The 56,211-nt window shown below is 67.2% G+C and carries 53 protein-coding genes and 1 riboswitch (1 of these 54 only partly in view); of the genes, 27 read left to right on the top strand and 26 right to left on the bottom strand.

All coding sequences use genetic code 11. The features are described 5' to 3' along the window. The 4 genes from AB7O82_RS05755 to AB7O82_RS05740 form a co-directional block, all read right to left on the bottom strand. Positions 1 to 161, bottom strand: partial view of a methionine synthase gene (locus tag AB7O82_RS05755; protein ID WP_428538296.1) — the beginning only. 856 nt of this gene lie to the left of the window's left edge; the window shows 161 of its 1,017 coding nt (coding positions 1-161); the start codon lies at positions 159 to 161; its stop codon lies beyond the left edge, outside the window. 136 nt (positions 162 to 297) lie between these two features. Further along, positions 298 to 1,656 (bottom strand): heme biosynthesis protein HemY, encoded by a 1,359-nt coding sequence (locus AB7O82_RS05750; RefSeq protein ID WP_428538293.1) that lies wholly within the window; start codon positions 1,654 to 1,656, stop codon positions 298 to 300. 4 nt (positions 1,657 to 1,660) lie between these two features. Continuing rightward, positions 1,661 to 3,604: a uroporphyrinogen-III synthase gene (locus AB7O82_RS05745; RefSeq protein ID WP_428538290.1), complete on the bottom strand. Its 1,944-nt coding sequence runs from the start codon at positions 3,602 to 3,604 to the stop codon at positions 1,661 to 1,663. Between the two features lie 47 nt (positions 3,605 to 3,651). After that, positions 3,652 to 4,116 carry a methylated-DNA--[protein]-cysteine S-methyltransferase gene (locus AB7O82_RS05740; protein ID WP_428538287.1) on the bottom strand — a complete coding sequence of 155 codons (465 nt, stop codon included), beginning with the start codon at positions 4,114 to 4,116 and terminating at the stop codon, positions 3,652 to 3,654. A 73-nt stretch (positions 4,117 to 4,189) separates the two neighbouring features. Between AB7O82_RS05740 and AB7O82_RS05735 the strand changes: the two genes are divergently transcribed. After that, positions 4,190 to 5,587, top strand: a complete 1,398-nt coding sequence (locus AB7O82_RS05735) for an alpha/beta fold hydrolase (protein ID WP_428538284.1) — start codon at positions 4,190 to 4,192, stop codon at positions 5,585 to 5,587. 45 nt (positions 5,588 to 5,632) lie between these two features. On the opposite strand, the gene AB7O82_RS05730 is transcribed toward AB7O82_RS05735, so the two are convergent. From AB7O82_RS05730 to AB7O82_RS05710, 5 genes are all read right to left on the bottom strand, one after another. After that, positions 5,633 to 6,115: an L-2-amino-thiazoline-4-carboxylic acid hydrolase gene (locus tag AB7O82_RS05730; RefSeq protein WP_428538281.1), complete on the bottom strand. Its 483-nt coding sequence runs from the start codon at positions 6,113 to 6,115 to the stop codon at positions 5,633 to 5,635. A 110-nt stretch (positions 6,116 to 6,225) separates the two neighbouring features. Continuing rightward, positions 6,226 to 8,409, bottom strand: a complete 2,184-nt coding sequence (locus tag AB7O82_RS05725) for a hypothetical protein (protein WP_428538278.1) — start codon at positions 8,407 to 8,409, stop codon at positions 6,226 to 6,228. A 135-nt stretch (positions 8,410 to 8,544) separates the two neighbouring features. Beyond that, positions 8,545 to 9,861 (bottom strand): class I SAM-dependent methyltransferase, encoded by a 1,317-nt coding sequence (locus AB7O82_RS05720; RefSeq protein WP_428538275.1) that lies wholly within the window; start codon positions 9,859 to 9,861, stop codon positions 8,545 to 8,547. A gap of 30 nt (positions 9,862 to 9,891) precedes the next feature. Next, positions 9,892 to 10,905, bottom strand: coding sequence for a class I SAM-dependent methyltransferase (locus AB7O82_RS05715; protein ID WP_428538272.1), 1,014 nt, complete (start codon positions 10,903 to 10,905; stop codon positions 9,892 to 9,894). Between the two features lie 79 nt (positions 10,906 to 10,984). Continuing rightward, entirely contained in the window at positions 10,985 to 11,983 is a 999-nt protein-coding gene (locus AB7O82_RS05710; protein ID WP_428538269.1) for a Bug family tripartite tricarboxylate transporter substrate binding protein, read from the bottom strand. 66 nt (positions 11,984 to 12,049) lie between these two features. Between AB7O82_RS05710 and AB7O82_RS05705 the strand changes: the two genes are divergently transcribed. Next, positions 12,050 to 13,258, top strand: coding sequence for a CaiB/BaiF CoA transferase family protein (locus AB7O82_RS05705; protein ID WP_428618880.1), 1,209 nt, complete (start codon positions 12,050 to 12,052; stop codon positions 13,256 to 13,258). A gap of 218 nt (positions 13,259 to 13,476) precedes the next feature. Here the strand turns inward: AB7O82_RS05705 and AB7O82_RS05700 are convergent, their stop codons facing one another. Beyond that, a complete protein-coding gene (locus AB7O82_RS05700; RefSeq protein WP_428538263.1) occupies positions 13,477 to 14,190 on the bottom strand; it encodes an alpha/beta fold hydrolase in 714 nt (237 codons plus the stop codon). 193 nt (positions 14,191 to 14,383) lie between these two features. Between AB7O82_RS05700 and AB7O82_RS05695 the strand changes: the two genes are divergently transcribed. From AB7O82_RS05695 to AB7O82_RS05675, 5 genes are all read left to right on the top strand, one after another. Next, positions 14,384 to 16,399: an MHYT domain-containing protein gene (locus tag AB7O82_RS05695; RefSeq protein WP_428538260.1), complete on the top strand. Its 2,016-nt coding sequence runs from the start codon at positions 14,384 to 14,386 to the stop codon at positions 16,397 to 16,399. A gap of 33 nt (positions 16,400 to 16,432) precedes the next feature. Next, positions 16,433 to 17,230 (top strand): response regulator, encoded by a 798-nt coding sequence (locus AB7O82_RS05690; RefSeq protein WP_428538257.1) that lies wholly within the window; start codon positions 16,433 to 16,435, stop codon positions 17,228 to 17,230. A 289-nt stretch (positions 17,231 to 17,519) separates the two neighbouring features. Next, a complete protein-coding gene (locus AB7O82_RS05685; RefSeq protein WP_428538254.1) occupies positions 17,520 to 18,677 on the top strand; it encodes an OpgC family protein in 1,158 nt (385 codons plus the stop codon). Next, entirely contained in the window at positions 18,674 to 19,426 is a 753-nt protein-coding gene (locus tag AB7O82_RS05680; RefSeq protein ID WP_428538252.1) for an SGNH/GDSL hydrolase family protein, read from the top strand. The genes AB7O82_RS05685 and AB7O82_RS05680 overlap by 4 nt, the downstream gene beginning before the upstream one ends. A 4-nt stretch (positions 19,427 to 19,430) precedes the next feature. Next, positions 19,431 to 20,207, top strand: coding sequence for a cyclase family protein (locus tag AB7O82_RS05675; protein ID WP_428538249.1), 777 nt, complete (start codon positions 19,431 to 19,433; stop codon positions 20,205 to 20,207). Positions 20,208 to 20,293: 86 nt separating this feature from the next. Here AB7O82_RS05675 and AB7O82_RS05670 read toward each other — a convergent pair whose 3' ends face one another. The 5 genes from AB7O82_RS05670 to AB7O82_RS05650 all read right to left on the bottom strand — a co-directional run bounded on the left by AB7O82_RS05670 (position 20,294) and on the right by AB7O82_RS05650 (position 24,427). Beyond that, positions 20,294 to 20,842 carry a carboxymuconolactone decarboxylase family protein gene (locus AB7O82_RS05670; RefSeq protein WP_428538246.1) on the bottom strand — a complete coding sequence of 183 codons (549 nt, stop codon included), beginning with the start codon at positions 20,840 to 20,842 and terminating at the stop codon, positions 20,294 to 20,296. 48 nt (positions 20,843 to 20,890) lie between these two features. After that, on the bottom strand, positions 20,891 to 21,514 hold the full coding sequence (locus tag AB7O82_RS05665; RefSeq protein ID WP_428538243.1) for a hypothetical protein: 624 nt from the start codon (positions 21,512 to 21,514) through the stop codon (positions 20,891 to 20,893). A 10-nt stretch (positions 21,515 to 21,524) separates the two neighbouring features. Further along, positions 21,525 to 22,430, bottom strand: coding sequence for an aldolase (locus AB7O82_RS05660; protein WP_428618877.1), 906 nt, complete (start codon positions 22,428 to 22,430; stop codon positions 21,525 to 21,527). 464 nt (positions 22,431 to 22,894) lie between these two features. Next, positions 22,895 to 23,623: a DUF1194 domain-containing protein gene (locus tag AB7O82_RS05655; protein WP_428538237.1), complete on the bottom strand. Its 729-nt coding sequence runs from the start codon at positions 23,621 to 23,623 to the stop codon at positions 22,895 to 22,897. Positions 23,624 to 23,737: 114 nt separating this feature from the next. After that, on the bottom strand, positions 23,738 to 24,427 hold the full coding sequence (locus AB7O82_RS05650; protein WP_428538234.1) for an RNA recognition motif domain-containing protein: 690 nt from the start codon (positions 24,425 to 24,427) through the stop codon (positions 23,738 to 23,740). 273 nt (positions 24,428 to 24,700) lie between these two features. Between AB7O82_RS05650 and AB7O82_RS05645 the strand changes: the two genes are divergently transcribed. Both AB7O82_RS05645 and AB7O82_RS05640 read left to right on the top strand, forming a co-directional pair. After that, complete coding sequence (locus tag AB7O82_RS05645; protein WP_428538231.1) at positions 24,701 to 24,865, top strand: hypothetical protein; 165 nt, start codon at positions 24,701 to 24,703, stop codon at positions 24,863 to 24,865. A 10-nt stretch (positions 24,866 to 24,875) separates the two neighbouring features. After that, a complete protein-coding gene (locus tag AB7O82_RS05640) occupies positions 24,876 to 26,567 on the top strand; it encodes a thiamine pyrophosphate-binding protein (RefSeq protein ID WP_428538228.1) in 1,692 nt (563 codons plus the stop codon). 360 nt (positions 26,568 to 26,927) lie between these two features. Here AB7O82_RS05640 and AB7O82_RS05635 read toward each other — a convergent pair whose 3' ends face one another. From AB7O82_RS05635 to AB7O82_RS05620, 4 genes are read right to left on the bottom strand one after another with little or no spacing between them, the layout of a single operon-like run. Then, positions 26,928 to 27,158 (bottom strand): hypothetical protein, encoded by a 231-nt coding sequence (locus AB7O82_RS05635; RefSeq protein WP_428618874.1) that lies wholly within the window; start codon positions 27,156 to 27,158, stop codon positions 26,928 to 26,930. A gap of 15 nt (positions 27,159 to 27,173) precedes the next feature. Further along, positions 27,174 to 27,551, bottom strand: coding sequence for a type II toxin-antitoxin system VapC family toxin (locus AB7O82_RS05630; protein ID WP_428618871.1), 378 nt, complete (start codon positions 27,549 to 27,551; stop codon positions 27,174 to 27,176). Continuing rightward, positions 27,548 to 27,805 (bottom strand): type II toxin-antitoxin system Phd/YefM family antitoxin, encoded by a 258-nt coding sequence (locus tag AB7O82_RS05625; RefSeq protein WP_428618868.1) that lies wholly within the window; start codon positions 27,803 to 27,805, stop codon positions 27,548 to 27,550. Before AB7O82_RS05625 ends, AB7O82_RS05630 begins: the two co-directional genes overlap by 4 nt. 5 nt (positions 27,806 to 27,810) lie before the next feature. Next, positions 27,811 to 28,062: a type II toxin-antitoxin system Phd/YefM family antitoxin gene (locus tag AB7O82_RS05620; RefSeq protein WP_428538216.1), complete on the bottom strand. Its 252-nt coding sequence runs from the start codon at positions 28,060 to 28,062 to the stop codon at positions 27,811 to 27,813. Positions 28,063 to 28,134: 72 nt separating this feature from the next. Further along, a riboswitch (SAM riboswitch) is annotated at positions 28,135 to 28,210 on the top strand. A 65-nt stretch (positions 28,211 to 28,275) separates the two neighbouring features. Here AB7O82_RS05620 and metZ point away from each other — a divergent pair. Then, on the top strand, positions 28,276 to 29,487 hold the full coding sequence (gene metZ, locus AB7O82_RS05615) for an O-succinylhomoserine sulfhydrylase (protein WP_428538213.1): 1,212 nt from the start codon (positions 28,276 to 28,278) through the stop codon (positions 29,485 to 29,487). Next, on the top strand, positions 29,487 to 30,098 hold the full coding sequence (locus AB7O82_RS05610) for a TenA family protein (RefSeq protein ID WP_428538210.1): 612 nt from the start codon (positions 29,487 to 29,489) through the stop codon (positions 30,096 to 30,098). Before metZ ends, AB7O82_RS05610 begins: the two co-directional genes overlap by 1 nt. 99 nt (positions 30,099 to 30,197) lie before the next feature. On the opposite strand, the gene AB7O82_RS05605 is transcribed toward AB7O82_RS05610, so the two are convergent. Further along, the gene (locus AB7O82_RS05605) at positions 30,198 to 30,644 is read right to left on the bottom strand and encodes a MarR family winged helix-turn-helix transcriptional regulator (RefSeq protein WP_428538207.1); all 447 of its coding nucleotides are present in this window, start codon (positions 30,642 to 30,644) and stop codon (positions 30,198 to 30,200) included. Between the two features lie 79 nt (positions 30,645 to 30,723). Between AB7O82_RS05605 and AB7O82_RS05600 the strand changes: the two genes are divergently transcribed. From AB7O82_RS05600 to AB7O82_RS05585, 4 genes are all read left to right on the top strand, one after another. Continuing rightward, complete coding sequence (locus tag AB7O82_RS05600; RefSeq protein ID WP_428538204.1) at positions 30,724 to 31,197, top strand: PaaI family thioesterase; 474 nt, start codon at positions 30,724 to 30,726, stop codon at positions 31,195 to 31,197. A gap of 169 nt (positions 31,198 to 31,366) precedes the next feature. Beyond that, on the top strand, positions 31,367 to 31,759 hold the full coding sequence (gene apaG / locus AB7O82_RS05595; protein ID WP_428538201.1) for a Co2+/Mg2+ efflux protein ApaG: 393 nt from the start codon (positions 31,367 to 31,369) through the stop codon (positions 31,757 to 31,759). 11 nt (positions 31,760 to 31,770) lie between these two features. Continuing rightward, positions 31,771 to 32,397, top strand: a complete 627-nt coding sequence (folE, locus tag AB7O82_RS05590; protein ID WP_428538198.1) for a GTP cyclohydrolase I FolE — start codon at positions 31,771 to 31,773, stop codon at positions 32,395 to 32,397. Positions 32,398 to 32,971: 574 nt separating this feature from the next. Continuing rightward, positions 32,972 to 34,780, top strand: a complete 1,809-nt coding sequence (locus AB7O82_RS05585) for an ABC transporter ATP-binding protein (protein ID WP_428618865.1) — start codon at positions 32,972 to 32,974, stop codon at positions 34,778 to 34,780. Positions 34,781 to 34,915: 135 nt separating this feature from the next. Here the strand turns inward: AB7O82_RS05585 and AB7O82_RS05580 are convergent, their stop codons facing one another. Further along, positions 34,916 to 35,737, bottom strand: a complete 822-nt coding sequence (locus tag AB7O82_RS05580) for an LLM class flavin-dependent oxidoreductase (RefSeq protein WP_428538192.1) — start codon at positions 35,735 to 35,737, stop codon at positions 34,916 to 34,918. Positions 35,738 to 35,965: 228 nt separating this feature from the next. Between AB7O82_RS05580 and argE the strand changes: the two genes are divergently transcribed. The 3 genes from argE to AB7O82_RS05565 all read left to right on the top strand — a co-directional run bounded on the left by argE (position 35,966) and on the right by AB7O82_RS05565 (position 39,461). Beyond that, positions 35,966 to 37,135 carry an acetylornithine deacetylase gene (gene argE, locus AB7O82_RS05575; RefSeq protein ID WP_428538189.1) on the top strand — a complete coding sequence of 390 codons (1,170 nt, stop codon included), beginning with the start codon at positions 35,966 to 35,968 and terminating at the stop codon, positions 37,133 to 37,135. 64 nt (positions 37,136 to 37,199) lie between these two features. Then, entirely contained in the window at positions 37,200 to 38,231 is a 1,032-nt protein-coding gene (locus AB7O82_RS05570) for a S1/P1 nuclease (protein WP_428618863.1), read from the top strand. 51 nt (positions 38,232 to 38,282) lie between these two features. Beyond that, positions 38,283 to 39,461, top strand: a complete 1,179-nt coding sequence (locus tag AB7O82_RS05565) for a hypothetical protein (protein ID WP_428618861.1) — start codon at positions 38,283 to 38,285, stop codon at positions 39,459 to 39,461. A gap of 1 nt (position 39,462) precedes the next feature. Here the strand turns inward: AB7O82_RS05565 and AB7O82_RS05560 are convergent, their stop codons facing one another. The 5 genes from AB7O82_RS05560 to AB7O82_RS05540 form a co-directional block, all read right to left on the bottom strand. Beyond that, entirely contained in the window at positions 39,463 to 39,723 is a 261-nt protein-coding gene (locus AB7O82_RS05560; protein ID WP_428618858.1) for a hypothetical protein, read from the bottom strand. Between the two features lie 13 nt (positions 39,724 to 39,736). Next, positions 39,737 to 41,245 (bottom strand): ABC transporter substrate-binding protein, encoded by a 1,509-nt coding sequence (locus AB7O82_RS05555; protein WP_428618856.1) that lies wholly within the window; start codon positions 41,243 to 41,245, stop codon positions 39,737 to 39,739. A gap of 285 nt (positions 41,246 to 41,530) precedes the next feature. Continuing rightward, a complete protein-coding gene (locus AB7O82_RS05550; protein ID WP_428548646.1) occupies positions 41,531 to 42,493 on the bottom strand; it encodes an Hsp33 family molecular chaperone HslO in 963 nt (320 codons plus the stop codon). Continuing rightward, on the bottom strand, positions 42,490 to 43,434 hold the full coding sequence (gene argF, locus AB7O82_RS05545; protein WP_428548649.1) for an ornithine carbamoyltransferase: 945 nt from the start codon (positions 43,432 to 43,434) through the stop codon (positions 42,490 to 42,492). The genes AB7O82_RS05550 and argF overlap by 4 nt, the downstream gene beginning before the upstream one ends. A gap of 3 nt (positions 43,435 to 43,437) precedes the next feature. Beyond that, entirely contained in the window at positions 43,438 to 44,643 is a 1,206-nt protein-coding gene (locus tag AB7O82_RS05540; RefSeq protein ID WP_428548652.1) for an aspartate aminotransferase family protein, read from the bottom strand. A 169-nt stretch (positions 44,644 to 44,812) separates the two neighbouring features. Between AB7O82_RS05540 and AB7O82_RS05535 the strand changes: the two genes are divergently transcribed. From AB7O82_RS05535 to AB7O82_RS05495, 9 genes are all read left to right on the top strand, one after another. Continuing rightward, positions 44,813 to 46,555: a fatty acyl-AMP ligase gene (locus AB7O82_RS05535; protein WP_428618854.1), complete on the top strand. Its 1,743-nt coding sequence runs from the start codon at positions 44,813 to 44,815 to the stop codon at positions 46,553 to 46,555. A gap of 177 nt (positions 46,556 to 46,732) precedes the next feature. Beyond that, on the top strand, positions 46,733 to 47,659 hold the full coding sequence (locus AB7O82_RS05530) for an NAD-dependent epimerase/dehydratase family protein (RefSeq protein ID WP_428548657.1): 927 nt from the start codon (positions 46,733 to 46,735) through the stop codon (positions 47,657 to 47,659). A 119-nt stretch (positions 47,660 to 47,778) separates the two neighbouring features. Continuing rightward, complete coding sequence (locus AB7O82_RS05525) at positions 47,779 to 48,075, top strand: acyl carrier protein (protein ID WP_428548660.1); 297 nt, start codon at positions 47,779 to 47,781, stop codon at positions 48,073 to 48,075. A 42-nt stretch (positions 48,076 to 48,117) separates the two neighbouring features. Further along, positions 48,118 to 49,347 (top strand): serine palmitoyltransferase, encoded by a 1,230-nt coding sequence (gene spt / locus AB7O82_RS05520; RefSeq protein WP_428548663.1) that lies wholly within the window; start codon positions 48,118 to 48,120, stop codon positions 49,345 to 49,347. Positions 49,348 to 49,425: 78 nt separating this feature from the next. After that, positions 49,426 to 50,424, top strand: a complete 999-nt coding sequence (locus AB7O82_RS05515) for a metallophosphoesterase family protein (RefSeq protein ID WP_428618852.1) — start codon at positions 49,426 to 49,428, stop codon at positions 50,422 to 50,424. Then, the gene (locus AB7O82_RS05510; RefSeq protein WP_428548669.1) at positions 50,421 to 51,566 is read left to right on the top strand and encodes a dATP pyrophosphohydrolase; all 1,146 of its coding nucleotides are present in this window, start codon (positions 50,421 to 50,423) and stop codon (positions 51,564 to 51,566) included. The genes AB7O82_RS05515 and AB7O82_RS05510 overlap by 4 nt, the downstream gene beginning before the upstream one ends. A 171-nt stretch (positions 51,567 to 51,737) precedes the next feature. After that, positions 51,738 to 52,979, top strand: a complete 1,242-nt coding sequence (locus AB7O82_RS05505; protein ID WP_428548672.1) for an MFS transporter — start codon at positions 51,738 to 51,740, stop codon at positions 52,977 to 52,979. 550 nt (positions 52,980 to 53,529) lie between these two features. Continuing rightward, positions 53,530 to 54,660 (top strand): type III PLP-dependent enzyme, encoded by a 1,131-nt coding sequence (locus AB7O82_RS05500; protein WP_428548675.1) that lies wholly within the window; start codon positions 53,530 to 53,532, stop codon positions 54,658 to 54,660. Positions 54,661 to 54,858: 198 nt separating this feature from the next. Next, positions 54,859 to 56,211, top strand: a 1,353-nt coding sequence (locus tag AB7O82_RS05495) for a homospermidine synthase (RefSeq protein WP_428618850.1), incomplete at its 3' end; no start/stop codon positions are given.

Genomic DNA, 56,211 nt, shown 5'->3' with positions numbered 1-56,211 from the left:
TCGAGGCCGGCCTCCTCCTGGCGGCGAATCGCGAGGAAGGTGGCGTCGTCCTTGGCCTCGAACAGCGGCTGGCCGCTCAGGGTCCAGGGCGCCCACAGGACATTCGGCGTGGCAAGCCAGGCCGGCTTGGGCAGGCTGCCGGCGAGCGTGGTCTCGTACATGTTTCCTCCCGCTTCCTTCGTTCTTCCTCTTTTTGGACCGCGGGCGTCCCGCCCGCTCATGAATCCTGCGCGGCCGGGATCCTTCGACAAGCTCAGGACAGGCGCCCGCGGTCCGGAAGACCATGAACACAAACCTTCAGGTCTTCGCCACCTCTCCGGATGGCAAGGCAAGCTTCTCCTCCGGCGGCAGGATGTGGCCGAACGTGCCGGGCGCGCGCCATTGCAGGGTACCGAAGGCGCCGCAGGCCTCGCACACCGAGCGCCAGCTCTCGTGCTGGGCGCCGCAGGCCGAGCAGCGCCAGCTGCGGTCGGACGGCGCGTCGGTGGCACGCCCCAGCCAGTCGCGCACGCGCGACGGATCGGAATTGGCATGCTCCTCGACCTCGGCCATCAGGCGGCAGACGCGCGCCGTCGGGTGGGCGCCGCCCGCCGTCTCGAGATGGCGCCGCGCCTCGCCCCACAGGCCGGCCTCGATCGACGCCTGGGCAAGCGCGATGTGGCTTTCGATGTCGCTCGGGTTCTTCTCGGCCAGGCGCCGTGCGACACCGACCTTCTTCAGGGCTTCGCTCTCACCCGATGCCTCGAGATAGAGCTTCGCGAGGTCGGGATGCGGCGCCACCGCCCAACCGCGTTCCACCGTCTTCATCGCCCGCTTGCCATCGCCCGCCTTGATCTGCAGCTCGGCCAGGCGGCGCGTGACGGCAATGCGTTCGGGCGCGAGGCCGAACGCCTCGCGGGCCAGCGCCAGCGCATCGGCGGCATTGCCGTCGCGTTCGGCGGTGCGGCTGCGCTCGACCAGCAGCAGGGCCTTCAGCGTGCGGCCGCGGTCGGCGCCGACCACCTTGCGGCGCAGCCCGCTGTCGAGCGTCGCCTGAGCGGCTTTCCAGTCGCCGTTCTGCGCCTGCATGTCGAACAGCGAGTGCACCACCCAGGGAGTCTGCGGCCTGAGCCGAAAGGCGCGCTCGGCGTAGGCCAGCGCCTTGGCCCGGTCGCCCTCGCGCAGCGCCTGGCCGATCAGGCCGCGCAGCCCGAGGAACGCCATCTGCTCGTCGTCGAGCATGGCGGTGAAGGCGCGATTGGCGGCGTCGCGATCGCCGTTGAGCTGGGCAGCCTGCGCCGACAGCAGCAGGGTCAGGCCGGGCTCGGACAGGAGCTGGTCGGCCTTGCGCGCATGCTTCTGCGCCTCGACGCCGTCGCCGGCGGCCACTGCCGCCAGCCCCTGGGTCAATTCGCGGTAGCCGCGGCGTCGCCGGCCCTCGCCCCAGCCTTCGATCAGCGCACCCGGCGCGCCGACGATCCAGCGATAGAGCAGCCACATACCGAAGCACACGGCGATCAGCAGCACGATCGCCACCAGGACGATGCCGACGCTGGTGTCGAGGCGCCAGCCGTGCCATTCGGCGGTGACTGTGCCGGGCCGCCGGGCGAGCCAGACCGCGCCCAGCATGGCGGCAGCGGCAATGGCGAACCAGATCAGGGTACGCAGGAAAGTCATGGATTCAGCGCGCCGTTCCGAGCAGGGCGACGGCGTGGGCGGCGAGCTGCTGGACCGCGCGCTCGGCCGCAAGATGGGCCTCGGCGCGTGCCAGCCAGGCGGCCGTTGCTTTGGCGGTCTGCGGCGGCAGGGACTTCACCTGGGCCACCGCCTTGGCGAGATCGCCGGCTTCCAGGGCGGTCTCGGCGCGGGCGAGCCTGGCCTCGACCGAATCGCCCTCGATGTCGCCGACCCGACGCAACGAGACCAGGCCGCGCAGCTTGCCGAGCAGACGCTCGCCGAACGAATCGTCGGCGAGATCGTCGGCCAGCGCTGCCTTGGCAACGGCCGGAAACTCCGCGGCAAGGACTGCGCGCGAGCTTACGCCGGCCGCGGCATAGGGCTGCAGGGACGAGGTGACCTCGCCGAGCTTGGCATCGCCTTGCACCAGCGGCGCCAGCAGGCCGAGATCGACAGTGAAGGGCAGGCCCGATTCCAGTGCCGCGCTCAAGCGCGCGGCAACCCCGATCACGGCTGCGGCGCGCGCCGCGATCAGCGCCTTCTGATCGGCCGCGCCACGCGCGCCGATCGCGTCGGACATGGTCCGGGTCTGCTCGCGCTGGCGCGCCTGCTCGTCCTTTTGGGCGGCGACCGATTGATCGAGCGCCTGCATGGCCGTGCGCAGGGTGGCGATCTCTCGCGACAGGAGGGCGAGCTCCTTCTCGGTCTCGCTCGAGGTTGGTGCAGGGGCAGGCGTCGCCGGTTGCTGGGGCGGCGCTGCGCTGGCGGCGCGGCGCTCGAGCGCCTCGACCTTGCTGCGCAGCTCGGCCAGTGCCGGGTCCGCCGAGGGCGGCCGCTCCGCCGCCGCCATCGCGGCGGCGCGCGCGCGCTTCTCGAGGTCGTCGAGGCGTGCGGTGAGCTCGCGCCGGGCGGCCTCGACCGCGGCTGCAGCCGCCGTGCTGGCATCGGCGCGCACGGCCTGCAGGTCGATCGCCGGGGCGGGTGCTACAGCTACCGCCCTGCCGCGCCACAGCACCTGGAATGGCTCCGGCCAGAACGGCAACGAGATCAGGGCAAGGGCCAGCACGAGCGCGGCGGCGACGATGGCGGTGATGAACGTGCCGACGATGCCGATGCCGCGCCGGACCTCGACCACGGGCGGCGCGGGCTCGGGCGTGGAGAGCGACGGGGAAGGAGGCGCCGCGGAGGAGGGTGTGTCGCTCATGCTCGCTTGCCCTTGTACGCCGGCTTCGGCCAGGCGGTCGATCTCGTCGAGCACGGCCTGGCGAGTTGGTCGCACCGCCGCCACCTGGGCCTTGAACGGCAGGTCGGCGAGCGGGGCCAGGGCAGCCGGGCTGATGGCGACGGCCGTGACGTCCTGCAGCGTGTCGCTGAGCCCGGAATCGTCGATCAGCCCGGCGAACACCGCGGCGGCGCGCGGCGAGAAGAAGGTCGCAACGTCGAGCGCGCGTGCCTGCAATGCCGCACGCGCCGACTCGGGTAAGCTCGTCTCCTCGCGCGCCTCGTAGAGCGCGAAGCGGCGGATGTCGTAGCCGGCGCCGGCCAGGTTCTCCGCCAGGTCGACGGCAATCTCGGTTCCCGCGACATGGATCAGCGGGCCCGCCTTTGGGTCGAGCCGCTGGCGCACTAGGTCGACCAGGGCGGCGCCATCACCGGTGGCCGATGTCACGGTGGTGAAGCCCAGCCCCTCGGCCGTACTCGCCGTGGTGTCGCCGACGGCGAACACCGGCTTGGCCCGCTGGGGGCTCGCCTCGGCGAGCGCGCGCGCACCGTTGGCGCTGGTCAGCAGGACGGCGTGGCAGGCGGCGAGCGCCTCGGCGAAGTCGTCCGGTGGATGAAGAATGTCGAGACGAAACAGCGGCGCCACGACTGGCGCGTGGCCGCGCTCGCCGAGCGCCGTGGCCAGCGTCGTCGCCTCGCGTTCCGGCCGGGTGATCAGCACGCGCATTCGCTTCTCCGTAGCCGCCGCCTGCGGCCGACGCAATGACAGGGATGCTACTCGAAGACGACGCCTTCGAGGGCGAGCAGCTGGCGCTTGGTCGCAAGGCCGCGGCCGCCGGAATAGCCGCCCTCGGTGCCGCCGGCGCCGAGCACGCGATGGCAGGGCACGATGATGGGAATGGGATTGCGCCCGCACGCCATGCCGACGGCGCGCGGACCCGAGCCCAGGGCCATCGCCAGGCCGCCATAGGTCGCGGTCTCGCCGTAGGGGATGTTGCACATCATCGCCCAGACGCGCTTCTGGAAGTCGGTGCCGCGCTGGGCGAGCGGCAAGTCGAAGCGTTCGAGCCGGCCGGCGAAGTAGCGCGCCAGCTGCCGGCGCGCCTCTTCCAGGAGCGGGCTCGGCCTGCCGTCGACCGCCCGTTCGCCGCGGCCCGCCCAGCGCACCCCGGTCACGGCGTCGTGATCGGCCTCGAGCGCCAGGCGGCCGACCGGGCTGTCGACGTAATAAATGGACATATCGCAAGCGTAGCGTCGGCAATCGGCTTTTGCCAACATGCGGCCGATGTCTGGGGGAAAGGACACCAGGGGTGTGAGGCCCGGGCGACGTGCCCTGCTCGGCGGCGCCATGGCGCTGTGGCCGTCGCTGGCGTTCGGCCAGCAGCTGCCGCCGCGCCAGCCTCCGCAGCCGCAGCCGGCGCCGCCGCGTCGCCAGGTCACCGACGTGGCGGCACCGCCGCCCGTGGTGTTCGTTCACGGCAATGGCGATTCGAGCGCGCTGTGGATCAACAATATCTGGCGCTTCGAGGCCAACGGCTACAGGCGCAATCAGTTGTTCCCGATCGATTTCGTCTATCCCAACGCGCGCCGCGAGGATGCGAGGCCCGAACCGTTCCGGTCGTCGAGCGGGGACCAGACCAGACAGCTCGCCGCCTTCGTCGCCGAGGTGCTGAAGGCGACACGGCGACGCAAGGTCGCACTGGTCGGCTCGTCGCGCGGCGGCAACGCCATCCGCAGCTATCTCGTGCATGGCGGTGGCGCGGCCTCGGTCAGCCACGCGGTGCTGTGCGGCACGCCCAACAAGGGCATCGTGATCTCCGACAGCCTGCTGGTCGGCAGCGAGTTCAACGGCGCCTTCCCGTTCCTCAAGGGTCTCAACGCCGGGCCCGACGACCTGATCCCCGGGGTCGAGCTGATGGCGATTCGCTCCGACAAGAACGACAAGTACTCGCAGCCCGACGCGCGTTTCGTCGGCGCCCCGGGCAAGCCCACCGGCGTGAGCTACGACGCCTCGGAACTGCGCGGCGCGCGCAATGTCGTGCTGGACGGTCTCGATCACCGCGAGGTGGCCTTCCACAAGCTCGCCTTCGCCGCCATGTACGAGTTCATCGCGGGCAGGTCGCCGGCCAGCATGTTCATCGCCCAGGAGCCGCTGCCGGTGTTGAACGGCCGGGTCACCGGAATTGCCGAGGGCGTCTACACCAACGTCCCGGTGGCCGACGCCGAGGTCGAGGTCTTCGAGGTCGACAGCAAGACCGGCGAACGCAAGAGCGCACTGGCGGTGCACCGCAAGGTCACGGGCGAAGACGGCACATGGGGCCCGATGGTCGCCCGGCCCGACGCCTTCTACGAGTTCGTGTTGCGCATGGCGGCGCAGCCGATCACCCACACCTACCGCTCGCCCTTCCTGCGCTCCAGCGACGTCGTGCACCTGCGCCCCGGCATCATCGGCAAGGGCGACGAGAGCGCCGCCGCCATCGTCGCCATGAGTCGGCCGCGCGGCTATTTCGGCATCGGCCGCGACAAGTTCACGCTCGACGGCAAGGTACCGCCCGGCATCAACGACGGCGTGCCGGGCGCCTCGTTCGGCAAGCTCGCCTTCGACGCCAATCCGCGCACCGTGATGGCGGTGTTCAACAACGAGACCATCCCGACGCGGACGTGGCCCTTGAAGGACAACCACCTGGTGATCGCCGAGTTCCTGAATTAGCGATTGCTCGCGGTTCCAAGGACGAAGGGCGAAGCGCGCCCGCAATCACGTCTCGTAAGTGTAACGGAAGTTGCAGTGGCTGGCGCCCTGCATGATGGTCTGGGTGCGCTCGAGCTTGAGCTTGGGATCGTAGCCTTCGCAGAACGCGCCGTCGCGATTGCACGACAGCAGGTGGCCGATCTCGCCCAGGCCCATCGCCTTGTAGGTCTCGGCGTAGCGGCAGCGAACGACGTTGAAGGCGAAGCTCTTGTCGGTCTGCTCCTTGACCTCGATCTCCAGCGCGCCGCCCTTGGTCCACAGCGGCATCACGTCCTGGAAGGCTTTCAACGAGGGACCGCCCGGCGCCGTAGCGGCGAAGGCGCGCGCCTGCTCGATCGCCGAGCGGCGCACCGACTCGGCGATGGTCTCGCGCGCCGTATCCTCACCGTGGCTTTCCTTCAGGGTTTCGTAGACCTCCTTCAGGATCTCGGCCTCGATGCGGCGCTTCTCCAGCATCGACAGGCCTTCGGGATGGGCGGACTCGGTCATGTCGGGAACCTCCGTGGTGGGCTGGATGGCTGGCATATCGAGCGTCGGCCAAGGCCGGATGACAGCAGAACCGACCGGACCGTGCCACTGTTAACGGCCGGAGCCGTTTGTCAGCGACTGCCGTCCAGCACGATTGCTCGCAAGCCAACGCCCAGGAGCCTGGAATCGGGCCCTTGGCCGTTTGATCTCGGTGACTGCGGGTTCTCGATATGCAGCGTCAATTGCACATAATTTGAGAAGATGTCCGAGGAATCGATAGGAATTCGAATTGTCGACACATGTCCTGGGGCGAGTCGACCCTGCCATTTCGTCTTCCCGGCAGCTGTCACCACGACGCTTTGCATCTTGGATGGATTGCCCGAATAGGCGGTCACCTCGAGCGCAATCGCCTGGGTGGTGCCCTCTTTGGGAATCGGCACATGCAGTATCGCCGTCCCACCTTCACTCCATGTGCCCCATTGCTCGGGATCGCTCCATCCGCTGGTCAACCACCGTGCGGCAGGTTCACCAGCCGTGATCGGCAACCGCACTCCAAATGCGACACTGGTTGGCGGCGATAAGGCGGCAAGAGCATCTTCTATGGAAAGCGGTCCAGGCGACCGAACATCTTCGCAGGCAAGGGCTGTGCTCACGATCCTGCAGTTCCGCCGGGCGTAAATGGTCAATTGATCCCGTAGGGGCATTGAGCCCGTGAAGATCAAGTCCACAACATTTGGCAGCGGGGGATCGGTCGAAATGCGGCTCGCATCGCAGTCTCCCGAAGCGCCGCGCGCCATTGGGGGCTGGTGGACCATTCGCCCATGGCGAACAACTTCCAGGGCCGTCAATCGGCCTAGGTCACCGTCTTCCGGCCGGACGCAAAGCCAACTCGGTCGAAGCCGGACATCTCGGTCGAGAACTCCCGCGACGCGCAATGCGTTGAGGCCGGCCGGGACAAGCGGCGGGGTCGCGAGCATCATGCGGGTCCGTTCGCGCAGTGTCCCGGTATCCACGATCTGGAGGACCAGTGCTGCCACAAGGAGGAGGCCGGCGAGCCGCGGCCCGACTCTGCTGCCGACGATGACAACCAGGATAATGGCGAACGCGTAGACCACCGGCCAGATCATGCGTCCGCCGCTGCGGACATGCTCCAGGAGTCCCGATAGCCATGGCGGAAGGGGCAATGAGACCAGCTTATGCGTGCCCAGCCAGACGGTCGGGAACACCGCGAACCCGACGAAACCGAGCAGGACAATGAGGAGCGGCCAATATTTCCTCGGTCGGTACGAGACCGTGGCCGCCATAGCGATCGGCATCGAGCCGGATGGGCCCCTGCGACGCGACCAGACCAGGGCCAGCAGGCTCCCCCCTAGAGCAAAGAGTATTCCGATGCCGAGGTACGCCATGCCTTCATACTGGCCACCGGTGGCGTCGATCCGGTGGGCGGTGGGCCATAGGGCAGAGTAGGAGAAGTCAAACGGTGCGAATACGTTGAAGCCGTAGAATCCGGGAGCCGATGCATATCGACCCATTGAAACGCCAGAGTCCGGTGGGGGCAGAAAGCCAACCACGAATGCTGCGACGGTGACCGCGGTAGGCAGAGAGGCTCCGAATGCCAGAGCGGCGACGTACTTTCGCGCCCTCACCAACACGAGACTACCGACCATACAAATGGCCAGCACTTGAACGCCGAAATAGACGTGGGTGCCTACGCTTGCGGCGCACAGCAGGATCGCACCGATCCATCCTGATGGGCCGATGCGGCCCGTCCTGCACCAGCCGACAGCGAAGCCCAAGGCCAGTAGGATCTCCCAGTGCCAGGTCATCGGGAGGTGCTGCGCCTGCAGCCGGAAATACCATGCCGGCGCCCAGGCAACCAGCAGTGCCCCCGAAAGGAGAACGGCCCAATGCCTGAGGCCCGCTCGGTGAAGGGCCCAGCCTGCCGCCACGGGTTGCAGGATTTGTCCGGTCAGGATCGCCATCCCGAATGGCGGTACGCCGGCCGATATCGGACCGAGCGCCTTCAGGACAATCATGAGCAGCGGCAAGCTGTCGGTATAGGCAATCGATACCGGTCGACCATCCGACACCAGGCGGGCCGTTGCCGCGATCGGCCAACGCCACGAATCTCGCAGGTAGGCTTCCGCACCGATCAGTCCAGTCGCGACGTCGCCCGGGGGATATGCCCAGAACGGCGAACCGGCTGCCCACAGCATCGAGCCGCAGACCCAGACCGCGTGCACTGCTCCGATCACGCCGAGCAGCAGGAGCAAGAAGCCGGTCTTGGGACCGACGCTCGGTGTTTCGGAATTCAAGATGCCGACCTTCGTGACAGGGGTGTTCTTCGAATTTGTTACGACAATTGTATGGCCACGTCTGCGTGTGCCTGGTGGTTACGGCGCGGCTCTTCGGGACAAGCCCGGCTACAGATCCGGAACCCTGACGTCTCTTCACCTCGCAGCATCGACGTACTTCCGCCCGCGGAATGAAAGCGTCAAAGGGCTGCCGCCGACGATCTCAAACCAGATGATGGATTCGGCGACGAGGTCCAGTTCCAGATTGAAGTCTCCCGCGTCTGGAAGGCGAAGGACTTCGACGATGTCGCGTTTCTGACCCTGAACGACGCGGTCGCGCGAGATCGGCAAGCGTCCGAAGTCATTATCCAGCAGGGTTCCGTCGGCTGCTTTGAGATGCATGCCGACATTGACGTTGCCGGGCTCGAACCCTGAAGGCAGCCACGTCGCTGAACCGGTGTTCTCGACCACGAGGGTCAGGCGTACGCTGTCCGCGTCGACCGGAGTCACATCGACAAGCTGCAGGCGGTAGTTCAAGCCTTCGATGAAGCGACTGTCAGCTTCGCGTGAGGCGGATTTGTAGAGGAAGAAGACCCGTCGATTGCGGTGAACCTCGAGATTGCCGCGCGAGAACACCACGTCGTCCGGAACTGTCCGTGTCTCGATGAACCGATTGAAATCGTCGAGCGGGACCAGCTCCTGCCGCGGCATCGAGAACGACAGCTTGATGTCGGCAAAGCCGCAGGCTCGCGCGATGCTCCATATCTCGTCGACGCGAATGTCGTTCTCTATGACATTGAAGGCTCGCATCTCGATTTGCGAGGAGGGCATCAGGGAATGATACGGACCGGGCTCGACAAAGGCTGCGATGCCATCGTCACGTAGGACGCGCGAGAATTCGGCCAACATCGAACGCTGGTCCGGCACATGGTGAAAAGCGTCGAAGCTCAGGATTCGATCGAACGTGCCGCTTTCGGCCGGAATAGATCGACCGTCGAAGACCCGAAAATCGATCGGCAAATCCCGGGTCAGAGGATCCTCCTGGTGGATGCTCCGACCGATCTCCAAGGCATTTTTCGACACATCGAGAGCAGTCACGCGACATTTGAGGCTGGCCAGGATTCGGCTGGACCAGCTTGTCCCGGCGCCAAAATCAAGAACATTGACCTGAGGATAAAGGCGAAGCCCTTCAATCGCGTGCGACAGGCCAGTCAAGATCTGAACCGATTCCCGAAGATCGGTGAACGGCTTGCGACGTAGTATCGCGTTGTTCATCAATGGGGCAAAATAGGCGTCTGCCAGCTCGGCGTGCTTGGTATGGTCGTACCGCGCGATCAAGTCGCGTACGTCGATCTGACCGGCCTGCAAAGTAGGTCGCTCGCCAGCGTCGGGCCTTGGTTGCTCCGGCACGGCTGGACGTGTTGCGCCAACAATCGCTCGGTACTGTTGCTCGAGTCGCCGAAGAATGGACATGACGTTCACTCGCAGCAAAGAGGTGGCTTTTCAATTGGCTTTGGCCGGCTCCCACGCCACGGATGGTACTTTGGCCGGCGCAGCAAGCTTGCGCACAAAGAAGTCCATCGACATTGCGCCCGGAATGCCGACGGCGTCGAACTCGCGGGCCTCCAGCAGCTCGCAACCGGCGTCTCGAATCGTGGCGAGCACCACCTCGTGGGGCAAGGCGTGCATTTCCATTTCCCCATGGGTTGGCGGGTTGGCGACATAGGCTGCGGCATCGAAGGCGTAGTCGGGTAGCACTGTGAGAAGCTGGAAGAACCCGAGGCCGCCAACGCTCAGCTTTGGCAAGATCGTCATCAGCAACCAGCGGATGACGGGGGGCGGATTGTGCTGAAGTACGATGGCGCTATAGAAGCACTCGAACGCCGGCAGCTCGTCGAGCGCTCCTAGCCGGTCGACGTGACGCAATTCGACGTTCTGACAATCTGCGGCTCGTACAGTCTCCTTGGCGAGCGCCAGGTGGCTCAAAGAGATATCGGCGCCAATCACGAGGCGGAAGGACTTCGCCAACCACAAGGTCAGGCGACCGACGCCACATCCTAGCTCGAAGCATGTTCCTTGCACGGGCAGCGCGATTCCGCACCGATCGGCGGCTCTGGGCAGGCGATCGACATCGGCCGCGCCGGATCCGTAGAACTCGTCTGCGGTCTCGGCGATCCGATCGGGCTTGAACCGGGGCGCCGTGAGGACAGACCAGTGGGGTGCGGTTTCGCCCAGTCGTTGCCAGCACGCCTCGACGTGCTTCAGCATTGCCGCCAAGGTCGCGGGATCGACCTCGGTATCTATGATCGGACCCTTTGCGATTGGAAGGTCCACGGTCGCCGTGACTGGAGGCTCCACTGTCGTTGAGATTGGAAGATTCGGGGTCGCTGGCGGCGCAGGCTCCTCAAGGTCGGTTCTCGGCACAGAGGGTGCCAAAGGCTCGCCGTTTGATTTTCCGACGCCGAGCCATTCTGCCACGCTCGAAATGCGCTTCTTCAAAGATGCCAGCAAGTTCATGAACTCCAGGCCAACTGGAAGAGTAGATCGTCGCGCACTATAGGCACCCGGCGAGAACGAGACACTGCTGCAAGCCTGTCTACTGCGGCTCGATGCGCGCGATCCGCACGTAGTTCGCCCACTTCGCCCGCTCCTCGCGATCCTGCGCCGCGCACTGCTCGAGCGTCAGCGGCCTGGAATTGAGCGCGAACTCGTTGGCGAGGCGATTGGCGATGTCGGGCGAGGTTATGGCCTCGTTGATCAGCGCATTGAGCTTCTCCTGGATCGGCCGCGGGGTCGCCTTGGCGACCGCGATGGCGAGGAAGCCGGTGGTGGTGACGCCGGGGAAGGTCTCGCCGAGCGTCGGCAGATCGGGATAGAGCGGGCTGCGGCGCGGCAGGGTGATGGCGAGCGGCCGAGCCTTGTTGGCCACGACCTGGCCGCGACCCGCCGTCAGGTCGACGAACATGAACTGGATGGCGCCGGAATAGAGATCGTTCCAGGCATTGCCGATCGCCTTGTAGGCGACGCCCTGCCAGTCGACGCCGGCCTGCCTGGCCAGCACCTCGGCCGGCACCTGGGAGCTGGCGTTGAAGTAGCCGAAATTGAGCTTGCCGGGATTGCCCCTGGCAAAGGCCAGCAGGTCGGCCAGCGAGCGGTAGGAGCTGTCCGCCGGCACCACCAGGAAGGCGCCGCTCGAGCCGATCACGCCGACCACCTGGAAGTCCTTCTCCGGGTCGTAGCCGGGGCTCTTGTACATGTGGACGTTGGCGGCGTTGGTCGAGGTGGTGGCCAGCATCAGCGTGTAGCCGTCGGCCGGCGCCGACTTGGCGGCCAGCACGCCGACGATGCCGTTTGCGCCCGGCTTGTTCTCGATCACGACCGGCTGGCCGGTCTTGTCCTCGATGAACTTGCCGACCAGGCGGGAGGTGATGTCGCCTGATCCACCCGGCGCGAACGGCACGATGATACGGATCGGCTTGGTCGGATAGCCGCCGCCCTGGGCGGCGGCGGGGTACGCGGCGAGCGGCGCCACGGCAGCGGCGGACGAGGCGATCAGAAGGAAACGGCGGGAAAGCGTCATGCGAAATGTAGTCATGAGGGCTCAATCTAATGCAATGGCCGCGCATGGACAGCGCGCGGCCCGCAGCCCTACCTTGCGTCCATGTCACAATCAGGCCGGCCACCACTCAGCGGCATACGCGTCGTCGATTTCTCCCGCGTCATCGCGGGCCCCATGTGCACCCAGATCCTGTCCGACATGGGCGCCGAGGTGCTCAAGATCGAGAATCCCGACGGCGGCGACGACACGCGCAAGGGCGCCGGTCCGCGCGCCGGCGGCGAGCAGGGCGAGAGCCATTTCTTCATGGCGTTCAACCGGGGCAAGAAGAGCGTCGCGCTCGACTTCACCAAGCCGGAAGGCCAGGCGATCGTGCACAAGCTGCTGGCGACGGCCGACGTCATGGTCGAGAACTTCCGGCCGGGCGTGCTGAAGAAATACGGCCTCGATTATTCCAGCCTGCAAGCCAGGTACCCGCGGCTCATCTGCCTGTCGATCTCGGCCTACGGCCAGAGCGGCCCGCTGTCGGACCGGCCGGGCTACGATCCCGTCCTGCAGGCCGAGTCCGGCATGATGAGCGTCAACGGCGAGGCCAACGGCGAGGGCCTGCGCCATGCCATCGCCATCGTCGACACCATGACGGCGATCCATTCGGTGGCGGCGATCAACGCCGCGCTGTTCGCACGGCACGACACCGGAAAGGGCCAGCAGATCGATCTGGCGCTCTACGACACCGCGCTCGCCTCGCTCGGCAACATGGGCTCCTACTACCTGATCGGCGGCGACCAGCCGCGTCGCGCCGGCAACGGGCACTTCGCCTCGGCGCCCAACAGCTCGTTCGAGACCAAGAACGGTAAGATCTACATGGCGGTGGCCAACCAGAAGCTGTTCACCGACACCTGCAAGGCGATGGGCCATCCCGAATGGGTTACCGATCCGCGCTTCTCGACCATCGGCCAGCGCGTCGCCAACAAGCCCGAGCTGACGCGGCTGATGGAGGAGGTGCTGAAGACCGATACCAAGGAAAACTGGGCGCAGAAGTTCCGCCATCTGCCGGCCGGGCCGATTCGCACCATGAAGGAGGCGCTCGACGAGCCCGAGGTCAAGCGTCGCGGCATGCTGAAGACCTACCAGCACGCGCGCGTCGGCCCGGTGCCGCTGATCGGCTCGAACTATCACTTCTCCGACACGCCGGTCGACGACACGCGACCGCCACCCGCGCTCGGCGAGCACACCGATCGCGTCCTCCAGGAGATCGCCGGCCTCAGCGTCGCCGAGGTCGAGGCGCTGCGGGCGAAGAAGGTGATTGGGTGAGTCTTCTCCTCCCCAGCGTCTGCGCTGGGGAGGTGTCGCCGTCTTCGGCGACGGAGGGGTCATGGCTTCTTCGCTGGGAGTGCGCCACTCCTGTGGCGCTCTTCTGGTTGATCACATAGCCCATGAGCGCCACAGGAGTGGCGCGCTCCCAGCGCATGACCCTCCGTCGGCGTAAGACGCCGACACCCAGCGAAGACGCTGGGGAGGAGAGGAACAAGTCACCCCAGCCACCGCTTCAGGATCGCGTTGGTCTCCTCGGGCCTTTCCATCGTGACGAGATGGCCGCACTGCTCGACCACGATCAGCTCGCTGCCCTTGATGGCGGCCGCCATCTCCTCCGCCATGAACAGCGGCGTGGCGGCATCGTCGCGGCCGCACACGACGATGGTGGGACAGGCGATCTTTGGCAGGTCGGGCCGGCGGTCGGGGCGGACCGCCGCCAGCTCCTCCTGGCGCTTGTAGATTTCGACACCGATCTCGCTGCACATGGTCGTGACCGCGTCGACCAGGGCCTTGTCGGGCAGGCGCCAGGCCGGGATGAAGCGGCTCATCTGCAGCCCCAGCACGAGCTCGAAATGGCCCTCGCTCGCCAGCCTGATGCGGGCGCGGCGGATGGCGCGCTCGGTCTCGTTCTGGCTGCGCATGCCGGTGTCGAGCAGGGCCAGTCGGGTCACCCGATCGCCCGCGAACTGCATGATCTCGACCGCCAGCATGCCGCCCAGGGAAAGGCCGGCGAGGGCAAACTTCTCGGCGCGCATTTGGCCGACCACCCAGCGCGCGGCGCTTTCCCAACTGTCCCAGACGGCGAGAGGCGCGGCGCGCCAGTCCGGCACCACGATGTCGGCCTGGCCTGACAAAGCCGCCACCTGGGCGGCAAAAAGACGGGGCGAGCAGAGCATGCCGGGCACGAGCAGCAGGGGTGTCTTGGCCATTGGTTCCTCCAGGGCAGCACCTTAGCCCAGGCGGCGCTCGGCGCTCGACAGCCCAGGCGGCGCTCCTCGCCCGACAGTCCGGGCGGCGCTCGGTGCTCGACCGGCATATGCAGTGTGCGGCGCCGACTGGCGTCCTTCGGTACGATCCTGTACCAACAGGGGGTCTGCAGGTGCAATTCGAGGGCATTTGCCGATGGACCTTTCGAGCTTCTTCGCCCTGGGCTCCGATCCATCCCAAGCTTTGCCGGGCCGCTACAACTACGCGCTCGTCTTCCTGTCGTACCTGGTGGCGGCGCTCGGCAGCTATGCCTTCCTGCAGTTCGCGACCCGGATCGCCGACCTGCGCGACCAGGGACTGCGGCTCAGCTGGCTCGCCATTGGCGCCATCGCCATGGGCGGCGCCATCTGGGCCATGCACTTCATTGGCATGCTCGCCCATGTGCTGCCGATCCCGGTCGCCTACGATCCCCTCATCACCGCCCTGTCGATCGTGCCGGCCATCCTGGCCGCCGGCATCGCCCTGCACGTCGTCGCCCGACCGGTGGTCTCGACCAGTCGCCTGCTGATCGGTGGCGCCCTGATGGGGGCGGGCATCGGCGCCATGCACTACACCGGCATGTCGGCGATGCGGCTCGACGCCCGCGTCCGTTACGACCCGACCCTGTTTGCCGCGTCGATCGTCGTCGCCGTGTTGCTGGCGATCGTCGCCCTGCAGACGCGCGACTTGCTGGGCAGGTTGTCGCGCGTCGTGTCGAGCCAGCTGCGCGAGGTGGTGGGCGCGCTGATCCTGGGCCTGGCGGTCGCAGCGATGCACTACACGGCCATGGCGTCGACCTATTGCTTCGCCGAGGCCGACCAAGCGCGCGGCGCCGGCGCCTTTGACAATGCCCTGTTCGCCGCGATCATTGCCCTGATCGCGACCCTCGTTCTGCTGATGGCCATCCTGGCCGTGATCTTCGATCGGCGCGTCGCGGTCGAGACCCGCATGCGCCAGGAGGCGATGGACAGCCACCGCCAGACCAGCGAGCAGCTCTTTCAGGCGCAGAAAATGGAGGCGGTGGGTCAGCTCACCGGCGGAGTGGCGCACGACTTCAACAACATCCTGATGATCGTGCTGGGCAATGCCGGCGCCATCCTGGAGGACGAAAGCGTGCCGGCCGACATCGCCGACCGCGCCCAGCGCATCTTCGAGGCCGGGGAACGGGGCGCCGAGCTGACGCGCCAGCTTCTGGCCTTCTCGCGCCGGCAAGTCCTGAAGCCCGAGATGACCGACCTGAACGACCTCGTCGCGTCGACCAGCCGGCTGCTGTGGCGGACGCTGGGTGAGCATATCGACCTGCAGACTCTGGCCGCCTCGAACCTGTGGATGACCAACGTCGATCGCTCGCAGGTCGAGACCTCGCTGATCAATCTCTGCATCAATGCGCGTGACGCCATGCCCGGGGGCGGCCGCCTGATGATCGAGACCCGTAACGTCACGCTCGATGGCGCCTATGTCGCGCGGCAGGACGACGAGGACCTGGTTCCCGGTGAATACGTCATGCTGTCGGTCACCGATTCGGGCTCGGGCATGCCACCCGAGGTCCTAAAGCGCGTCTTCGAGCCGTTCTTCACCACCAAGGCGACTGGCAAGGGCACCGGCCTCGGCCTCAGCATGGTCTATGGCTTCATTCGCCAGTCGGAGGGCCATATCGTCATCACCAGCGAGGTCGGCCGTGGCACGAAGGTGTCGATGTACTTCCGGCGCGGCGTGGCGGTGGTGCCGGCGGCGGCGGCCGCTCGCAAGCAGGCCCTGCCCGGTGGCAACGAGAGCATCCTGGTGGTCGAGGACGAGGACTCGGTGCGCTCCATCGTCACCGAGCAACTGCGCAGCCTGGGCTATCACGTCAAGCACGCCGCCAACGCCGACCAGGCGCTGGAGTGGCTGCGCGCCGCCCGATTTGACGTGCTGCTGACCGACGTCATGATGCCCGGCCGACTGAACGGCAAGGGACTATCCGAGGAAGTCGAGCGGCAGTGGCCCGAGACCCGCATCGTGTTCATCTCGGGCTATTCCGAGAACGCCCTGCAGCACGACGGCCAGCTCGACAGCGGGGTGAGGCTTCTGCCCAAACCACATCGCAAGGCCGATCTCGCCAACATCATCCGCAGTGCCCTCGGGGCGACCAATGGTGGCCCGGGCCTCGGCCGCCTGGCACCGTCGGGCTAGCGGGAGTCGCGTGAGCGGCGAAGGAGCAGAGTCATGATGACGGCGGACGACAGGGAACTGCTGCAGCATTTCGTCGATGACCTGACCGACTACGCGGTCGTCATCCTCGATCCCCAAGGCAACATCCGGACCTGGAACGCCGGCGCACGCGAGCTGCTGGGATACGCCGAGGAGGATATTGTCGGCCGGCGATTTTCCGAGCTGTTCACCAAGGCCGACATCGTCACCGGCCAGTCGAGCGCCGCTCTCAAGGACGCCCTGCAATGGGGCCGCCACGAAGCGACGAGCCGATTCGTGCGCAAGGACGGCAGCCGGTTCGAGGCGAAGATGATCCTGCGGCCGCTTTCCGGCGGCCGCCAGCGGTTCGCGGGCTACGGCATGATCGTCTACGAGGCCTCCGAGTCGAAGCGGGCGTCCGCGGCGGAGCCGCGCTCGGGCAAGGTGGTCGCCCTGCACGCCACGGCGAAAATCCTGGTGGTCGACGACGACAAGCTCGTGCGCGAGCATGCGGTGGACGAGCTGGCGCGCTTGGGCTACGGCGTGGTCTCGGCGGGAAGCGGCGAGGAAGCGCTCGCGGTGCTGCAGCGCGAGGACGACATCGACCTCCTGTTCACCGACGTGGTGATGCCGGGCTCGCTCGCCGGCCGCGCCCTGGCCGCCAAGGCAACCGAGCTGCGCCCCGGCCTCAAGGTGCTGTTCGCCTCGGGGTACTTCGAAGGCGCCCTGGTGGGCCGCGGTGACCTCGAGACGGACGTCCAGTTTCTCATGAAGCCGTACGTCAGGAAGGAGCTCGCCCAGAAGATCGAGGCGGTCCTGAAGTCAACGTCGTAGGCTCCCCACGAAGTCGGGAGGTGTCCGCGTCTTCGCGGACCTGCCTTCGCCGAAGCGAAGCCGTTTCGGCTTCGCGCTGGCTGGCGGTGGGGTCATGGATCATGCGGACCGCGGGCGTCCCGCCCGCACAAGTTCATGTGGGGGCGGGACGCCCGCGGTTCGGAAGATTCATGGCCCCTCCGTCGGCGTAAGACGCCGATACCTCCCCAACGAAGACGAAGGGGAGGAGAAGCGAGTCGCGCCGCCTCATATAGCCTCGCCGAGGCGCCTGGGATACCAATGGCAAGCCATGGCTGCGTTGCCCGTCATCGCCTCCGGCCGCGACATCCGGCTCGACCTGTTCCGCGGTCTGGCCCTGTGGTTCATCTTCCTCGACCACATTCCAACCAATGTCGTGAGCTGGCTGACCGTGCGCAACTACGGCTTCAGCGACGCCACGGAGATCTTCGTCTTCATTTCGGGCTATACCGCCGTCATCGCCTACGCCCGCATGATGGAGCGCGAGGGGTGGGTAAGGGCGGCGGCGCGCATCTACCGCCGGGTGTGGCAGCTCTATGTCGCCCACATCCTGCTGTTCGTCGCGTTCACGGCGCAGGTCGCCTGGGTCTCGATTGCCCGCGACACACCGTCGCTGATCGACGAGATGGAGTTGCTCGGGTTCGGCGAGAACCCCTACCGGGCCATTCTCGAGGCGGCGCTGCTCAAGTTCAGGCCGGTCAATCTCGACGTCCTGCCGCTCTATATCGTGCTGCTGGCGGTCTTTCCCTTCGTGCTGCCGGCCATCGTGCGCTGGCCGCTGGCCGTCATCGCCGTCTCCCTCGGCCTGTACGCCGTGACCTCCCACTATTCCTGGAACCTCCCGGCCTATCCCGACGGCAAGGTCTGGTTTTTCAATCCCATGGCCTGGCAGGTCGTCTTCTATGTCGGCGCCTGTTGCGCGATGCTGGGCAAGGAGCTCGCCTGGCTCGACCGCGTTCGCTGGCCGTTGGCCGTGCTGGCCGTCTTATATTTGCTGTTTTCCGGGTTCATAGCCCTGTCCTGGCATTACAATCCAATCGAGCGGCTGGTGCCCGCCTGGGTCGCCCGGGTGATCTACCCGATCGACAAGACCAATATTGACATCCTGCGCTTCATGCATTTCCTGGCCCTTGCTTGGCTGGTCCGCCTGGCCGTTCCCGCCCAGGCGCCGTTTCTGGGGTGGCGCGTGTTCGAGCCATTTCGCAGATGCGGGGAGCAATCCTTGCTTATATTCTGCCTCGGTACATTCCTTGCGTTGTCAGGGCAGGTGATCGTCAGTCATTTCGAGGAGTCCTTGCTGTCGCAAATTGGGGTGAGCGTCGGAGGAATCGTCATCATGTGCTGCGCTGCCTACATGGCGGCCTGGTTCAAGGGTGGTGGGGGACCTGCAAAAAGGCGGACGCCGACCACGGCGCAGGCCGCGTCATGAGCCGTCGTCTCCGGAAATCCTGGCTCGGACTGGCGGCCGCGTTCACGCTTCTCCTGCCGGCTGCCGCCTTGCCGCAATCCATGACCCTGTGCCGCGCCAAGCCCCAGCTGCTCGACCTCGGCACCCCGCTCAACATCGCCCGCAAGGCGATCGCCACGCGCAAGCAGCTGCGCATCATCGCCCTCGGTTCGTCGTCGACCTCGGGCTACGGCGTTTCCAATCCCGCCTTCGCCTATCCGGCGCAGCTCAAGATGGGGCTGGAGAAGGCGCTGCCCGGCATCGAGGTCGACGTCGTCAACCGCGGCATCGGCGGGCAGGACGTCGAGGAGATGGCGTCGCGCATGCGCGCCGAGATGGAGGGTAACCCGGCCTCGCTGGTGGTGTGGCAGACCGGGACCAACGCCGCCATCCGCCACATGCCGCTGCCCAAGTTCGAGCGTTGGCTGCGCAACGGGCTGACGCTCGGCAAGTCGCTCGGCTCGGATTTCGTGCTGATGAACCTGCAGTACGTGCCGGCAGTGGTCGCGGTGGCCGACAAGGAAGCCTACGAGAAGATCATGGCCGTCGTGGCGCGCGAGTTCGATGCCGGCTTGTTCCGCCGCTACGACATCATGCGCGACTGGTACGGGGACGGCATGCCGTACGCGCAGTTCGTGCAACTCGACGGGTTGCACCTCAACGATTTCGGCCAGAAGTGCATTGGCAAGCTGCTCACCCGGGCGATCCTGAACTCTCTTACCGGTCCCTGATACGATGCCGCGCCGTTTTGTTGATCTTTCGATCTACCTCGAGAACGACGTGATCTCCGATCCCGTCCCGTTCAACCCCAGGATCCAGTATCACAGGCACGAGAATACGGCGGCGCAGATCGCCGGCTTCTTTCCCGGCCTGAAGAAGGAAGACCTTCCCGACGGCGCCGGCTGGGCGGTCGAGAACGTCACCCTGTCGACGCACAATGGCACGCACCTCGACGCGCCTTATCACTTTCATCCGACGATGAACAAGGGCGAGCGCGCCATCACCATCGACGAGGTGCCGCTCGAATGGTGCTTCCAACCCGGCGTCAAGCTCGACTTCCGCGCCAAGGAGGACGGCCATGTCATCACCGCCCGGGAGATCGAGGAGGAGCTGGCGCGCATCGGCCACGAGCTGAAGCCGCTCGAGATCGTCGTCGTCAACACGCGGGCGGGCTCGCGCTACGGCAACAACGACTACGTCAATGCGGGCTGCGGCATGGGCTACGACGCCACCATGTACCTGCTGGAGCGAGGCATTCGCCTCACCGGCACCGACGCCTGGAGCTGGGACGCTCCGTTCTACTTCACCGCCCAGAAATGGGCGCGCGACCATGACCCGTCGATCATCTGGGAAGGCCACAAGGCGGGCCGCGACATCGGCTACTGCCATCTCGAGAAGCTGCACAACCTCGAGGCCCTGCCGCCCGATGGCTTCACCATCGCCTGCTTCCCGCACAAGATCCGCGGCGCCTCAGCCGGCTGGACCCGCGCCGTTGCGATCTTCGAGGAATAGCTGGGAGCGCACCACTCCGATGGCGCTCATGGGGTGTGTGATCGAGAAGAAGAGCGCCATCGGAGTGGCGCGCTCCCAGCGAAGAGCTACGCCAGCGGCTCGGGCTCGCCCGGCGGCAGGGGCATCTCGAAGACGTTGAGTGTCATCGACACCAGCATGTAGTAGCCGCACACGCCCACCAGATCGACCACGCCCTGCTCGCCGAGCGCGTCGACAGCGCGCTTGTAGTTGGCCTGGGCCACGCGGTTGGTCTCGAGATACTCGGTGACGAAATCGTAGACGATGCGCTCGGGCTCGCGCGTGAAGGGTGGCGTGGCGCGCGTCCTGATCGCCTCGACGATGTCGGCCGAGAGGCCCGCCTGCCGGGCGAGCCGGGCGTGGGCGTAGAACTCGTACTGCGCCTTGAAGTGCCGGCCGACCAGGCAAATCGCGAGCTCGGAGAGATCGTTCGGCAGCGAGTTGTTGAAGCGACAATACTCGCCGAGCTTCTGCGCGCGATCGGCGAGCTCGGGACGACGCAGCCAGGGCTCGAACGGGCCGCGCAAGCCGCCACGCGGCCCGGACGCGATCGCGTCGGCGACCTTCTTCTGTTCTGGCGTGAGCTTGTCGAGGTCGAGCGGAGCCAGTCGCGGCATGAAGCGGGATCCTTCTGCTGGTCGGGATGGTTGGAATCGACGGAGGGGTCAGAACGGGCAGCCGGCGTCGCCGGTCATGCTCCGGTCGGCGTTGTCGAAGATGCGGTTGATGATGGCGACGCCGGCGCGCTCGGCCTTTTCCGCTTGTGTGGTGCACGAGCCGGTCGCCGTCCACAGCACCTTGCCGCCGTCGACGGTGTAGAGGGTGAGGGTGATGCGCAGCGTCGGGCCGGCGGGAGCTGGTGCGAGGCCGTCGCGGCGACCGATCGGGTTGGACGGCAGCTCCATGCGCGGGTTGGAGCCGGGCGGCGCATAGTCGGGTTGGCCGCCGATCATCCCCTGGCCGCGACCGCCGCCGCCCGAGAGATCGAAGAAGGTCACGTCCATGCGCATGACGTTGCCGCCGCTGAAGCCCACCTCGTTGCCGCGCTGCGACAGGCGCACCATCACCTGGCGTCGCAGCTCACGCGACAGGTGGGTGTCCGAGGTGAGCTGCACCGCCACCTTGGTCTTCGGGATCTTCTGGAAGGCTTTGATCTCCATTTCGCCGAGCCTGGGACCCTGGCTGACACCCGGAATGCCCTGCGCCGAGAGTGGCGTTGCGGTCGTCAGGGCCAGGACGAAGGCCAGGCTCGCGAGCAGGCTGGCGGGTATGGGCAGGGCCAAAGGCATGGCGGTTCCCTCAGGCGGCCAGCCGGCGCCAGCCCGGCTCGTCGCGATCGAGCAGGCGTTTCAGCGATTCGAAATGCAGCACGGCCTGCTGCGATTCGCCGGCGATCTGGTTGGCGGTGTGCTCGGCCAGCGCGGCGTCGATGTTGTGCAACGGTCGGCCTGTCTGCATCGCTAGCACCTGCACCATGGCGGTGCGCTCGAGGTAGTAGAGCTCGTCGTAGGCCTGGGCCACGGTCGGCCCGGTGACGATCACGCCATGGTTGCGCAGGAACAGGATGTCCTTGTCGCCCAGGGCTCGGCACATGCGATCGCCCTCCTCGGCCGACAGGGCGACGCCGGAGTATTCGTCATCGTAGGCGATGCGGTTCCAGTAGCGGAAGGCGTTCTGGGTGCACATCTCGATCCTGCCGTCGCGGATCGATGTCAGCGCCGTCGCGTAGGGCATGTGGGTGTGCAGCACGACCTTGGCGCGCGGGTTGCCGGCATGCAGGCGGGCATGGATGAAGAACGCAGTCGGCTCGACGGAATAGCGACCCTCGACGATGTTGCCCGCGCCGTCGGCAATCACGAGATCGGCCGGCGTGATCTCCGACCAGTGGAGGCCCTGCGGATTGACCAGGAACAAATCCTCGCGTCCGGGCACCGCCATGCTGAAATGGTTGCACACGCCCTCGTTCAGCCCGTGACGCACCGCCGCCCGGAGCGCCGTCGTCAGGTCGAGTCGCGCCTGGCTCACTGGGTCGTTGGGCAGCATCGAACGGGGCTCCTTGGCGTGAATGGCGAATTGCCCGGCAATGATGCGGCCAAGCAACCATCGCGGCCAAGCGAAATCGCCGCGCGTATCGATGTCAGGCCATTCGCAATTGGGCGCACTCTTCTTCCAGCGTAACTGCTGCGGAGTGGACGCATCCTTCATGCTCTCCCCCATCATCGGCCCCATCATCGCGGGAGGTGCCCCAAAGGCGCTAAATTACGAAGGGACCTCACCCCGAGGAACGGCCCGGAGGGCCGCGTCTCGCTCCGGGCGAAGTAACCTTCGCCGCTGGCCAGCAGCGAGGGTGCTGCGACACGGCTTTTCCAACGATCTCCTGTATGGCCCATCCTTCGCGACGCGCCCTGCGGGCGCTCCTCAGATGAGGTCCCCTTCTACTTTGGCGCCTATGGGGGGGTGCCCCGTCATACGGGGGCGGAGGGGGAGGCCGCAGTCGAGATGCTTCAGATTCCGACGTCGGAACTTTACGAACCTCGTGTGAGGCCTTCCCGCTCCGGCCCTCCGGGCCACCTCCCCCGATTACGGGGGGAGGAAAAAGGAGATGCGTCCACTTCTGGGCTGATGACGGAGGAGGAACATGAAAGGCGCCAGATGCGATCGCTCTCGTGTCAGCCGGGACTCGCTTGCGACGTCGCGCCGATCGATGAAATTTCGCGCACCAGCTTGGTGCGCACCGCACGACCGAAATGGCCGAAATCGTCGGCCACGATCATGAAGGAGCCCGGTCCGCCGATGACGTTCTCCTCGTAGTACTTGTCGAGCATGAGGTCGGGTGGCCGGCCGAAATTGCTGCGGTTCATCATCACCGGCAGGCCGTTCACGACGATGCCTTGCGATACCAGCCGGTCGCGCACCATCTCCGCCGGCGGACCATCGTTGGTCCGGCCGTCGCCCGAAACGTCGATGACGCGTCGCTTGGACGTGAAGCCCGAACCCTCGAAGCGCTGGCCGGCATGGGCGAGCGCCGCACCGACCGCCGTCCAGCTCTGCGACTGACGCGGCGCTTCGCCGAGCTTCTCGGCGAAGCGCCGAGCCTCGGCCGCGCTGTCGATCACCGTCCAGTCGATCACCACGACCTGATAGTGCGTGCCGGCCCATTCGGTATAGCAAAGCGCGATGCGCTTGTGCTCACCCGACAGGATGGCGTCGATGATGCGATCGTTGGCCAGCGCCTCGACATAGCCGCGGCGTTGCAACTCGGCCTCGACCTCGTCGATCGATCGCGAGACGTCGACCGCCAGGACGAGCTGCAGGTCGACCGGCAAATCGGCCGCCCTGGCTGGCGTGGTCGCGACCAGGGCCGCCAGGGAACCCACGAGCGCAGTGCGTCGCTTCATCTCGATCTCCGGGTCTCTTGACCGGAGCAGTCTAGCACCGTCGGCCGGCGGTCACGCAAAAACGCCGGAGGATGATCCTCCGGCGCTTCCGCTCGAGTGCGCTCGAGACGAGACCTATTGATCGTCGTCGAAGCCGCGCTTGCGCGGTTCGTAGTCGCGATCGCGCCGCGGACGATCGGCGCCGCCGCCGCCTTCGCGCCGCCGCGGCGGACGACCGAAGTCGCCACCGGCACCGCCGCCACCGCCGCTGTCGAAGCCGCCGCTCGGAGGCCCGCCGGAGAAATCGGCGCGGCGATCGCGCATCGGTCCGCCGTCGCCACCGCCACCACCACCGCGGTAGCCACCACCGCCACCGCCGTCGCCACCGCGGTAGCCACCACCGCCACCGCCGTAGCCGCCACCGCCGCCGCCGCGATAGCCGCCGCCACCGCCTCCGCCATAGCCGCCGCCACCACCGCCACCATAGGGCGGGCGCGGGCCGCGCGGACGGAAGCCGCCGCCTTCGCGGCCGCCACCACCACCGCCACCGAATCCGCCGCCACCACCGCCGCCGGGCTGACGCTCGACAGCTTCGCGCACCGCGATCGAGCGGCCGTCCAGCAACGCGCCGTTCATGGCCTGCATGGCCGACGCACCTTGGTCATCCGTTTCCATTTCGAGGAAGGCGAAGCCGCGGCTGCGGCCGGTCTCGCGATCAACGATTACCTTTGAAGAAGTAACGGTGCCGAACTGAGAGAAGGCTTCAGACAAACGCTCAGACGTGACCGAATAGGGCAGATTGCCCACAAACAATTTACGACTCATTCGAAGCTCGGGGCTGGAGGAAGGATAGAGCGGAGTCCGGCGACCGCTTGCTGGACGACTGGGCCCAAGCGTTTCGTCGACATTTGACAGATGACCAAGAAGCTCACGGAAAGACGTTGACCGGAAATCGCGCCCCGCGACTGTGCCGATCTTTCGGCCAGTGTCGCAATGCCGCACTTATGCGCTGTTTCGCGGGAGGTGTCCACCATTGAGCGAGGGTTGAGATCGCACGGACGCGGTCACACAATTGCCGTGTAAATTGGAGGAATGTCCATGATTGTCGACCATCGAACCTACGAGCTGCAGCCCGGCAGGCTGCGCGAGTTTCTCACGCTCTACGAGAAGCAGCGCCTGCCGGTGCACACGAAGCATCTCGGCAATCTGGTGCACATGAATAACAAGATATTGGTGCCAACTTCATTCTCACCCACGAAGTAAGGGATCGACCATGACTACGGCCCATCCGCGCCGCAGCGGCGCGCAGGTTCTGATCGACCAGCTGCGCATCCATGGCACCGACACGATCTTCGGCGTTCCGGGCGAGAGTTATCTCGCGGCGCTCGACGCGCTCTATGCCCAGCGCAACTCGATCCGCTACGTCATCTGCCGCCAGGAAGGCGGCGCCGCCAACATGGCGGAGGCCTATGGCAAGCTCACCGGCAAGCCAGGTGTCTGTTTCGTGACACGCGGCCCTGGCGCAACCAACGCCAGCATCGGCCTGCACACGGGATTCCAGGATTCGACGCCGATGATCCTGCTGGTCGGCCAGGTCGGGCGCGAGCAGTTCGACCGCGAGGCGTTCCAGGAGATCGACTACCGCCGCATGTTCGGCCAGATGGCCAAGTGGGTCGCCCAGATCGAGGACGCGCGGCGCATCCCCGAGCTGGTGAGCCAGGCCTTCCATCGCGCCCTCAACGGCCGCCCCGGCCCGGTCGTGCTCGCCCTGCCCGAGGACATGCTGACCGATGAGGTCGAGGTCGCCGATGCCGGACCGTACAAGATCGCGCGTGGTGCGCCATCGGCCGCCGACATGGCGACGCTGCGCGGGATGCTCGCCGAGGCCAAGCAGCCGATGGTGATCCTCGGCGGCGGCGGCTGGAGCCGCGAGGCCTGCGCCGACATGGCGGCGTTCGTCGAGGCCAATGGCCTGCCGGTGACCACGGCGTTCCGCAACCAGGACCTGCTCGACAACCGTCATCCCAATTTCGTTGGCGACCTCGGCATCGGCGTCAACCCGCCGCTCGGCAAGCGCCTCAAGGACAGCGACCTGATCCTGGCGATCGGCCCGCGGCTCGGCGAGGCGACGACCGGCGGCTACACGCTGTTCGACCTGCCGGTGCCGAAGCAGCCCCTGGTCCACGTCCATGCCAGCGCCGAGGAGCTGGGCCGCGTCTACCAGGCAGCCCTGCCGATCAACAGCGGCATGGCCAACTTCGCCGTCGCCGCCCGCGCCATGAAGCCGGTCGACGGCTCGCGCTGGAAGGCCAACCTCGAGGGGGCCCGCGCCGACTACCTGAAGAACATCGAGCCCAACGAGCAGCCCGGCGCCGTCAACGTCACCGAGATCGTCGCCTGGCTGAACAAGCGTCTGCCCGACGATGCCATCGTCACCAACGGCGCCGGCAACTACGCCGCCTTCCTGCATCGTTTCTTCCAGTATCGCGGCTTCAAGTCCCAGCTAGCGCCGACCAGCGGCGCCATGGGCTACGGCGTGCCGGCCTCGGTCGCCGCCAAGATCACGGCACCCCACCGCATGGTGGTGTCGTTCGCCGGCGACGGCTGCTTCCTGATGAATGGCCAGGAATTCGCCACCGCTGTCCAGCACGGCGCCAACGTCGTCATCGTGGTCGTCGACAACGGCATGTACGGCACCATCCGCATGCATCAGGAGCGCGAGTACCCGACGCGCGTGCACGGCACCGAGCTCAGGAACCCCGACTTCGCGGCCTATGCGCGCGCCTTCGGCGGCCATGGCGAGACGGTCGACAAGACGGCCGACTTCGCCGCCGCCTTCGAGCGCGCCGTGGCGGCGGCCAAGCCCGCCATCATCCATCTCAAGACCGATCCCGAGGCGCTGACCTCGCGCATCACCCTGAGCAAGCTGCGCGAGCAGTCGCTGGCGCGGCAGAAGCTCAATTGATCGTGATCTTCCGGATCGCGGGTTTTCTTTTGGACCGCGGGCGTCCCGCCCGCTCAAAGCTTAAGAGCGGGCGAGACGCCCGCGGTCCGGAAGAACGCGCGATCCGGAAGAATGCTCAAGCATAGCTTGCGATTTGGTCCACGAGGCTCGCGGCGCGTTCGTGATGGCGTGGATGTCGCGCAGCAGCCTGCCCATCTCGGCGTAGATCGCAAAGCACTCTTGCTCGGAAAGGCCGCCTTCGTGATCGGCCAGAGGCGCCCCCCATCAATCGATCCATGATGACGAAGTTCAACGCGATCAGCGATTTCGACTCATCGGCGCGGAGGATGCGCGGCACCGGCGCGGTGAGCCGATGGCCGCTCATGAGACGCGCGACGAGGATTTCCTTCTGCATCTTCCGGTGCAGGCGGGATAGATCTTGATGACCAGCCCGGGTGCGCCGTCCGCCAGTTCGATGTCGAAGACGGCGCTGATCTCGCCGCGCCCGAAGGGCGAGACACCCGTCACGTGACGTCCTGGCGCGGCATGATCGACGATCGCTTGAGCCTGGGCATCGGTGAGCCTGAAGGCTGGCGTCAACATCTCGACCACAAATTGTCTCTCCGATCACGCCGCCAGCAGCGGGACGCCATAGGGCTTGAGGCGTCGATCGCGAGTGACGATCGTCAAACCATCCTCCATTGCCTGAGCAACCAGCATGCGATCGAACGGGTCGCGATGATGGAACGGAAGCCGTTCCAGTCGATCGATGTGCGCCAGCGAGATCGGCAGCAGTGTTGCCGCCATGCCCTCGACGGCGGCGGCGGGTCGATCGGGCAAGCGGAGCTTACCGATCGACATCTTGATGGTGAGCTCCCAGATCGAAGCGGTGCTGACGAATCGCTCGTTGTCAGGATCCAGAAGCACGCGCCGTGCTGCCGCTGCCAGCTCCTTGGGATTGGCCGCCATCCACACGAGGGCGTTCGAATCGATCAGCAGCTTCAACGCGCAGCAGTTTCTTCGAGGACATCGAACGTGGCCGCGATCTCGGCGTCCGTCTCCGGCGAATCCCAGCCGGGTCGAAGGATGATCTTGTCTTTGTCTGTGCCAAGTCGCGGCTTTCGGCGTGGCGCCGCATAGGGCGTAAGCCGTGCGACAGGCTTGCGGGCCAGGCAGATGACGATCTCCTCGCCCGCCCGAACCGCCGCAATCAGCTTGGACGGCTGCGTCTTGGCTTCGTGCGTGTTGACGTAGCGCATGGTTGCTAATCACGCTCCTTGAGGACGTCGAACATGGCCTCGATCTCGGCGTCTGTCTCGGGCGAATCCCACCCCGGGCGAAGCTCGACTTTGCCTTCCCACATCCCCAGCCGCGGCTTTCGGCGCGGCGCTTCGTAAGGGGTGAGCAGGGCGACCGGCTTGCCGGCCTGACAGATGGCGACCTTCTCGCCGGCACGCACTCGGGCAATCAGCTTGGACAGCTGGGTTTTGGCCTCGTGGGTGTTGACGTACTTCATGCTAGCTAACTTAGCTAATGCCACTTTCGCCTTCAAGATCGCGCTTGCCCTCGGTCGCGGTCGAGATTATAGAGCCGGCACCGTGGGATTTGGGCCGACCGGCTTGCGACCACGTTAAACATCGCTAAAAGGTCGGAGAGCTCGCAAAGCCCCCGCCCTTTTCGGTCGGGGGCTTTTCGTTTGCGCGTGCGGCGCAGGCGTCAGGAGGGAGCTATGGACGGAACGATCTCGAACAAGCGGGTGCGGGCGGATCAATCGGCGTGGCGACCGCAGACCCGCGCGGTGCGCGGCGGGCAGCTGCGCAGCAACTTCGACGAGACCTCGGAGGCGCTGTACCTTACCTCGGGCTACGCCTATGCGAGCGCCGAGGAGGCCGAGGCGACCTTCAAGGGCGAGAGCAGCCACTACCAGTATTCGCGCTTCGGCAATCCCACCGTCACCATGTTCGAGAACCGGTTGGCGGCGCTCGAGGGCGCCGAGGCCTGCCGCGCCACGTCGACCGGCATGTCGGCAGTATTCTTCGCCCTGCTGGCGCTGCTCAAGGCCGGCGACCGCGTCGTCGCGGCGCGCCAGCTGTTCGGCTCGTGCCATTACATCGTGGCCGAGCTACTGCCCAAGTACGGCGTCGAGAGTGAGCTGGTCGATGGCGGCGACCTCGCGGCCTGGGAGAAGGCCCTGTCGAAGCCGACCCAGGCGGTGCTGTTCGAATCGCCGTCCAACCCGATGCTCGACGTCGTCGACCTCAGCGAGGTCTGCCGGCTCGCGCACAAGGCCGGTGCCAAGGTCGTGCTCGACAACGCCTTCGCCACGCCGATCCTGCAGCGGCCGTTGGAATGGGGCGCCGACGTCGTCGTGCATTCGGCGACCAAGTACATCGATGGCCAGGGCCGTACGCTGGGCGGCGCCGTGCTGGGCTCGCGCGAGTTCATCCTCGAGAAGCTGCAGCCGATCATCCGCAACACCGGCCCCTCGCTCAGCCCGTTCAACGCCTGGGTTCTGGTCAAGGGGTTGGAGACACTGGGCCTGCGCATCGATCGCCATTGCGCCAACGCCGCCCGCGTCGCCGACGCGCTGGCCGGCCATCCCGCCATCTCGCGCGTGCTCTATCCCGGCCGCAGCGATCATCCGCAGCACGCGCTGGCGGCCAAGCAGATGTCCGGCTTCGGCGGCGTGGTGACGTTCGACCTCAAGGCCGGCAAGTGGGCGGCCTTCGAGACGCTGAATCGCCTGCAGCTCGTCGACATCTCGAACAATCTCGGTGACGCCAAGAGCCTGGTCACCCATCCGGCGACCACGACGCACATGCGCATCGGTGCGGCCGAGCGTGCCAAGCTCGGCATCGGCGACGGCACGGTGCGCATCTCGGTCGGCCTCGAGGATGTCGAGGACATCATCGCCGACCTGATGCAGGCACTCGGCGGCTGATGTCGCTCGCCAAGACGCTGTGGCAGGACAATTCCGATCTTGCCACGCGTATCCTGGGTCACGGCTTCGTGCGCGGGCTGGCCGACGGCTCGCTGCCGATCCACTGCTTCAAGGGCTACGTCGCGCAGGACGCCTACTTCCTCGAATCGTTCGCGCGCGCCTACGCGTTCTGTCTCGCCTACAGCACCGAGCGGGAGGATCTGCAGACCTTCGCCGACCTGATCGCCGGCGTGCGCGCAGAGCTCGAGCTGCACAAGAGCTATGCCCAGCGCTGGCAGGTCGACCTGTCGGCCGTCAATCCGCTGCCGGCGACCAACGCCTATGTCGTCTTCCTGATGCAGACCGCGGAGGCAGGCGATCTCGGCGAAACCGTCGCTGCCCTGACACCGTGCATGCGGCTTTACGCCTATCTCGGTCGTTCGCTGAAGACGCGCGACGTGGCGCCGCTCTATCGCGAATGGGTCGAGACCTACGCCGATCCCGAGTTCGAGAAGCTCGCGGCGCGGCTCGAAGCCCTCCTCGACCGCCACGCCAGCGACACCGCGCCGGTGCGCGCCAACTACCGCCGCGCCATGGAGCTCGAACACGACTTCTTCGACGCCAGTCTGTAACGGCGTGGGCCGATCGACCCCTTCCGGACCGCGGGCGTCTCGCACGCTCATGATTCATGAGCATGAGCGGGCGAGACGCCCGCGGTCCGGAAGAAAGCTCTACAGCGCCGCCAGCCGCTCCATCGACTGGTCGAGCGCGCCATGCAGCTCGCTGGTGAGCCTGGCGCCCATGGCGTCGCGCACTTCCTGCTCGGCCGTGGCCCACAGCGGCAGGGCCCGCTTGAACAGGGCGCGGCCGGCGGCGGTCGCCACCAGCTCGTGCCGGCGCTTGTCACCCGAGGCGGCGCGCTCGACCAGGCCGCCGCGCAGCAGCGGACTGAGGTTGCGGGTGAGTGTCGTGCGATCGGTCGCCAGCAGGTCGGACAGCCGGCCGATCGCCACCGGCCCCTCGGCGATGACGAAGCCGAGCAGAGAGAATTGCGAGATCTTGAGGCCGGTCGGCGCCAGGTGCTGGCTGTAGATCTGCGTGATGCGCCGGGCGGCGCCGCGGATGCGAAAGCAGGTGCATTCGCGGGGTGACAGGCGAAGCGGGGGCAGGGCCGGCATGACCGCGAGACTACTGCCATCGCTTGCCCGGACAAAGTGCCAATGTGTATATGCACGGAAATTGCGGAGGGAATGGATCATGGCCCCGGATGCCGGTTTCGGCGTGTTGTCGCTCGACGATGTACGGACCGTCGACGGCCTCGCCCTGTTCAAGGGCATGATCGAAGGCCGCTACCCGGCGCCGCCGATCGCGCGGGCAATCGGCTTCGAGGTGGCCAGGGTCGAGCGCGGCCTTGTCGAGTTCACCTACACGCCGAGCGCCGATCATCTCAATCCGCTGGGCAGCATCCATGGCGGCATTGCCGCGACAATGCTCGACGGCGTCATGGGCTGCTGCATCCACACCATGCTCGAGGCCGGCATCGGCTACACCACGCTCGAGATCAAGGTGAACTATGTGCGCGCCATGACCGAGAAGACAGGCAAGGTCCGGGCCGAGGGCAAGGTCCTCAATGTCGGCTCGCGCATCGGCACTTCGGAAGGCCGGCTCTACGATGCAAATGATCGCCTGCTGGCGCACGGCACGACGACCTGCCTGATCTTCCCGATGTGACCTGCTCCGTCGCGAGATCGCCGTGGCGCTGGACCGGAGAGGTCCGGCGCTCCGGGCCTGCACCGACCCTGCTGCCGACCAGCGCCGCGTCAGCTCTTCAGCCGCTTGGCGAATTTGACGTTTCGCGCGGGACGTCCCATGTCTTCGGCCACGCAGGGATTTTCGACGCATGTTCTCTACTACAACCCGTGGCATCCGCGTGACCGTCAGGCCGCAATATCTGCCCGACCAATCCGATCCGACGAAGCCCCAGTTCGTCTGGGCCTATCATGTCAGCATCGAGAACGGCGGCGATGTCACGGTGCAGCTGCGCAGCCGGCACTGGAAGGTGACCGACGGGCTCGGGCGCATGCGCGAGGTCAGGGGGCCGGGCGTCGTCGGCAAGACGCCGGTGCTGCGACCCGGCGAGAGGTTCGAGTACACTTCCGGCACACCGCTCTCCACGCCATCCGGCTTCATGGGCGGCACTTATCAGATGGTGAACGAGGCGGGCGAGAATTTCGACATCGAGATTCCGACCTTCTCTCTCGACACGCCCAACGTCGATCGCCGGCTCAATTGAGGGGAGCGAGCATGAACAGGATGCTGAAGAAGAGCGAACTCGTGTCCACTGCGACGGGGCTGACGCGACCGTCGCGCGAGGAGGCCGAGGCCGCCGTGCGCACCCTGATCCGCTGGGCCGGCGACGACCCCGATCGCGAGGGGCTGATCGGCACGCCCGATCGAGTCGTGCGCTCCTACGAGGAATTCTTTCGCGGCTACGACGAGGATCCGCGCGAGATGCTGCAGCGAACCTTCGAGGAGGTCGAGGGTTACGACGAGGTTGTGATGCTGCGCGACATTCGCCTCGAGTCGCACTGCGAGCACCACATGGTGCCGATCATCGGCAAGGTCCACATCGGCTACCTGCCCGACAAGCGCGTGGTCGGCATCAGCAAGCTCGCCCGCCTGGTCGATGCCTATGCGTTCCGTCTGCAGATCCAGGAGAAGCTCACGGCGCAGATCGCCAACACCCTGCAGGACGTCCTGCAACCGCGCGGTGTCGCCGTGGTCATCGAAGCGGCGCATCAGTGCATGACGACGCGAGGCGTGCACAAGTCGGACGTCGCCATGGTGACCAGCCGCATGCTGGGCGCCTTCCGCGACAACGGCGACACGCGCCGCGAGTTTCTGACCATGATCGGCCGGCCGGCGGTCTAGCAACGCGCCTGCTGGCGATGCCCTTTTGTCCTCTTCCTCCCCGTCTCACGGTCGTCTTGCGGGGGAGGTACCCCGTCTTACGGGCCTTCGCCGCGCCGAAGCGGCTTCGGCCGCGCAGGCGGGGCGGAGGGGGAAGGCCTCAGTGGCGATCTCGATCATTCCGACGTCGGGCCTTCATGGACTTCACGTGAGGCTCTCCCCCTCCGGCCAATGGCGCTGTAAACAGCGCCTAATCGGGCCGCCTCCCCCGATGACGGGGGAGGATCAGCCAGTCGTCTTGCCTCTGTCATCGAGTTACTGTACATTCCGCTCCGTCGACGGAAACCGCAGCGAAAGGAGGCGTCGGATGTCGATCATCTCGATCAGCGCGACCCTCGCTCCACGGTTCGGCATCGGGCGCTTTCGTTAGCTAAAGCAGCCCCGGGCGCCGCCACCCTGGCGCCCTCCCACCGTATCCACCCGTTTCGTCCATCGTTGGCGCTTCTGCGCGCGTCGAGCTCGCGCTCGATGCCGGTCTCGGCGCCGACAGGCTGAAGGGCCGATCCCGACTCTCAAAGGGGCTCGGCGTCGACATATGAGGGATCGCAAAGCAAAGGGCGGGCGCGACCCGTTCCTGCACACGCTGGCATTCGTCGCGGCACGCTGGCGCCGCCAGCCCGGCCGGGCCGCGCTGATCGCGGCAGGCGTGCTGATCGGCGCCGGCATCGAGCTCGTCCTGCCGATGCTGGCGGGCCGGCTGGTCGACATCATCGGCGGCGTAACCACCGTCCGCGACGCGACGCTGCGCGAGGCGCTGCTGGTGCTGGCCGCGATGGTCGGCAGTGGCGCCGTCGCCGTGGTGCTGCGCCAGGGCGTGTTCATGGTGGTGATCGCCTTCACCCTGCGCATGATGTCCGACGTGGCGCGCGAGGCGTTCGCGCGCGTGCAGCGCCTGTCGTCGGAATGGCATGCCGGTTCGTTCGCCGGCTCGACGGTGCGCAAGATCAGCCGCGGCATGTGGGCGTTCGACAACCTGAACGACACGATCCTGGTGGCGCTGTGGCCCTCCTGCGTCGTGCTGCTGGGCGCCGCGGTGCTGTTCGCCTTGCGCTGGCCTCTGATGGGTACGGCGGTGGCGCTGGGCAGCGCCGTCTATATCGGGCTCACGGTCCGGCTGGCGCTCCGCTATGTCACGCCGGCGGCGCGCCTGTCGAATGCCTGGGACAGCCGGCTGGGCGCCACGCTGGCCGACGCGGTGACCTGCAACCCGGTCGTCAAGTCGTTCGGTGCCGAGGCCCGCGAGGACGAGCGGCTGAACCGTGTCGTCGATCGCTGGCGCGCTCGCACGCACGTGCTGTGGGCGCGCGCGACCTGGGCCGGCACGCTGCAACTGATCGTGCTGGTGGCGCTGCGGCTCACCGTGATCGGGATGGTGCTGCTGTTCTGGTGGCAGGGCGCGGCCAGTGTCGGCGACGTCGTGTTCGTGCTCACCGGATACGGCGTGATTCACGGCTACCTGCGCGACATCGGTCACCACGTCGACGTCTTCCGTCGCTGCGTGAACGACCTCGACGAGCTGGTCGCCCTGCATGACCAGCCGCTCGGCGTCGTCGATCGCGCGGGAGCACGCGACATCGTGGTGCACAAGGGCGAGATCGTGTTCGACGACGTCGCGTTCGGCTACCGCGCGCAGGGAAGGCAGGTCTATGACGGGTTGAGCGTGCGCATCCCGGCGGGCCAGCGCGTCGGCCTGGTCGGCGCCTCGGGCTCCGGCAAGACGACGTTCGTGAAGCTGGTTCAGCGCCTGCACGACGTCGATGGCGGGCGCATCCTGGTCGACGGCCAGGACGTCGCCGGGGTGACGCAGGACAGCCTGCGCCGCCAGGTGGCAATCGTGCAGCAGGAGCCGATGCTGTTCCATCGCTCGCTGGCGGAAAACATCGCCTATGGCCGACCCGAGGCCTCGCGCGAGGAGATCCGCGCGGCGGCGCGCCTGGCGCATGCCGACGGCTTCATCACGCGCCAGACCAGGGGCTACGCCACGCTGGTCGGCGAGCGCGGCGTCAAGCTCTCGGGCGGCGAGCGCCAGCGCGTGGCGCTGGCGCGCGCCTTCCTGGCGGACACGCCGGTCCTGATCCTCGACGAGGCGACGTCGAGCCTGGACAGCGAGTCCGAGGCGCTGATCCAGGACGCGATGGAGCGGCTGATGCGCGGCCGCACGACCCTGGTGATCGCCCATCGTCTGTCGACGGTGCGCACGCTGGACCGCATCCTGGTGTTCGACCAGGGCCGCATCGTCGAGGACGGCAGCCACGCCTTGCTGATGCAGCGCAAGGACGGCCTCTACCGCCGCCTGGTGCAGCGCCAGGCCGAGGGCGTCGCGGATGGATTGTTCGCGGCGTGAAGCAAGCCGAGCTGCATTCTACTGGGTTGACCACATACATCGCTCGGAGCGCGCCACTCCGAGGGCGCTATTGGGACGTGCAATCACCAAGAAGAGCGCCAACGGAGTGGCGCGCTCCCAGTGAAAGACGCCCGCCTACGGCAGCAGTTCCCGGATCTCGTCGAGCATCCCGGGCACGCCGAACGGCACGATCAGCAGCGCGTCGTCGAACCCGAGATCGGCGATGCGGCGCAGGCGGTCGCGGGCCTCCGGCTTGCCGCAGACCAGCGTCGTCTTCGAATGGGCGATCAGCGGATGCGCCGGCGGGTCGGGGCGCAGGTCGGTGAAGATATTGGCGATGATGGCGCGCTTGCCGCCGGCCTTGCGAAACATGTCGAGGCCGACCGGCAGGTCGTCGAGCGACGCGTAGATCCCCGAAGCGATCCAGCCATGGCAGTGTTCGGCCGCGAGATTGATCCAGCGCGGGCTGCGCCAGGCGCCGAGATAGACCGGCGGGCCGCCTTCGGTGCCGGGCCAGACGGAAAGGGCGGGGCCGTAGACCGGCTCGCCCGCCCACACCTTGCGCATCACGGCGAGATATTCGGGCAGCAGCTTGAAGCGGCGCTGGTAGTCGACCTGCGCGGCGTCGAAATCGTGCCTGGTCGAGCCGCTGCCGACACCGAAGCGGAAGCGGCCACGCGAAAGAAGATTCAGGGTCTGCGCGCGATGCGCCTGCTCGACGGGATGGCGCAGCGGTAGCTGCGTCACACAGGTGCCGAGCTCGATGTGCCCGGTCGCCTGGCAAAGGGCGCCGAGGAAGATCAGCGGATCGATCGTGGCGCTGCCGCGCGCGAAGGAATCCGTGGTCCACAGGCCGGCGAAGCCGAGCGCCTCGACCCGCCGTGCGAAGGCGACGGCGCGCTCGAAAAGGCCGGCGGCCTCCTGGGCGGTAGGGATGGCGACGATGCCGAATCGCATGGCAGCTCCTCGAGGGTCGTCCCGACCCGCAGGGGCGGGGGAAGGCATATGGAATAAGCCAGACATTGCAAGGTCTTGGGAACGGAATTCGACGCTGGGCCTCGTCAATTCGCCAGCGCTGTCCCGGCGGATGCGGTCGTGCTCCCCGCGACCCGTTCTTCCCTTTGCCATGGCTCTGCCGTAGGACGGAGAGGACGACAAACGCAAAACGGGGAGCGTTCGCGTATCATGGCAGGAGAGATCGTCGGATCGGTCGAGATGTTGCGCCGGCTGGTCGCGTTCGACACCACGTCGCGCAATTCCAACCTGGCGCTGATCGAGTACGTGCAGCAGTACCTCGCCGACCATGGCGTCGCCTCGAAGCTGGTGCCGAGCGAGGACGGCAAGAAGGCCAACCTCTTCGCCACCGTCGGGCCGATGGTGAAGGACGGCGTGGTGTTGAGCGGTCATACCGACGTCGTGCCGGTCGACGGCCAGCCATGGGACACCGATCCGTGGACGCTCACCCTGAAGGACGGCAAGTACCACGGCCGCGGCACCTGCGACATGAAGGCGTTCTATGCCATCGGGCTCGCCATGCTGCCCGAGTTCACCAGGGCGCCGCTCAAGAAGCCGATCCACTTCGCCCTGTCGTACGACGAGGAGGTCGGCTGCGTCGGCGCGCATTCGCTGGCCGCCCGCATGGCGGCCGAGGTGCCGCGCCCGCGCGCCATCATCATCGGCGAGCCGACCATGATGACGGTGGTGCACGCACACAAGGGCGCGCAGATCTACATCACCAAGTTCACCGGCTTCGAGGCCCATTCCTCGATGACCCATCTCGGCGTCAGCGCCATCCATTTCGCCGGCGATTTCGTTCACTACCTCAATACGGTGCAGGACGAGCTCGACGCCAAGGCGCCCAGGGACAGCGAGTTCATGCCGGCCGCCGCGACCTTCAATGTCGGCACCATCACCGGCGGCACCGCCGGCAACATCCTGGCGCGCGAGTGCGAGGTGCTGTGGGGCTATCGCGAGCTGCCGACCGAGCCGATCGATGCGCTCGGCAAGCGCGCGCTGGCGTGGCTCGAGCAGGAGCTGCTGCCCAGGATGAAGGCCAAGCATCCCGCCGCCGAGATCAACACCGTGCTGCGCTCCTCGACGCCCGCCTTCTCGCCCGAGGGCAACGACGAGGCCAAGCGCCTGGCCGCGACCTGGTCGGGCTCCAACACGGTGGGCAGCGTCGTCTACGGCACCGAGGCCGGAATCTTCCGCAAGACGCTGGGCGTGCCCACGGTGGTGTGCGGCCCAGGCGACATCGCCCAGGCGCATCAGCCCAACGAATTCATTCTCGCCTCGCAGATCGACGCCTGCGAGGGCTTCATGCGGCGTATGATGGAATGGTGCTGCCGCGACTAGCCTGGATTCTGGCTCCGTGAAGAGTCCAGGCTGACGCGGCGCTGCCATTCCGGGAGCTCGGTCCATGGGAGTTCGGCCCGCGCGATGGCTTCGCCTGTTGCTGTCGCTCCTGCCCCTCTTGTCCCTCCTGATCATGGCACGTCCGGCCTGGAGCTGGGATCCGCCGGGCCACGAGCTGGTCGGCGCCGTCGCCGACCGGCTGCTGACGCCGGATGCTCGCCGCCACGTCGAGCAGCTGCTCGGCTACAACCTCGAGACCTCGTCCAAATGGGCCGACTGCGTGCGGTCGGTCGAGCGCCGGCCTGACGGCAGCTTCGTCTACGATGCCACCACCCGCTACCAGCATTGGTGCGAGGCCTTCATGGCGCCGGCCGAGGTCGCGCGCATGGAAGACTACGTGCGGCGCAACTGGAGCAACTGTCCGGGCCCGGGCGCGGGCCACGGCTGCCACGAGACCTACCATTTCACCGACATCGACGTGCAGCGCGGCGCCTACGGCAAGAGCTTCGCCGGCGCCAGCGCCCACGACGTGGTGAGCGCCATCACGGCTGCGATCGACGTGCTGGAAGGCCGCGCCGCGCCGCCACCCTTCTCGATCCGCGACAGGAAGGAGGCGCTCTTGATGCTGGCGCATTTCATCGGCGACCTGCACCAGCCGCTGCATGCCGGCGCGATCTATCTCGATGCCGAGGGCAGGCCGGTCTCGCCCGACCGGCCGGGCCTCGACGGGGGGGATATCAGGACCAAGGGCGGCTCCGCCATCCGGATCGGAGACAAGAACCTGCATGCAATGTGGGATGCGGTGCCGGACGGCTGGAGTCTCGCCACGCAGCCCGAGCTGCTGACGCTGGCGCGCGAGGTGCCGAAGACGCCGGGGCCTCTCGCATCGTGGCCGGAGCAATGGGCGAGCGAGAGCGTGCGGCAGGCGGCGGGGGCTTTCGCGGGCGTCTCGATCGGTCCCCGGCATGACGGTGTGTGGCCGGCCAAGCTCGCCGATCCGGCCGCCTACGAGGCCAGCGCCGAGCGCATCAAGAGCCGGCAGATCGCGCGCGCCGGCGCCCGCCTGGCTGCAGTGCTGAATACGTTGTGGCCCTGAGAGACGCACGGTCCAATCCACCCTGCGCGAGTCCCGGGGGGAGGAGGCATCATGAATGGCAACGAAGCTGCTGCCGCTCCACAGATCGAGACCATCACCATCCTCGTGCTCGGACCGATGCGGCAGGTCCAGGGCGGGCACATCGAGGTCGAGGACCGCACGGCCGGCTTGAAGGTGCTCGTCGAGCACATCGCGCGGGACCTGGAGCCGGAAGCCGGGCAGGCCGGCCGCAAGGTCGCGGTGATCGCACCGGAGAACCGGACCCGCGCGACCATCGTTCCGGGGGTTCTCGATCTCATCGAGAGCGCTCACCTGGTGATCCTCGACCTGACGGGCAATCGGGCCAACGTCACCTACGAAGCCGGCATCGTGCACGCGCTCGGCGTACCCTGCATCATCCTGACCAGCGACGCGCAGCCGCCTTTCTACTTCATCGGCGCCGACTACATCGGCCGCTTCCACTATGCCCAGGCCTTCGATGCCGACCAGGTGACGCACCGCGACCTGCAGCGCTACCTCCGCCGTTTCATCGCCGATCCGACGCTGTTCGCCGACAACCAGCTCACCGCCTATTTCGAGCTGCCGATCGTCGACATCGCGGGGCCTTCCGGCCTGGCCGCCGGCTACTATCGCAACAGCATTCGCCGCTTCGTGCGCCGGCAGGGCTTCGTCGCCTCGGCGCGCGAGATCGTCTGGCCGGGTCGACTGGAGGTCAAGGACGGCGTCGAGACGCGGCGGCCGGAGACACGGCCGATGACCGTGGCCCACTACATTGCCGTGCGGCCGCCGGGCAATCTGCGCCAGTCGGGCGGTCATGCCGGCCAGCTCGCCGACGTCCTGAAGAAGCGCGGGCTGCGCACCGAGTTCGCGGCGCTGCGCCGGCTGCCCGACGATTTCGCCGATGCGCGCGACTTCGTCGGGCCGTTCCTGGCGCGCGACACGCCGCGCGATCAGCCGGTGGCGTTCATCGAGCCCGGGATCATCATCGAGATCCCGACCACGCTCTATGCCTTGCCGTTCTCGCCGCGCGTCGCCAAACGACTTGGCCTGGCGCCTCCCGCGCGGGCCATTGCCGAGGCGCGGCTGTTCGCGCAGATGCAGGCGAGCTTCGAGCGCAACCTCGATTTCCTGCTGCACAAGGACCCCGAGGTCGAGGACCCCAGGCCGTTCCACTGGACCGACCTAGCCGCGCTGCCCGCGCTGTTGGACGAGCTGGGCGTTCGCGGGTGATTCACCTCCGCGGATAGGTCTTGCAGAAGTCGGGAGCGCCGGAGGTCAGCAGCGCGCAGCCGCGCTTGATCTCGTCGACGATCAGGGCGCACGGGTTGGCCTCGTTGCAGGGCGGCCGGGTCGCGGGCGACACCGCCAGGCACTGGGCGACGTAACGCGCCGTCTGCTCGGCGCCGGCCTGGTCGCGGCAGCTCGGGTCGGCCGCCAGGGCGATGGCCGGTGCCAGGCCAAGTCCGGCGATTGCGAAAAGGGCGGCCCGCATCGCGCCTCGGCCGCTACTTCAGCTTCACGCCGACCACGCGCAGCAGGCCGTCGGGCATCGGTCGGAAATTCTCCAGGCGGGCGGTGTGAGCGATCAGGTATTGCGGATGGTAGAGGTAGATCATCCACCCTTCGTTCAGGAACTTGGCGGTGATCTTCTCGTAGGCCGCTTTGCGGGTGGCGAAGTCGCTGGCGGATCGGGCCTCGCGATGCCAGGCATCGATCTCCTTGTCGCAGTAGCGGCCGGTGTTCAGCGGCGCGCCGCAGGTCTGGTAGATCACCGAGTTGCCGTCCGGGTCGCTGCGTCCGCTCCAGGTGTTCTGGTAGAGCTGGAAGTCGCCGTCCTCGGCAGTCTTCAGCCCGGTTGCCGCCTCGACGACGCGCAACTTCAGGTCGAAGCCGGCTTCCGCTGCCATCGATTGAACGACCTCGCCGACGGCGCGTATCTCGGGGTTGTTGCCCAGCATGAAGTCGACCGACAGCCGTCCCGTGATGCCGGCCTCCTTCAGCAGCGCCTTGGCCTTGGCGATGTCGCGCTTGGGCACCGGGAAAGCCTGCTGATAGTACGGGTTCTGCGGGTTGACCCACTGGTTGCCCGGCATGAACTCGCCATTGTAGACAACCTGGTTGAGGGCCTCGCGGTCGATGCTGAGGTCGAGCGCACGGCGCACGCGGGCATCCTTGCCCAGCGGGTTGTCGGCCTTGGGTCCGTTGGCGACGTTGACGAGAAGGGCAAAGAAGCCGAGCGATACGGCCTTGCTGAGCTTGAGCTTGGGGTCGTCGCGCACCGTCTTGATGTCGGTCGCCAGCACACGCTCCATCATGTCCAGCCCGCCCGACCGCAGGCTGGCCAGGCGCACGGTGCTGTCGACGATCGGCAGGTACGTGATCTTGTCGATGAGGACCTGGTCCTTGTTCCAGTAGTCGGCGAATTTCTCCACCACGATGCGATCCTGCTGGACGCGCTCGACGAACCGGTAGGGGCCGGCGCAGACCGGCTTGAGAGCGAACTTGTCGCCCGACGCCTCCGCCGCCTTGGGCGAGACCATCATGCCGGCACGGTCGGTGAGCTGGGCGAGCAGCGGCGAGAACGGCGCCTTGAGGTTGAGCTTGACGGTGAGCGGATCGGCAACCTCGACACTGTCGATCGAGGAGAGCTCGGGCTTTCGGAACGAGCCTTTCATGGTGATGTGCCGTTCGAGGCTGTACTTGGCGGCTGCGGCGTCGAACGGCTCGCCATCGTGGAACTTCACGCCCGGCCGGAGCTTGATCGTGACCGTCTTGCCGTCGGCCGACGTCTCGTGACCGGTCGCGAGCTGCGGCACGATGCTCGACTTCTCGTCGATGTCGAACAGCTTGTCGCACAGTGCGGCGAAGACGATGCGGGTGGTGTAGAAGCGCGACAGGCTCGGATCGAGCCCGTCAGGGTCGTCGCCCAGCCCGATGCGCAGATGGCTTTGCGCAAGGGCGCTGCCCGAGCCCAGCAGCAGGGCGAGGAAGAGGGTGAAGATTGTCCGTCTCATGGTCCCTCCGTCTTGCAAGATGCGTTCCTCTCTTCCGCCTCCCCGTCACCGGGGGAGGTGCCCCGATGAGGCGCTGTTTAGAGCGCCATTGGCCGGAGGGGGAGAGCCTCACGCAAGGTTCATGAAGTTCCGATGTCGGAATGTCATGGATCCCGTCTGAAGCCGTCCCCCTCCGCCCCGTGTGACGGGGCGCCTCCCCCGACAAGGCGCTGTTTGCAGCGCCATAGGGGTAGGAAAAGGAGATGTGTCCACTCCCTAGCCGTATGACGGGGAGGACACAGCAGATTACGCCGCCGACGCGTAGATCCTGTCGAGGTCGCCGTCGTCGTAGCCGTACTCGGTCGAGCAGAACTCGCACTTCACGACCACCTTGCCGGACGTGTCGCGCAGGTCGCCGAGCTCCTCGCGCCGGAGCGAGCGCAGCACGCGGTCGATGCGGTCGCGGCTGCAGCGGCAGCGCGCGGCGAAGGCGCGGCGGGCGAACACGCGCGGCCGCTCGGCATGGAAGAGGCGCAGCAGCAGCCGGGCGGCGGGCAGGGCGGGGTCGAGCATCTCGGTCTCGGTCGCCGAGGCCATCAGGATGACCGCCTTGCGCCAGTCGTCCTCGCGCTGCTCGGGGTCGATGTCGAGCCGGCCGGCGTCGAACTCGGGCATCTGCTGGACCATCAGCGCGGCCGCCCGCCAATGACCCTTGCCGTCGCGCTCGTGGCGCCGCGCCGCGATCTTGATGCCGGTCGGCAGCTGCTCGGACTGGCGGAAATAGGTGTGGGCGCAGTCGGCCAGGGTCGGACCCTCGAGCGGCACCACGCCCTGGTAGCGCTCGGTGTGCTGTCCCTGGTCGACGGTGAAGGCCAGCCGGCCATGGCCGAACAGGCGCGGCACGTAGCCGTCGGGCGCTTCGGCCGAGCCGCCGAGCGCGATCGCGAGCTTCCACGAATCGAACTGGGCATAGCCGCGCAGCGCGCCGTCGGTCGTGAGGTCGGTGACCAGCAGGCGCACCGGCCCGTCGCCCGATATCTGCAGGGTGAAGATGCCGTCGTACTTGAGCGAGGTCGCGAGCGCGGCGCACAAGGTCATCGCCTCGGCGAGCGGGCGCGCCACCGCCAGCGGGTAGTGGTGGCGCTCGATGATCTCGTCGAGCGATGGCCCCAGCCGGACCAGCCGGCCGCGCACGCCGAGCGCGTCGAGCTGGAACGGAAGGACGCTGTCCCAGGCGTCGGAAGTCCAGGCTTCCGACGCAGCGCTCACGATAGGCACCAGGCGAGGATGCTCTTCTGGGCGTGCAGGCGGTTCTCGGCCTCGTCGAACACCACCGACTGCGGCCCGTCGATGACGTCGGCCGTCACTTCCTCGCCGCGATGCGCCGGCAGGCAGTGCATGAAGATGGCGTCCTTCTTGGCCTGCTTCATCAGCCGCTGGTCGACCTGGTAGCCGCGCAGCAGGTTGTGGCGGCGCGAGGCGCTCGGGCTGTGCGGATCCTCGTCGCCCATCGACACCCAGGTGTCGGTGACGACGCAGTCGGCGCCGCGCACCACCGCTTCGGGATCGTGCCCGATGGTGATGCGCCCCTTCGACCTCTCTGCCCATGCCAGCACGTCGGCCGGCGGCTTGAGCTCGGGCGGGCAGGCGACGCGCAATTCGAAGTCGAACTGCACGGCGGCGTGGATCCAGCTGGTCGCCATGTTGTTGCCGTCGCCCGACCAGGCGACCGCGCGGCCCTGGATCGGCCCGCGATGCTCCTCGTAGGTCATGACGTCGGCCATCAGCTGGCAGGGATGCGTCTTGTCGGTGAGCCCGTTGATCACCGGCACGGTCGCATACTTGGCCATCTCGAGGAGCTTCTCCTCGACGGTGGTGCGCATCATGATGATGTCGACATAGCGCGACAGCACGCGCGCGGTGTCGGCGATGGTCTCGCCGCGCCCGAGCTGGGTGTCGCCGCGGCCCAGCATGATGGTCTGGCCGCCGAGCTCGCGCATGCCGACCTCGAACGACACGCGGGTGCGTGTCGACGGTTTCTCGAAGATCATGGCGAGCGTCTTGCCGGCGAGCGGCTTGTCGTGTCCGCCGCCGCTGGGCCCGCCGTTCCGCCGGGCCGTCTTCATCGCCTTGCCGCGATCGAGGATCTGGCGAAGCGTCTTGGGATCGACCTGGTCGAGATCGAGAAAGTGCTTGGGTGCTGCCATCACCGCCTACTCGGCCGCCTTGGCCGCCTCGAACGACTGCGCGGCCTTGCCCAGGATGTCGATGCCCTCGTCGAGCGCGGCCTTGTCGGCGATCAGCGCCGGGAAGACGCGGATCACGTTCTCGCCTGCCGGCGGCACCAGGAGCCCGAGCGACTGCAGGCGGTTCACCATGTCGCCCGCCGGCACCGCGGCGGTGCACTGGATGCCCTGCAGGAAGCCGGTCCCGCGCTGCTCGACATAGACCTTGGGATGCTTCTTCACGAGTCCTTCGAGCTGGCCCTTGAGGTACTCGCCCTTCTCGCGCACCGCGTCGATGAAGCCGGGCTTCAGAAGCTCGTCGAGCACGGCGTTGGCGACGCCGGTGGCCAGCGGATTGCCGCCATAGGTCGAGCCGTGCGTGCCCGGCACCATGCCGACTGCCGCCTTCTCGGTCGCCATGAAGGCGCCGATCGGGAAGCCGCCGCCCATGCCCTTGGCGATCGCTGCGACGTCGGGCTTCACGCCCGACCAGTCGTAGCCCCACATCTTGCCGGTACGGCCGAAGCCGGTGTGGATCTCGTCGTAGAACAGCAGCAGGCCGAATTCGTCGCAGATCGCGCGCAGGTCCTTGAGGAACTGCGTGGTCGTGGCGCGGATGCCGCCCTCGCCCTGGATCGGCTCGACCAGGATGCCGGCGGTCTCGTCGTCGATCATGTCGCGCACGACGTTGGTGTTGTTGAGCGGCGCATGCTTGTAGCCGGGCGCCGGTGGGCCGAAGCCTTCGAGATATTTCTCGTTGCCGGTGGCGGCGAGCGCGTTCAGGAGGCGGCCGTGGAACGCCGCCTGGAAGCAGATGATCTTGTAGCGCTGGGGCTTGCCGTTCATGAACTGATACTTGCGGATCAGCTTGATGCCGCCCTCGATCGCCTCGGCGCCCGAGTTGCAGAAGAACATCGTGTCGGCGAACGAGTTCTCGACCAGCCGCTGGGCCAGCTTTTCGCCGTTGCCGATGCGGAACAGGTTGGAGGTGTGCCACAGCTTCCGGCCCTGCTCGGTCAACGCCTTGACCAGGGTGGGATGGCAGTGGCCCAGCGCGTTCACGGCGATGCCCGAGGTAAAGTCCAAGTAACGTCGGCCGTCCGTCGCGTAGAGATAGTTGCCCTCTCCGCGTTCGAACACGACGTCCTTGCGACCGTACGTCGGCATCACAGCCGTTATCACGGGACTCTCCATCAAATGAATAACCCGCTCTTCGACCACGGCTCCGGAACGGATAAACCGGGGTTGAGCGGGCGCAGGCACTATCTAACCGGGGTCTGGGTGTGTCAACTTGGCCGCCCTGCTCCGCCGAGGGGGCCGCCTTGAGGGTGCCCCACCGCTCTGCTAGGAGACCGCCCTTCCGATGAACCCGCTGCCCACCCGCAACTCCCGGCTTGCCTTGCGCCGCGCCGACTTCCGCTCGGTGCCGGAGATGCTGGACTATGCGGCGGAGGGCGAGACCGGCATCACCTTTTATAGCGTCAGGGGGGAGATAATATCGTCCCTGCCGTGGCGCGAGGCGCGCGAGCGGGCGCACGTTGCCGCCCGCCGCCTGATCGGCGCCGGCTTCGCGCCGGGCGAGCGCATTCTCATCACCGCCGACACCTGGCCGGGCTTCTTCGACCTTTTCTTCGGCGCCCAGTATGCCGGCCTGCTGCCGGTGCCGGTGTCGATCCCGATCGGCATCGGCGGCAAGGACGCCTATCTCGACCAGCTGCGACGCCAGTTCGTCGCCTCGGGCGCGGTGGCGGCTTTCGGCATCGACGACCTCGCGGGTTTCCTGGCGGACGCCGCGCAAGAAATTCCCGCAGTGCGCCTGCACGGCGGGCTCGCCGTCCTCGAGGCGCTGCCCGAGAAGCCGGTCGATCTCAGGCCGCTCGGTCCGGCCGATCTCTGCTACCTGCAATTCTCCTCCGGCAGCACGCGCCATCCGCACGGCGTGCAGATCACTCAGAAGGCGCTGATGGCCAATCTGGCCGGCATGACCGGGCCGGCCGGGCTCGACGTCGTCGAAGGCGACCGCGCGGTGAGCTGGCTGCCGCTCTACCACGACATGGGCCTGATCGGCTTCCTGATGGCGCCGCTCTCCAGCCAGCTCTCGCTCGATTACCTGACGCCGCGCGATTTCGCCCGCCGGCCGATGCAGTGGCTCAACATCATTGCGGCCAACCGCGGTACCATCTCCTACAGCCCGAGCTTCGGCTACGACCTCGCCACCCGGCGTGCCGCCCGCCAGGTGCCGGCCGACCTCGACCTGTCGAGCTGGCGCCATGCCGGCATCGGCGGCGACATGATCCGGCCCGACGTTCTGGAGCGCTTCGCCGCGACTTTCGAGGGCGCCGGCTTCAGCCGCAAGGCCTTCATCCCGAGCTACGGCATGGCCGAGGTCTGCCTCGCCATCACCTTCTCTCCCGGTGGCACCGGTGTACGCATCGACACGGTCGACCGCACGGCGCTCGCCGAGGCGCAGCGCGCCGTGCCTATCGCCGGTCCTGCCGACGAGCGGCGGGCGCGCCGGTTCGTGATCTGCGGCAAGGTGCTGCCCGGCCATCGGCTGGAGGTGCGCGGCGAGTCGGGGGCTGTCCTGGGCGAGCGCGAGGTCGGCCGCCTCTTTGCGCAAGGGCCGAGCATCATGCCGGGCTATTACGGCGAACCCGAAGCGACCCGCGAGGTGCTGTCGGCCGACGGCTGGCTCGACACTGGCGATCTCGGCTATCGCCTGGGCGACGAGATCGTCGTCACCGGCCGCGCCAAGGACCTGATCATCGTCAACGGCCGCAATGTCTGGCCGCAGGACATCGAATGGGCGCTCGAATCGCGCGGCGTCGTCAAGAACGACGATGCCGCCGCCTTCTCGATCGACACGCCCGACGGCGAGCGCGTGGTCGTCGCCGTGCTGGCGCGGGCCTCGGGCGAGGAGGGCCGTCAGGCGCTGGCCCGCGACGTCGCCGGCGCGGTGCGCGAGATGATCGCCGTCGACTGCGACGTTGCCCTGGTTCCGCCCAGCCTCGGCCTGCCGACGACCTCTTCGGGCAAGCTCTCGCGCACCCGCGTCAAGGCCAACTACCTGTCCGGCGTCTACGCGCCGAAAACCGCGGCGGCGTGAGGTGACCCTCTCTCCTTCTCCTCCCCCGTCATACGGGGGAGGTGCCCCCGCCAGGGGGCGGAGGGGGAAGGCCTCGGACGAGATCGATGAAATTCCGACGTCGGAATCAGAAGGGCCTCGCCTGAGGCCTTCCCTCTCTGCTCCTTCGGGGCACCTCCCCCGACGCGGGGGAGGAATGTGAGTCGCCTGGTCGCGGTCACCGGCGCCACAGGGTTCGTCGGCCCGCACCTGGTGTCGGCGCTGGCCCGGCGCGGCTGGCGGGTGCGGCTGCTGGTGCGGCGCTGGTCGCCGCTGCCCTCGCTCGCGGGCGTCGAGGCCGAGCTGGTGCTGGGCGACCTCGGCGATACCGACGCCCTGCAGCGCCTGGTTGACGGTGTCGACGCGGTGATCCATGCCGCCGCCCTGATCAAGGCGCGGCATGCCGCGCAGTTCATGGCCGTCAATCGCGACGGCACGGCGCGCCTCTCCGCCATCGCGGGCGCCACCCGGTTCCTCCTGCTGTCCTCGCTTGCCGCGCGCGAGCCGACCCTCTCGGCCTATGCAGCGAGCAAGCGGGCGGCCGAAGAGGCGGTGGCCGGCCGGTCCGGGCCGTGGCTGGCGGTTCGCGCGCCGGCCGTCTACGGGCCCGGCGACCGCGAGACCCTGGCCTATTTCCGCACCGTCGCCCGCGGGCTGGCGCCGCGCCCGGCGATGGACTCGGCGCGCTTGTCCCTGATCCATGTCGAGGACCTCGCCGAGGCGCTGGTGCTGGCGGTCGAGTGGGCACCGGCAGGGTCGACCTACGAAATCGACGACGGCCGGGAGGGCGGCTACGGCTATTCCGACATGCGGCAGGCGGCTGCCGCCGCGCTCGGCCGGGCGGCCCGGTCGATCGCGGTGCCGCGGGTCGTCATGGCGGGGCTGGCCCGGCTCAACCAGCTCGGCCATCGGCTGGGCGGGCCGGTCCAGATCCTGACGCCCGGCAAGGTCAACGAGATCTTCCACCCGGACTGGACCGTGCGCGACCGTCGCCTCGCCGGAGCGATCGGCTTCACCGCCCGTTACGATTTGACGAGCGGCTTTCGCGACACGGTATTGTGGTATCGCCGTCGCGAGTGGCTATAGAAGGTGTGAAACACTAGGTAACAAATTGTCATTTCACAAGGAATTGGCGTTTCTGCCACAAGATCATCGCCTGAACCTGCCCCCGGACGGGAGAGATGCTTTTGAGCACCACCCACGAAATGACCGTCGCAAACGACGGCATGATCGAGACCCTCACCCGCGCGCGCGACGTCTCGCGCGCCGAGGTGATTCGCGAGATTTGCCACCACCTGGCGCCCTACCAGAACGGCGAGCAGCCGATCACGGGCGACACGGTGATTGCCAAGGACCTGACCATCGATTCCCTGGCCATCATGGACATGGTCATGGAGCTCGAGGACCGTTTCGACGTATCGATCCCGATGAGCGTCATCGCCGAGATCCACACGGTCAACCAGCTCGCCGACACGATCCTGGATCTCAGCGCCCGCGGTTAGGGCGCTTCTTCATTTTCACGTACGAAATCAGGCGGGGCACCCATGGGCCTGTTTGACCGCCATGCCGGCCTGCTCGAGGCCTATCGCGACGTTCGCACCACCGGCTACGACCCGTTCCAGATTCGCATGGAACGGGTTCTGTCGCCGACCGAGGCGATCATCAACGGCCGCAAGACGCTGCTGGTCGGCACCAACAACTATTTCGGCCTGACCTTCGATCCGTCCTGCATGGAGGCCGCGATCGAGGCGATCCGCGCCGAGGGCACCGGCACCACCGGCTCGCGCATCGCCAACGGCAGCTACAGCGAGCATGTCGCGCTGGAGAAGGAGATCGCCGCCTTCTACGGCAAGAAGCACTGCATGGTGTTCACCACCGGCTACCAGGCCAATCTCGGCGTGATCTCGACCCTGGCCGGGCCGGACGATTTCCTGCTGATCGACGCCGACAGCCACGCCTCGATCTACGACGCCTGCAAGATGACCCAGGCCGAGGTCGTGCGCTTCAAGCACAACGATCCCAAGAGCCTCGACGCCCGCCTTCGTCGGTTGGGCGACAAGCCGGGCAACCGCGTGGTCGTGCTCGAAGGCATCTACTCGATGCTGGGCGACAGCGCGCCGCTGCGCGAGTTCGTCGACGTCTGCAAGAAGCACGGCGCCTACGTGCTGATCGACGAGGCGCATTCGCTGGGCGCGCTGGGCGAGCACGGCCGCGGACTCTGCGAGGCGACCGGCGTGATCGACGACTGTCATTTCATCGTCGGCACCTTCTCCAAGACACTGGGCGCGATCGGCGGCTACTGCGTCTCGGACGATCCCGACTTCGACATCCTGCGCGTCACCGTGCGCGCCTACATGTTCACCGCGTCGCTGCCGCCCTCGATCGTCGCCTCGGTGCGCCAGGCGCTGCGCGTCGTGCAGGCCCGGCCCGAGCTGCGCAAGCAGCTGTGGGACAACGTCGCCACGCTCTACGACGGCCTGAAGGCGCAAGGCTTCACCCTCGGCCCCGAGCATGGACCCGTGGTCGGCGTGCACCTGCCCGACCGCATGACGGCGATCGGCTTTTGGCGCGCCATGCTCGACGCCGGCATCTACGTCAACGTCGCCGTGCCGCCGGCCACGCCCAACGGCGTGTCGCTGCTGCGCTGCTCGCTCTGCGCCGTGCACACGCGAGAGCAGCTCGAGCACGTGGTCGAGGTGATGACCGGCATCGGCCGCCAGTTCGGCGTCCTGCCCGCCCAACCCGAGCTGCGCGTCGCCGGCGCGCGCTCATAGTCTACTGGACCGCGGGCGTCTCGCCCGCTCATGAAGCTCGAGCGGGCGAGACGCCCGCGGTCCGGAAGAGACTGAGTCATGACGTTCACCCTCGCCCATCTCTCCGATCCCCATCTGCCGATGCCGCCGGCGCGCGCCGGCGAGCTTCTGGGCAAGCGGCTGACCGGCTACGTCAACTGGTGGCGCCATCGCGTGCGCCTGCACCGGCCGGAAGCGCTGGCCGGCATCGTCGCCGACCTCGAGGCCCAGCAGCCCGACCACATCGCCCTCACCGGCGATCTCGCGAACATTTCCCTGCCGGCCGAGTTCCGACGCGCCGCCGATTGGCTCGCCGCTCTCGGCAGTCCGCATGACGTCACCTTGGTGCCCGGCAACCACGATGTCTATGTCGCCACGCGGTGGCCCGAGACGCTGGGTCTGTGGGGCGCCTGGCTGGCCGGCGACGGCGCGCCCCCGGCCGCCTCGTTCGATGTCTTCCCGACGCAGCGTCGCCGCGGCCCGGTGGCGCTGGTTAGCCTGTCGAGCGGCGTGCCCAAGCCGCCGTTCTTCGCCACGGGCACCCTGGGCGAGGCGCAGATCGCCCGCGCCGAGCGCCTGCTGGCCGAGCTCGGGCGGGAAGGGCTGTGCCGCGTCGTGCTGATCCATCATCCGCCGCTTACCACCGAGAAGCGCACGAAGCGCCTGACCGACGCCGCCGCCTTCCAGGCGATGATCCGGCGCGTCGGCTGCGAGATCGTCATGCACGGCCACAACCATCGCAGCGAGCTGGCGCGCATCGCCGGCCCGGCGGGTCCGGTACCCGTGCTCGGCGTCGCCTCTGCCTCGGCCGCGCCCGACAGCAAGTACGGCGCCGCGCGCTATCATCTGATCCGCATCAGCGGCGAGACCGGCGCCTGGCGCCTCGACGTCGAGATGCGGACGCTGCGCGACGACTGCGCGGGCTGCGTATCCGATGGCCATCTCGTCTTTCTTCCGGACCGCGGGCGTCCCGCCCGCTCATTTCGAAACCAAGGGAACGATCTGAGCGGGCGAGACGCCCGCGGTCCGCATGAGTCGAGCGCGCGCTCCCGGCCATGAGCGAGCCCGTCGTCGTCACGCCAGTCGACGGCAAGGCCGACCTCAAGGCCTTCATCGACCTGCCCAAGCGCCTCTATGCCGGCCACAAGGGCTACGTCGCCCATCTCGACACCGAGCGGCGTGAGGCATTTTCGCCGAAGAAGAATCCGCTGTTCAAGCATGTCGAGGTCGGCTTCTTCCTGGCGCGCCGCGCCGGGCGCGTGGTCGGCCGCATCACCGCCCAGGTCGATCGCGCCTACCTCGAGCGCTACGCCGACGCCACCGGCCATTTCGGCTGCCTCGCCGCGGAGGACGACCCGGCGATCTTCGCCGCGCTGTTCGTCGCGGCCGAGCAGTGGCTGCGTGCCCGCGGCATGCAGCGCGTCACCGGGCCGTTCAGCCTCTCGGTCAACGAGGAAGTCGGCCTGCTGGTCTGGGGCTTCGACAGCCGGCCGATGCTGCTGGTGCCCTACGACCCGCCCTACGCCGGGCCCCGCGTCGAGCAGTGCGGCTACGCCAAGATCAAGGACGTGTTCTCCTACGACTACGACGTCCAGAACGCCCCGGAGACGATCGGCGCCAAGCTGCTGGCGCGCGCCGGCTTCGCCGGCCGGGTCAGGGCGCGCACCGCCAACATGAAGATGTTCGACGCCGAGGTGCGCACCCTGGTCGGCATCTTCAACGATGCCTGGAGCGACAATTGGGGCTTCGTGCCCTTCACCCAGGCCGAGATCGATCACGCTGCCAAGGCGTTTGGCCCGGTGGTCGTGCCCGAGCTCGCGGTGTTCGTCGAGGTCGACGACGAGGCGGTGGCCTTCATCATCGCAATCACCAACCTCAACGAGGCGATCGCCGGGTTCAATGGCAGCCTGGCGCCGCTGAATTTGGTGAAGCTGGTATGGCGCATGCGCGTCGCCGGCGTCGGCAGCACGCGCGTGCCACTGATGGGCGTGAAGAAGAAGTACCGCAACCATCCGCTGATGGGCGCCGGCTTGGCCATGATGGCGATCGACCACCTGCGCGCCAACGGCAAGCGACTCGGCAAGACCAGCGCCGAGCTGGGCTGGATCCTCGAGGACAACAAGGCCACCAACAACATCATCCGTTCGGTCGGCGGCGTCCACTACAAGACCCACCGGATTTACGAGAAGATGCTGGGGTGAGGGGGCCTCATACCTGCACCGACCAACACGACCTCATCCTGAGGAGCCGCGCGCAGCGCGGCGTCTTGAAGGATGGGGACCAGACACGGTGCCTTTTGCCCATGCTTCGAGACGCTCGCTGCGCTCGCTCCTCAGCATGAGGTTAGTGGGTTGCCTGACTGGGGAACGCCGTTGACCGCCCCCACTCCCACCCCCTCCCACTCCGCCTTCGCGCCGCTGGCCATCCGCGCGTTCGCCCTCCTCTGGACGGCCAACGTGCTGTCGAACACCGGCGGCTGGATGCAGTCGACGGGGGCGGCGTGGGAGATGACCAGCCTTACGCAGGAGCCGATCTTCGTCGCCCTGCTGGCGGCGGCCGGCACCCTGCCGATGTTCCTGTTCTGCTTCTTCGCCGGCATCCTGGCCGACCGCTTCGACCGGCGGCGCTACATCATCGTCTGCCAGGTCTGGATGATGGCCGTCGCCGCCACCCTTGCGCTGCTCGCCTGGCTGGGGCGGCTCGACCATTGGAGCCTGCTCGGCCTCAGCTTCTGCATGGGGCTGGGCAACGCCATGAACGCGCCGGCCTGGCATGCCGTGGTGCCCGAGATCGTGTCGGGACCGCTGCTGCGGCCGGCGATCGCGCTCAACAGCGCCGGCTTCAACCTCGCCCGCACCGTCGGCCCGGTGCTGGGCCAGATCCTGCTCGGCCTGGTCGGCGTCTTCCTGCTCTTCGCCATCAATGCCTGCACCTACATCGGGGTCATCTTCGCCATGGCGAGCTGGCGCCGGCCGGCCGATGCGCAGGCCGGCCATCGCCGCGAGAGCTTCCTGCAGGCGGCGCGCTCGGGCATCGCCTTCGTGCGCGGCTCGGGCGAGCTCAAGGCGGTGTTCGCCCGCGGCCTCTGCTTCTTCGTGCCCGGCATCGCCATCAGTACGCTGCTGCCGGTGATCGGCCGCTTCGAGCTCGGCCTCGACGAGTTCGCCTTCGGCATCCTCTATGCCGTGTTCGGCGCCGGCGCGGTGGCGGGTGCCGTGCTGATGCCGACGCTCAACCGCCTGCTCGGTCCCGACCGCGCCAACATCTGGGCGATGGGCCTGCATGCGGCGTCCGTCCTGATTGCCGCCCTGGTGATGACGCCGTGGGTCGTCGGTGCCTGCATCGCCCTGTCGGGCGCCTGCTGGATCACCGTGATCGCCAACAACAGCACCGCCGTGCAGTCGATCCTGCCCAACTTCATGCGCGCGCGCGGCATGGCGGTCCACCAGATGGTGTTCTTTGGCGCGATGGTCGCGGGCTCGCTGCTCTGGGGCAAGCTCGCGACGCTGTTCGGCACGCAGCCGACGCTGATCGCCTCGGCGGTGGCGCTCGTGCCGTTCACCATCCTCGCCGCCTCGATCCGGTTGCCGGGCTCGTCGCTGCCGCGTCCCTGACTTGCAAGGAGCCGGCCCGCGCTCCCAGCAAAGAGGCGTCGTCGATGGGAAGAGTTGGCGCCTTGAGTGGCGCGCTGCCAGCCATGAGTCTCTCGACTGCACCGCCGCGCACCGGCCACGCTTTTGTGCCCTTTCCACCACGAGACAGGGGAAAAAAATCGTTGTGGCGCAGAATCCGCTTGTATCAGCGTCGATTAGTTGTAGATAGCAAAACAGACGCCCACGCACGTGCCGCTGGCCCATAGTGGTTACGCAACGACGGAAAGCGTCCTTTTTGGCAGTGCCGGCTGAAGCCGGGTCCGGAAGGGAGCTTCTGATATGGTTGCTTACCGCGCGGGGCGCGTTCCCCGCTATTATGTCTTTTGCCCGGTGATCCTGAACCGGGCCGACACCACCGCATCCACCCCGAGGCTCTCGATTCCGTCGAGTATCGGCTGACGTACGCTGCCCGTCGGGCACCGTACGTCGCGTCGGCGGGTCGCAGCTTCGACCCGGCCGTCGCTTTTCTGTCGATTCAGCGTGACTTCGAGTGACGGGGAACCCCCCAGCGATGACCGAGCGTATCTTTCGTTATCTCCGCGAGCAGCAGCCCGAGACGCCTTGCCTGGTGATCGACCTCGACGTGGTCGAGAGCAACTACCGGCGCATGCGCGAGCTCCTGCCGGCGGCCCACATCTTCTACGCCGTGAAGGCCAACCCGGCGCCGCAGATCCTGGCGCGGCTGGCCGGCCTCGGCTCCAAGTTCGACACCGCGAGCCGCGGCGAGATCGAGTTCGCGCAGGCGACCGGCGTGTCGATGGACCGCGTCTCCTTCGGCAACACCATCAAGAAGGAGCGGGACATCGCCTGGGCATACCAGCAGGGCGTGCGGCTGTTCGCCTTCGACAGCGAGGCCGAGCTGCAGAAGCTCGCCCGCTCGGCGCCTGGCGCGCGCGTGTTCTGCCGCGTGCTGGTCGATTGCGGTGGCGCCGAATGGCCGCTCAGCAAGAAGTTCGGCTGCGCGCCGGAGATGGCCAAGGACCTGCTGCGCAAGGCCAAGGACTGGGGCCTCGAGCCGTACGGCCTGTCGTTCCATGTCGGCAGCCAGCAGACCGATCTCGAGCAGTGGGACCGCGCGCTGGGCCAGGTCTCGCAGATGTTCTTCGCGCTGGCCGAGGAAGGCGTCGACCTGCGCATGGTCAATCTCGGCGGCGGCTTCCCGGCGCGCTACCGCGCCGAGGTGCAGGGCATCGAGGCCTACTGCGAGGCGGTCGGCCGCGCCCTGGTGCGCCATTTCGGCAATCGCATGCCGGAGATCATCATCGAGCCCGGCCGCTCCATGGTGGGCGACGCCGGCGTGATCCAGAGCGAGGTCGTGCTGGTCTCGCGCAAGGCGGCCAACGACCGCAAGCGCTGGGTCTACCTCGACATCGGCAAGTTCAGCGGGCTGGCCGAGACGATGGACGAGAGCATCAAGTACCGCCTGCGTACCAGCCGGGACGGCACGCGCGTCGGGCCGGTCGTGCTGGCCGGGCCGACCTGCGACTCGGCCGACATCCTCTACGAGAAGACCGAGTACAAGCTGCCGCTGTCGCTGAAAGCGGGCGACAAGGTCGAGATCCTGTCGACCGGCGCCTACACGACGACCTACTCGTCGGTCGCCTTCAACGGCTTCCAGCCGCTCAAGGCCGTGTGCATCTGATCCTCTCGACCACGAGGCAACGGGGCGACGGGGCCGTGACAGGCCCCGTCGTCCGTTTCGGATCATGTCTTGCGGACCGCGGGCGTCCTGCCCGCTCATGAATCTGAGCGGGCGGGACGCCCGCGGTCCGGAAGATGCTCTCTCGACTGTCTCGTCCTGACCGCAGGACGCTTTCCAGCCTCAAACAGGGACCTTGAAATGGCCAAGAAGCTTACCGCGAAGAAGTATCTCGATTTCAAGGGCCGCATGGTGATGATCGGATTGGGTTCGATCACCCAGGGCGTGCTGCCGCTCATCCTGCGCCACATCGGCATCAAGCCGAGCCAGATCACCATCATCGCCGCCGAGGATCGCGGCGGCATCCCCGAGGTCGAGCGTTACGGCATCGAGTTCATCCGCAAGCGGCTGACCCGGGCCAATTACCGTCGCGTGCTGGCGCCGCGGCTGGCCAAAGGCGACATGATGGTCAACCTCTCGGTCGAGGTGTCCTCGACGGCGCTGGTCGAGCTGTGCCAGGAGAAGGGCGCCTTCTACGTCGACACCTGCATCGAGCCGTGGCCGGGCGGCTACACCGATCCCAGCCTTTCGGTGTCGGGCCGCTCCAACTACGCCCTGCGCGAGTCCATGCTGAAGCTCAGGCCGAAGTACCGCGGCGGCCCGACGGCGGTGATCGCGCACGGCGCCAACCCGGGCCTGGTCTCGCACTTCGTCAAGCAGGCGATGCTCAACGTCGCGCGCGACACCGGGGTCAAGGTGAAGCCGCCGGCCTCGCGCGAGGACTGGGGCGCGCTCGCCCGCCGGCTCGGCATCAAGGTGATCCATATCGCCGAGCGCGACACCCAGGTCTCGCCCGCGCCCAAGCAGGTCGGCGAGTTCGTCAACACCTGGTCGATCGACGGCTTCGTCTCGGAAGGCAGCCAGCCCTCCGAGATGGGCTGGGGCACGCACGAGAAGGCGCTGCCACCCGACGGCGCGCGCCACAAGTTCGGCTGCGACGCCGCGATCTACCTCAACCGGCCGGGCCTGCTGACGCGGGTGCGCACCTGGACGCCGCTCGAGGGGCCGTTCCACGGCTTCATCATCACCCACAACGAATCCATCTCGATCGCCGACTACTTCACGCTGCGCAACGGCAAGAGGGTCGTTTACCGGCCGACCGTGCACTACGCCTACCACCCGTGCGACCAGGCGATCATGTCGATGCACGAGATCGCCGGAAAGAGCCTGCACCCGCAGAAGCGCTGGCGCCTGATCGTCGACGAGATCAGCTCGGGCCGCGACGAGCTGGGCGTGCTCCTGATGGGCCACAAGAAGGGCGCCTACTGGTACGGCTCGCAGCTCGACATAGCGGAGTCGCGCAGGCTGGCACCCTACAACAACGCCACCTCGATCCAGGTCTGCGCGCCGGTTCTCTCGGGCATCGTCTGGGCGCTTGAGAACCCCGACCGCGGCATCGTCGAGGCCGACGAGATGGACTTCGCCCGCAACCTCGAGATCTGCATGCCTTATCTCGGCCCGGTGGTCGGCAAGTACAGCGACTGGACGCCGCTG

The organism is Reyranella sp. (genome assembly GCF_050185545.1).
Taxonomy (GTDB): Bacteria; Pseudomonadota; Alphaproteobacteria; order Reyranellales; family Reyranellaceae; genus Reyranella.
The sequence above is the reverse complement of the archived record's forward strand: the minus strand, read 5'-3'. Positions and strand labels throughout refer to the sequence as shown.

Excerpts from the sequence above, each read along its gene's own strand:
- AB7O82_RS05710 (WP_428538269.1), bottom strand. The coding sequence starts at position 11,983 with ATGACTACATTTCGCATGACGCTTTCCCGCCGTTTCCTTCTGATCGCC.
- AB7O82_RS05640 (WP_428538228.1), top strand. The coding sequence starts at position 24,876 with ATGACTACGGCCCATCCGCGCCGCAGCGGCGCGCAGGTTCTGATCGAC.
- AB7O82_RS05585 (WP_428618865.1), top strand. The coding sequence starts at position 32,972 with ATGAGGGATCGCAAAGCAAAGGGCGGGCGCGACCCGTTCCTGCACACG.
- argE (WP_428538189.1), top strand. The coding sequence starts at position 35,966 with ATGGCAGGAGAGATCGTCGGATCGGTCGAGATGTTGCGCCGGCTGGTC.
- AB7O82_RS05650 (WP_428538234.1), bottom strand. The coding sequence starts at position 24,427 with ATGAGTCGTAAATTGTTTGTGGGCAATCTGCCCTATTCGGTCACGTCT.
- AB7O82_RS05565 (WP_428618861.1), top strand. The coding sequence starts at position 38,283 with ATGAATGGCAACGAAGCTGCTGCCGCTCCACAGATCGAGACCATCACC.
- AB7O82_RS05510 (WP_428548669.1), top strand. The coding sequence starts at position 50,421 with ATGAGCGAGCCCGTCGTCGTCACGCCAGTCGACGGCAAGGCCGACCTC.
- AB7O82_RS05515 (WP_428618852.1), top strand. The coding sequence starts at position 49,426 with ATGACGTTCACCCTCGCCCATCTCTCCGATCCCCATCTGCCGATGCCG.
- AB7O82_RS05695 (WP_428538260.1), top strand. The coding sequence starts at position 14,384 with ATGGACCTTTCGAGCTTCTTCGCCCTGGGCTCCGATCCATCCCAAGCT.
- AB7O82_RS05675 (WP_428538249.1), top strand. The coding sequence starts at position 19,431 with ATGCCGCGCCGTTTTGTTGATCTTTCGATCTACCTCGAGAACGACGTG.
- AB7O82_RS05705 (WP_428618880.1), top strand. The coding sequence starts at position 12,050 with ATGTCACAATCAGGCCGGCCACCACTCAGCGGCATACGCGTCGTCGAT.
- AB7O82_RS05730 (WP_428538281.1), bottom strand. The coding sequence starts at position 6,115 with ATGACCGAGTCCGCCCATCCCGAAGGCCTGTCGATGCTGGAGAAGCGC.
- AB7O82_RS05685 (WP_428538254.1), top strand. The coding sequence starts at position 17,520 with ATGGCTGCGTTGCCCGTCATCGCCTCCGGCCGCGACATCCGGCTCGAC.
- AB7O82_RS05580 (WP_428538192.1), bottom strand. The coding sequence starts at position 35,737 with ATGCGATTCGGCATCGTCGCCATCCCTACCGCCCAGGAGGCCGCCGGC.
- AB7O82_RS05535 (WP_428618854.1), top strand. The coding sequence starts at position 44,813 with ATGAACCCGCTGCCCACCCGCAACTCCCGGCTTGCCTTGCGCCGCGCC.
- AB7O82_RS05720 (WP_428538275.1), bottom strand. The coding sequence starts at position 9,861 with ATGTCCATTCTTCGGCGACTCGAGCAACAGTACCGAGCGATTGTTGGC.
- AB7O82_RS05660 (WP_428618877.1), bottom strand. The coding sequence starts at position 22,430 with ATGAAGGATGCGTCCACTCCGCAGCAGTTACGCTGGAAGAAGAGTGCG.
- AB7O82_RS05610 (WP_428538210.1), top strand. The coding sequence starts at position 29,487 with ATGTCGCTCGCCAAGACGCTGTGGCAGGACAATTCCGATCTTGCCACG.
- AB7O82_RS05620 (WP_428538216.1), bottom strand. The coding sequence starts at position 28,062 with ATGAAGTACGTCAACACCCACGAGGCCAAAACCCAGCTGTCCAAGCTG.
- spt (WP_428548663.1), top strand. The coding sequence starts at position 48,118 with ATGGGCCTGTTTGACCGCCATGCCGGCCTGCTCGAGGCCTATCGCGAC.
- AB7O82_RS05665 (WP_428538243.1), bottom strand. The coding sequence starts at position 21,514 with ATGCCTTTGGCCCTGCCCATACCCGCCAGCCTGCTCGCGAGCCTGGCC.
- AB7O82_RS05645 (WP_428538231.1), top strand. The coding sequence starts at position 24,701 with ATGATTGTCGACCATCGAACCTACGAGCTGCAGCCCGGCAGGCTGCGC.
- AB7O82_RS05500 (WP_428548675.1), top strand. The coding sequence starts at position 53,530 with ATGACCGAGCGTATCTTTCGTTATCTCCGCGAGCAGCAGCCCGAGACG.
- AB7O82_RS05745 (WP_428538290.1), bottom strand. The coding sequence starts at position 3,604 with ATGCGCGTGCTGATCACCCGGCCGGAACGCGAGGCGACGACGCTGGCC.
- apaG (WP_428538201.1), top strand. The coding sequence starts at position 31,367 with ATGTTCTCTACTACAACCCGTGGCATCCGCGTGACCGTCAGGCCGCAA.
- AB7O82_RS05655 (WP_428538237.1), bottom strand. The coding sequence starts at position 23,623 with ATGAAGCGACGCACTGCGCTCGTGGGTTCCCTGGCGGCCCTGGTCGCG.
- AB7O82_RS05525 (WP_428548660.1), top strand. The coding sequence starts at position 47,779 with ATGACCGTCGCAAACGACGGCATGATCGAGACCCTCACCCGCGCGCGC.
- AB7O82_RS05680 (WP_428538252.1), top strand. The coding sequence starts at position 18,674 with ATGAGCCGTCGTCTCCGGAAATCCTGGCTCGGACTGGCGGCCGCGTTC.
- AB7O82_RS05540 (WP_428548652.1), bottom strand. The coding sequence starts at position 44,643 with ATGGAGAGTCCCGTGATAACGGCTGTGATGCCGACGTACGGTCGCAAG.
- AB7O82_RS05570 (WP_428618863.1), top strand. The coding sequence starts at position 37,200 with ATGGGAGTTCGGCCCGCGCGATGGCTTCGCCTGTTGCTGTCGCTCCTG.
- AB7O82_RS05690 (WP_428538257.1), top strand. The coding sequence starts at position 16,433 with ATGATGACGGCGGACGACAGGGAACTGCTGCAGCATTTCGTCGATGAC.
- AB7O82_RS05605 (WP_428538207.1), bottom strand. The coding sequence starts at position 30,644 with ATGCCGGCCCTGCCCCCGCTTCGCCTGTCACCCCGCGAATGCACCTGC.
- metZ (WP_428538213.1), top strand. The coding sequence starts at position 28,276 with ATGGACGGAACGATCTCGAACAAGCGGGTGCGGGCGGATCAATCGGCG.
- AB7O82_RS05600 (WP_428538204.1), top strand. The coding sequence starts at position 30,724 with ATGGCCCCGGATGCCGGTTTCGGCGTGTTGTCGCTCGACGATGTACGG.
- AB7O82_RS05670 (WP_428538246.1), bottom strand. The coding sequence starts at position 20,842 with ATGCCGCGACTGGCTCCGCTCGACCTCGACAAGCTCACGCCAGAACAG.
- AB7O82_RS05560 (WP_428618858.1), bottom strand. The coding sequence starts at position 39,723 with ATGCGGGCCGCCCTTTTCGCAATCGCCGGACTTGGCCTGGCACCGGCC.
- AB7O82_RS05625 (WP_428618868.1), bottom strand. The coding sequence starts at position 27,805 with ATGCGCTACGTCAACACGCACGAAGCCAAGACGCAGCCGTCCAAGCTG.
- AB7O82_RS05555 (WP_428618856.1), bottom strand. The coding sequence starts at position 41,245 with ATGAGACGGACAATCTTCACCCTCTTCCTCGCCCTGCTGCTGGGCTCG.
- AB7O82_RS05740 (WP_428538287.1), bottom strand. The coding sequence starts at position 4,116 with ATGTCCATTTATTACGTCGACAGCCCGGTCGGCCGCCTGGCGCTCGAG.
- AB7O82_RS05715 (WP_428538272.1), bottom strand. The coding sequence starts at position 10,905 with ATGAACTTGCTGGCATCTTTGAAGAAGCGCATTTCGAGCGTGGCAGAA.
- folE (WP_428538198.1), top strand. The coding sequence starts at position 31,771 with ATGAACAGGATGCTGAAGAAGAGCGAACTCGTGTCCACTGCGACGGGG.
- AB7O82_RS05750 (WP_428538293.1), bottom strand. The coding sequence starts at position 1,656 with ATGACTTTCCTGCGTACCCTGATCTGGTTCGCCATTGCCGCTGCCGCC.
- AB7O82_RS05700 (WP_428538263.1), bottom strand. The coding sequence starts at position 14,190 with ATGGCCAAGACACCCCTGCTGCTCGTGCCCGGCATGCTCTGCTCGCCC.